Genomic DNA, 57,671 nt, shown 5'->3' with positions numbered 1-57,671 from the left:
GCTCGTACCGGGGACGCTGGTGCTGCTGTTCGTAGGGGGCCTGTTGTGCCAGTTCATATACGGGTTTACCTTGGCGAAAAAAGAGAAGCCGCAGGACTACGTGCTGCTGCTTGATATGTCCGAAAGCATGAAGGAGACGGACCCAGGCAAGCTGAGCAATCAAGCGGCCCAATCGTTAATCCGGCGGATGGACGCTTCGACGAGGGTCGGACTCTATACGTTCAACGAGGAGCCGAAGCTGATTTTCCCGCTGACAAAGCTGGATCGTGCCGGCGTGAAGGAGGAGCTTGCGGCGAAGACCGCGGCGATCCCCGCGCCGTACGGGCAAACCGATATCGGCAGGGTGCTGACGACGGTAATGGATAACCTGAAGCAGCAGGGGGAGCTTCGTGCGGGAACGACCGTGATTCTGATCTCGGACGGTATCAGTCAAATGGATACCTCGCAGGTGCTTGCGCCTTATGTCCAGAATGGCGTGAAGGTGCATACGGTAGGCATCCTCGGCACCTCGGACCCGAAGGGAAATGCGCTGCTTCAGCGCATCGCGGAAGGAACCGGGGGCCGATTCTACGACGTACAGACGGCTGACCGGATTACGGGAGCGTTCGATCAGATTTACACGAACAAGAAGCCGAATCATTTGCTTAACGAACGGACGGGGGATGCGGCTTCCGACGGATACCACGGCTGGCTGCGCGTTGTGCTGATGCTGCTGATCGGTACTTTGCTTGGCTTGTCGCTAGGCATCGTGTTCGACAACCGGTATTTGGCGCGAAGCTTCGCCATTGGCGGTACAGTGGCAGGTCTGCTGGCCGGGTGGATCCTGGAAGCGGGGCTGCCGGGAGCGAGCTATCCTTCCATATACCGCGCTTTGGCTGACTTGACGCTGGCGGCGGTGCTATCGTTCTCTACACTTGCGATAGCGGTACAGCACGATTCGAGCGCAGCGGCTGGAAGCGGACTGCGCAGCGGAAGCCGCAAGTCGCTCACCGGCCGTGACGATAACCGATCGGACGGCCGCGGCGAAGGTCCGGTCGGCAAACGGTTCCGTTCTTAGAAAGAACGGTGAATAAGCGGGTGGCAGCGGGACAGGCTCACCGGCGGGGATTCCCCGAGAGAACGGGCGGAACGGGAGGCGGTTAAGCATTGCAGTGGGAAGCATTGAGTGATCCGTATCGTATCACGAAAGCCGGAAGCCAGGTGCAGGAGGGCGAGGTCATCCTGACCTGGCAGTGGCCGAAGGATATCGATTACGTCTATGTATACAGCTTTACCGAGGGGGAGGAGCTTCCCCCTGCGCAATTGGACCCGCGGCAGCTGAAGCTGTTTACGCGGGAGGAATACAAGACCAAGGCCGGCTACCGGGAAAAGGTCGATTACATCGGGGTTCGCGGCTACCGGATTTTTCCCTGCCTCCGGCAGAGCGGAGGCCTGACGGCGCTCCGGCAAACGGACGACGACAACCGGATCCGCGTTAACGGCGGCAGGGCCAAAATCCGCTGGTCCGTCAAGTACGGCAGCAAGCTGTTCAGCAAATACAAGACAGCGCGTATTCAGCTGTTCTGCGAAATTCCGGTGCCGCAGGATACGCTCTGCTACGTCAAGAAGGAGGGCGGGAGTCCGACAGGCAAGGACGACGGCATCGCCTATCCTTTCATGGGCGATTTCTCTGTGGGACGTACCGTATTGCCGGAGATCGAGATCGGAAAGCACGATGTGATCCGGGTATTTTTGGCGGACAGCGAACGGGACCGGGAGCTGTTCGAGCTTTTGTATGAATAAGCGGAAAGGAGCATCAACCATGCTGGGAAATTTGAGAAACTGGTTCGGCAAAAAAGCGCCGGTCAAAGAAAAACCGCCGTATTACAGTATCGTCTGCCCGTTTTGCTTCAGCAAATTCGAGCCGGAGGAAGTCGTATTCCGTGCAAGCCACGTCAAGGATCACGACGACGAATTCATGCTGCAGGAAGACGGCAGGCTGAACGAATGGCGCCGCAAGTTCAATTTGTCACAGGTTGATATGGAAGCGGTCATTGAGCCGTATACGATACCTGATGAGAATAAATTGTATTCGCAAAACGTGCTGATCGGGGTGACCGACCGTTACGGGGAAACGACCCGGCGCCGGCTGTGCCCGAGCTGCCACAACGAGCTGCCGATCTCGGCGGGGAAGGTGCCGAGCAACATCATTTCGATCGTCGGCGCCTCCCAGGTGGGCAAGTCCGTCTACATGACGTCCTTGATCCATACGCTGCAGCATACGACGGCATCGAATTTCAATGCGGCCTGCATGCCGCTAAGTGCCGAAATCAGCCGAAAGTTCCGGCAAAATTACCACGAGCCCATTTTTGAGCGGGGCAGCATGCTCCAGTCGACGAATCCGAATGAGCAGCAGGAGCCGTTTATTTTTCAATTCGTGTTCAAGGACCCGGAGCAGGCGCCGCTGACCCTCGTCTTTTTCGATGTGGCCGGTGAGGGTATGGTGGAGCGGGACTACCTGGATATTTATGCATCGCATATCAAAAATTCGTCCGGCATTCTGTTTCTCGTCGACCCGCTGCAAATCCGCAGCATCCGGGACCGGATCCATATTAAGCTCGGCGAGGAGGAGGGCGAGTTCGCCAACCGCTATGATGAGCCGCGCGAGGTCGTCATCTCGCTATTCGAGAATTTCATCGCCCACCAGCACAACAGCAAGACGAATATTCCGACGGCGATCGTTTTGACCAAAAGCGACATGCTGCAGTATTTGAAGGAGGAGGATGGCGAGTACATTCAGCCGAACAGCAATGTATTCCGGAATGTCGTCCATAAGGGCTTCCTCAATCAGACCGAGTTTGAAAATATTAACGGCGAGATCAGCCGCTTCATCGAAAAGGTCGACCGTCCGTTCAAGGACGCGGTCGATGTATATTTTACCAACACCGCTTACTTTGCCGTGTCTGCGCTGGGCACGAACCCGGTGAACCGGCAGGTGACGGGCGTCATCAGCCCGACCCGTGTCGATGAGCCGTTCATCTGGCTGCTGCAGCAGCTCGATTACGTAGACAGGAGAGAGGCGCCGTGATGATGCAGAAGAAAGTGCAGCAGCAGTATTTTACCCGCGACCGGGAAGGGGTTTTCCGCACCAGCGAAGGGTTCGATACCGTTGCGAAGTCACCGTCGCTCGATCCTACGTTTATTAAATCGGTGCTGCATCCTTACTGCGTATACAAAGCGCCCCAGGAGCTGTTGACACGGGGAGAAACGAACGAAGCACTGTTCCCGGAATCATTCCTCGTGTTTCATGCCGATAACGGGGAGCTGGTGATCGGCCGCAGCATTTACATAGGTGCCGACTTCACCGGGCAGCGCAGTGCGTCCTTCACGCACCAATACGTTGTTCCGAAGGACGGTAAGGAGCCTTTCGTGCGGGAGCCGAACCGCTTGTTCCGGATTCGGGGCTTCCAGAGCAGCTACGATATCCGGGAGGGCAAGTCCCTTCCCGAGCTGGACGCCGTGGATTACGATCCAGGCTACGAGGAAGCGGACCAGGAAAAGCTGCTTGCCGAGCTCGGCATCGATGCCCAACTGTTCCAGCAGCTCGTCTATGCGGTGATGTCTTCCGTCACGAACAAAAGGAAAGTGTACATCGCGCTGGATACCGATATTTCTGCAAGCGCGGCGAAGGCAAAAGCGCTGCTCGAGGTCATCTACCGCTGCATTCCTTATGCGATTCGCAGGCTGCTTGGTTTTATGACCTTCAACAGCGAGCCGGAGAGCAAGCATAACGTGCATGTCGTGTTCGTGGAAAAAGGCAGCCTGCGCCTGCCGGACCGGCGTATTGATAAGGACTACATCTTCGATTTCCCTAACAAGCGGTTTCTGAATACGGAGCTGCCGGCGAGCGAGTGTGTTTATTTTGAAACCGTGTGGAACTGGCGCCAGGATCAGGAGCAGCTGCGACAGCTCTTCGATTTCTTTGAGCTGGCGCTGGCCGGTCTTGGGGGACAGGTGGCCCAGGCCGTTGCTGTCTACTGCCAGCTAGCTGAGCTGTATGCGATAGAGCAGGGGGACGAGGCCCTGTACGAGGCGAATCGGACCGGTACGATGCAGGGGATATTGACCTACCTGACTGCGGAAACCGCGGAGCGGAAAGAGCGCCTCAAGGATTTGTTCATCCGCTTGCTCCGCAAGGAGGCATCGGACGGCGGCGGTCAGCCAGCGGCGGATTATGTGGGCTCTCTGCTCGACTACTACGCATTTGCCGGGCAAGGGGAGAAGGCACTGCTTATTCAATGCTTCGTCGTCTTTATTCATCGGGCAAGCTCTATTAAGGGAGAAGGCATGGAGCGGTCGGTCGCCATTTATGATCAGCTCATTCAGCGGGACAGCGTCTTTGGTCTCGTGATGAAGGCGCTGCATAAGCAGTCCGCCCCAACCGCCGAGCAGTACATCGTGTACCGGATGAATAAGGTAAGCTCCGTCGAAGGGCTCCAGAAGGAAACTGATTTTTGGCTGACGCATGCGGGCGAGCTGGTGCTCGTTCGGTTTTTCAGCAATGAAGTGCTGAAGAAAATCAAGCTATTGCTCCAGGCCAGGGATGCCCAGAAGCGGATTGAGCTTATCAGCACCCTGTTCCGTTATTTTGACCAAGTGCCGGACCGTTACGGCAAAAGGGAGTATGACGACTTTATCGGACAGCTGAAGCTGGAGATCCAGCTGGAGCTGTTAGGGGAGCTGGAGCTGAATCAGCTTCGTTACGAGGATGCCATACGGCTGCGCTTTATGGTGGATCCCATCGACCCCGAGCTGCTTCAGAACATGAATAAAAGCAGCAGGCAGTCTCTCATCCTGCTCGGGATTCTGTACCGGATGCTGACGTTGGAACCTGGCGAGGAGGCCGAAGCGCTGGAGGCGTTCCAAAGCCTTGGACCCATGGAGCTGGACAAGGTGCAGGAGACGCTGCAGCGTCTGCTCGCAGACCGGCTGGACGCCGGCAGGTTCCGGGCGTTAACCTATGCGTTCTATCAACCGGATGCTGACCCGGATCGCGGTTATGCTGCCTCGGTATACAACTATGACCGGATGCTCGAGTATATAGCAGCGAATACAGCAGGGACCGGGTTGATGTACGACTTTTTGCTGTGGTCGGCGGAGGATGACCGGTTCCTGGATGCCAAAGGGGACATGAATCCGAATTACCGCGCCGCAGTCGCCAAATATTTCGACCGCCATGATCCCGCAGCCTTCAGACAAAAGCCGGTCCGCGAGCAGCTTCTCGCGACAGGCAATGCTTCCTTCGCAGCGTTGTTCCAGACGATCAAGCTGAAGCAATCGCCGGCTTGGGTACGCCTTCTGGTCAAAAATAAGCGGAAGCTGATTCGCTCCGGCCTCATCGCGCTCCCGGTCTTCGTGCTGCTGCTCGTCGTGCTGTGGAACCCGATCGGCAATTGGCTCGCGAGCTTCGGGCCTCCGCCTGAGATCGCCGTGGAGGCACTGCCGGAGACGGCTACCGCGATGAATCTTGCCTTGAAGGCGGCCGTGAAGGGGGAAGCAGCGGAGACGGGCAAGGTCCAGCTGTTCCTGAACGGGAAATATATGGGCAACGGAGCCATGAACACGACAGTGATGCTGCATGACGGGGAGAACGTGTTCGAGTTCAAGGCGGTGAACCGCGGCGGGACCTCCTCAGAGGTGGTCACGAAGAAGGTAACCTATAATATGCCGGCTCCGGTGGTGAAGCATGGGGCGATCCCGGATACCTCCAAGACCGGCAGCGTGACGATTACCGCGACGGCTACGGATCCGAACGATCCGAGTCCCGCTATTTTCATCAATGGACAGCAGGTCGGTCAAGGCAGCGTGTCGTACGCTCTCGCTTTGGTTCCGGGGGACAATCCGGTGGAGATCAAGGCCGGCAACAAATATGGCAAATCAAGTGAGACCATTAAGAAAACGATCAAATATACGGCGGCGGTCAGTACGTCATCCACTTCGGTACCGAAGCGTTAATGGAAAAGACATTGTCTTCCAAATACTGGTTGATGACTTGCCGTAGGGATGATATCGTAGCAATCATATAGGAATTATTATATTCTACCGTTCCAACGGAGACTGGCTTATTTCAAGCGAAGCCGCTGGGAAACTGGCGGAGTGGACGGAATCGTTCTGTAGAAGCGTAAGCGATCGGAAGAATGATCCGTCCATGCAGCCGTAACTTTTTCAGTGGCCTCATTTCAAGCCGGTCTCTTTTTTATTCACTGTCGGCTCCGTTTCTGTGGCGGAGCCAGTTATTTTGCTGAGCTCGAATCCCCTACCTTGCGAATTTGGAAGCAGGGCAGGGGATTTTTTTGTCTAAGTTCTATATAAATTTCCCCATTTATCCACCGTTCTGTTTATAATGGATATATTCAATATTTTTCCTTGGCATTGCGCTTGAAATCCCTAATCTATGAGCTGGAGTGGTCGTGCAGATGAAAAAGATATTAATGACGTTTCCGCAAGGTAAATTCAAAGTTTTAACGATGAGCTACGACGATGGGAAGCACGCTGACCGCAGACTGGTCGAGCTTTTTAATAAGTACGGCATCAAAGGCACGTTTCATATCAATTACGGATTGATGGGAGATGCGGATCCGGGCCGAATCGCCAAAGAGGAAGTAGCGGAGCTGTATCGGGGACATGAAGTGTCTGCACATACGTTAACGCATCCGACGATCGCCAGATGCCCGAAGGAGCAGCTGATCCATGAGGTGATGGAGGACCGCAAAGGCTTGGAACAATTAGTCGGATATACCATACGCGGGATGTCCTATCCGAACGGCTCCTTTAACAAGCAAATTAAAGAGCTGCTGCCTTTTCTCGGAATTGAATACGCCCGAGTGACGGAAGGTACGGGAGGGTTCGGCATGCCGGACGATTGGATGGAATGGAAGCCGACCTGCCATCATAACCATAACTTGTTGAGTTTGGGCGAGGCATTCACCCAGCTGCACAAATCCCAATACTTGTACATGATGTATGTATGGGGCCATAGCTATGAGTTCGATAATGACAACAACTGGGAGCTCATCAGCCGGTTCTGCGAACAGGTGGGCGGAAACAACGATATTTGGTATGCCACCAACATCGAAATTGTAGATTACGTCAAAGCATTCCAGCAATTGAAATTTTCTGCTGCTGGCAGCTTTGTATACAACCCTTCCGCCCGGCCGGTGTGGATCCGAGTGGACGATGAAATCATTGAAATTACCGGAGGCGGACAAGTCCGGCTGGAAGCGTAAAGCGTAACAGCTTTGAAAGCTGTATGGACCTGGTTTTTATTTTGCGCCAATGGAGGATTTCATCGTGGTTCACTTACAAGGACATTACAACGTGCCTATTGTTTTACTTTCTTTCCTTATTGCCGTATTGGCATCGTACTCGGCGTTCAGCTTATCGGAAAAAATAGCGAAATCCAAAGGCAGAAGCAGAGTGGTTTGGCTGTTGGCGGGTTCGTGTGTTATGGGCTGCGGCGTGTGGTCGATGCATTTTGTGGGCATGCTTGCTTTTCATTTGAATGTCAGAGTGACCTACGATATCCAAGTGACGTTTCTGTCTCTGTTGGCCAGCATTGCTGCTTCGTTTATCGCGTTTCGGGTGTCGGCTGATGCTCATGCGGGGCCGTTGAGAATAGGTGTTGCCGGACTGTTCATGGGCAGCGGTATTGTCACGATGCACTATACCGGGATGGCGGCGGTCCGAACCTCCGCTGTGTTGACGTACCATCCGGTGTATGTGGGGCTATCCGTACTGATCGCGTTGACAGCCTCTTATGCGGCATTGTTCATGTTCCGGCAATCCCGGGTGTCGGTTAACTTCCGGCGCTGCCGTCCGGTGTGTGCCTTGGTGATGGGGCTAGCCATATGCGGCATGCATTATACGGGAATGGCGGCGTCCCATTTTACGGTGAATGAGCAAAGCTTGACGGACGGAGGCGTGGTCATGACGCCGATGTTTTTGCTGATCGGTGTTGCTTTATCGACCTTTTTCATTTTGGCTGTTTCGTGGGCAGCGATATTTTTCGATCGGAACGTATTGGAAAAAATGGCCTATACCGATGCATTGACCGGTTTACCCAACCGGCATCATCTTGTCAGGTATTTCGAGGAATCCTTCGGAAGCCCGAGCAGCGGATTCCTGCTTTTTATCGATTTGGACCGCTTCAAGTCGATTAACGATACGCTGGGGCACGACATTGGCGATCTGCTCCTGCAGGAGGTTGCTTCCCGCCTGAAGAAACACCTCAATGAAAGGCAGACCGCCTTTCGATTGGGCGGCGACGAATTCCTGATTGCCTCCACCCGGGGGGACCGGACGGCAGCCGTTCAGCTCGCCTCGACGCTTGTGCAGGAAATCAAACGTCCCTACTACATTCAAGGCAATGAGCTGTACGTTACCGGCAGTATCGGCGTAAGTCTCGTGCCTGAGCACGGAACCGAACGCGTTACGCTGCTCAAAGCGTCGGATACGGCAATGTATAATGCCAAATCCAGCGGCAAAAACAACTATCGGGTATTCGACGAGGAGATGGACCGCAAGCTGCTGCGCAAGCTGGAGCTGGAGATGGATCTGCGCAAAGGCTTGGCTGAAAAGCAGTTCATTGTCGATTATCAGCCCAAATGGGATGTGGAAACCGATCAGATCTCCGGAATGGAGGCGCTGCTTCGCTGGAATCATCCCCGGCTCGGCCTGGTGTCGCCAGGCGAATTTGTACCGATTGCCGAGGAAACCGGGATTATCGTCCCGATTACGCGCTGGGTGCTGCAAGTGGTCTGCTTGCAGAATAAGATTTGGCAGGATGAAGGCTTGCTGAAGGTATGCGTTTCGATCAACATGTCGATCCGCGTGTTCGAGAGCGGCTCCTTGTACGAGATGGTGACGGAGGCTTTGGAGGTTTCGGGGTTGAAGCCGGAATATTTGGAGCTGGAGATTACCGAATCCATTGCGATGTACGATGTGGAGGATACGATTGAGCAGCTGACGGCGCTTCGCGATTTGGGGGTACAAGTCTCGATGGATGATTTCGGGACAGGCTACTCTTCTCTAGGCAGCTTGGACCAAATGCCGATCAATACGTTGAAAATCGATCAAATGTTTATTCGCGACAGCAACCTGCCCTCCAAGCAGGCGATCATCAGCACCATCATTTCAATTGCCAAAAACCTGAAGCTGGATGTCGTCGCTGAAGGGGTGGAATCTCCTGAACAGATTGAATTTCTCCAGTCCCAGGGCTGTCGGGTGATGCAAGGGTACTACTACGGGAAGCCGATGAATCCGGAGAAGCTGAAGGAATGGATCGGGGAGCAAAAAGAGGTTAAGCTCAAAACTTGAAACAGGCAGCTAAAGGCGCATTCATAAAACATGGGAAGGAAAGGGGTATAAAAAAATGAACATTGTCGTATTGGATGGGTATACATTGAATCCTGGGGACTTAAGCTGGCGTGGACTTGAGGCTTTGGGCCAGGTTACGGTCTATGACCGTACAGCGGCGGAGGACATTATCGAACGTGCGTCACAGGCCGACATCGTCTTGACCAACAAAACTCCGTTATCGGCCGGTACGCTGGCACAGCTGCCGAAGCTCAAATATATCGGGGTGCTGGCAACGGGCTACAATATCGTAGATACGCAAGCGGCGTCGGCGCGGGATATCGTGGTTACGAATGTGCCCGCTTACAGCTCGCATTCGGTGGCGCAGCTTGTGTTTGCTCTGCTGCTGGAGCTGTGCCACCGGGTACAGCTGCACAGCGATGCGGTGCATCAAGGGGAATGGACCCGCAGCATCGATTTCTGCTTCACCAAGTCGCCGCTGACGGAGCTAGCCGGTAAAACAATCGGATTGATCGGACTTGGCCAAATCGGCTTCCAAACCTCCGTGATTGCCCGCGCTTTCGGCATGCGGGTACTGGCGGTGGGCAGCGGAAGAACGGCCCCGCCCCCTACGGAGGGGGTTGAGTGGGTAACGCTGGAGGAGCTGCTGACCGCATCTGATGTCGTCAGCCTACATTGCCCGCTGACGTCTGCAACCGAGCGGCTGATAAATGGAGAGCGGCTTGCGTTCATGAAGCCGACCGCGTTCCTGATCAACACATCGCGGGGCGGTTTGGTTGCTGAAGCGGATCTGGCGGAAGCGCTGAACAGCGGCAAGCTGGCCGGAGCTGGACTTGACGTCCTGTCGGCTGAGCCGCCGGCAGCGGATAATCCGCTGCTTCAGGCCCGCAACTGCATCATTACGCCGCATATTGCCTGGGCAACGAAGGAAGCAAGAGAGCGGCTGATGAATATCGCCGTGAACAATGTGGCCCGCTATATGCAAGGGTCGGCCGTCAACGTGGTGAAGTAGGACGGAGGGCCGGGCCGCCGTCTGTAAGGCCGTGTCTTGTGCGGGGGCTGCGTTCGGTGCACAGTTAACGAACCGCCCGGCGGATCGTGTCGGCCAACCGGGCAATCCCCTCTGCGATAGCTCCTTCCTGAACATGGGAGACGTTCAGCTTCAGGATGGATGCCTTCTTCGGAAAATCGGTTAAATAATGCTTATCTGCCGGTTCTACCGCAATCGACAGCTTTTTGAGCTGACGGATGACGCGGGAGACCGGCACTTTTGCGTCCAGCAGCATATGGGTGTGGACGCCCAGGCGGCGTGTGGCGTCAGGATCGTTGCGGAACAGCCCTCCGCTCAGCAGAGCCTGCTCCTGCACGGCCTCATGCAGAATCCGCCCCCGGCGGGCATAGGAAGCGGATATTTTTTGCTTATGCCGCTCGAACATACCGCTCTTCAAATAAATTTCGAGCGCTCCCTGGGACAGCATGGAGCTGTCGATGTCCACAAGCTTCTTGTGCTTGTGGAACGTCTCCGAGAGAGCGTCAGGGATGACGGCAATGCCGATGCGGAGGCCCGGAAACATAATCTTGGAATAGCTTTTCAAATAAATCACATGGGAAAAGCTGTCGTCATAGGCATAGAGGGGATCCACCTTGGGATCCTGCTCGAAATCCGCCAGGTAGTCGTCCTCCACTGCATAAACGTCGTAGGCTCGGCAGAGCGCTGCGATGTTCTTTTTTTGCTCGCGGGTGTAAGAACAGCCTAACGGGCTATGAAATCTCGGCATCGTATAAAACAGCTTGATTTTGCCTGTTCGGAATATCCGCTCGAGTTCCTCCAGATCGATTCCCTTCGCCGTTCGCTCAATTCCAATACACGGAAGGCCGTGCGTTTCCAGCTGCTCAATGAACAGATGATAGCTTGGCTGCTCGACGAGAATGCGCGTTTTACCGTTCGGGAACGGCATCGTGGATAGCAGCGACAGCGCCTGCTGTACCCCGGAAACGATAAATATCGACCGGGTATCGGCAAAAACCTGATCATCGGCCAAATGCTTCTGGACCTCCTGAATGAGCGAGGGAAGTCCCTTCGGCGTCCCGTAAACAAACAGCTCCTCCTTGTACGTGTCAATGGCTTTATTGATACAATGCTGAAAATCCAGGTAAGGAAATATATCCGGATCGGGTGCCGACGTAACGAAGTCAAGGAACGCTTCGGCCCTTTGCTTCGGTGCCGCGGATTTTTTAACGACGTAGTAGCCGCTTTTCGGAATGGAGTAGATCAGATGCTGCCGTTCCAGCTCGTCCAGTGCGCGAAGGATCGTGCTTTTGCTGCAGCCGTACTGCGCAGTCAGCGAGCGGACGGAAGGCAGCTTGCTCCCGTCGCGATAGGGCGGGCTTTCGATGGCCGCCTCCAGATCAGTTAAAACGTGCAAATATTTATGCATGGCAAGACTCCTGTTCCTATAATCTGTACCGGTACAGATCGTGCTTTTGTTCATTGTAACATAGAGCAGCCTCACTTAGTATATAGCTATACCGGCCGGTACATGAAGATGCATCAATGGGGGAGAGAGGAAGCTGTCATGGGAAATTCACGTCCAACCAGCGCTTATGCTGCCGCAGTGGCAAGCTCGTTAATTATTGGCTTATCGTTTATTTTTGTAAAACTGGCATTGACCGAAGCCGATCCGCTGGATACGCTGGCACACCGGTTTACGCTATCGTTTCTTGCAGCCATGGTTCCGTTCGCCTTCGGATGGGTCAGGCTGCAGAGCAGCTGGAGGGATATGCTGCGCATCCTTCCGCTGGCTCTGCTGTACCCGATTGCTTTCTTTGCCTTTCAGGCGTATGGGCTGCTATATGCAACGTCCTCGGAGGCGGGAATCATTCATGCGACGGTCCCGATCCTTACGATGCTCCTTGCAGCCTATGTCTTGAAGGAGCGCTCCAGCCTGGGGCAGAAGCTGTGTACCTTCTTGTCCGTTGCGGGTGTCATCTATATTTTTGCAATGAAAGGTCTGCAGCTGCAGGCGACCAGTATGAAGGGGATTCTGCTTATTCTGATTTCGGCCTTATCCTTGGCAGGCTACAGCGTATTGGCCAAGAAGCTGTCCCAACGGCAAATCCCTATGCTGGATATGACTTATGTCGTGACGATCGCAGGGTTTCTGGGCTTTAATGCCATCGCTGTGACCCGGCACAGCTTCGCAGGGACGCTGGGGCAGTTTTGGCAGCCCTTGACCCACTCAACGTTTACGTTGTCGGTCTTTTATTTGGGGGTCGCTTCTTCGTTTATCTCGATCTTCCTGTCCAACTTCGCACTGTCGCGCCTGGATGCGTCCAAGGCCAGTGTTTTCAACAATCTGGCGACGGTCGTTACGATTGTGGCAGGCGTCCTGTTTCTGGGGGAACGGCTGGAATATTTCCATATCGTTGGCGCGATCGTTATTGTGGCGGGGGTGGTTGGAAGCAATATGCTCGGGCGGAGAAAATCTCCTCTTCCGAAGGAGTCCTTGCTTCTCCGCGATCATACGAAGCCCGGAAGAAGCGTATAGCGCACGAAGAAAGCGCGGGGAGGATCTGCTAGCTACGGGCGTCAGCATGGGTATGGCAGGGAAGAGCTCCGCCCTCTATTTCTTCGGAGCAAAAGAAAAAGCCAGCATTGCTGAGATACCCCAGCAATGCCGACTTTAGTTGTGCAGCAGAATGTATATCCATCCAGCAGCTTATTGCCTTGTGTAAACCTTGCTCGATACGAGCTGTCCTTTGACGGGCGTTGAAGCCTTTTGCCGCCGGTAAGGTAAGGAAGCAGGGTAGGGCCAAGTTCGTTCAGCGCAATGAGTCAGGGTGCGTTCACTCCGACATCCGTAGAAGCCAATGGCTTGTGTAGGATCGATGTAGTAGAATATTCATCCGCTCCGGTATCGTCGATTCCTGATCTTGCCTGCCCATCCATATCCTCGGTCACATAGCTGTAGCTGCCGCTGGAGCTGTTGATGGCAGGGCTTGCGCTGGACAGCTTCTGCAGTCCGCCCGAAGTAGTGAACAGAGGGTCCGTCACATTCACCTGAGAGGAGGTCGCTGTAATCCCGACGGTTGCCGTGCCGTCAGGGTCGGCGATATTGCCTGCATAGGTCATGTTCACCGGCGTCTTGTATTCATTAATAAGCTTGCCGGTCGAGCCTTTTATAATGTTGTTGGCAATGATGCTGTCTTTTGGCGCCAGACTGTAATTTTTGCCAATCTCGATGCCGGTGGCATTGCCTACAAGCGTGTTGTTCACGATTTCCGCACGATAGACACGCCAATGACCGCTCAGGCTGCCGCTTGTATCGACGTCACCGCCATCTACGGCAAGGGTAGCGTCATATCCCGATCCGGTCAGCCCCTCGAAGTAGTTGTTGTACACTTTGTGGTCTTGACCATAAAGACGGATGCCTCCCAGTCCGGACTTCTGGCCGTCACCCAGGAAGAAGTTGCCGTAGAAGCTGCTGCCATTGCCATGCCGTGCGGAGATGACGCCGGCGGAGTTGCGCACGGTATTATAGCGGATGATATTTTTACCGCTTTTCACCGAGATGATCTCGGGGTCGCCATCGCAATTTTCGAACAAGTTATATTGAATCGTAATGAAGCCGTCGGACATGGAGATTTGGCTCCAGCCGACACGAATCGATTCCATTTCATTCGTTGCCCTTGGGCCGATGTTACGGAAATGGTTGTACTCGACCGTATCGTATTGGGATACTTGGGTGGACGAGCCGTCGAAGGTAATGAAATTACCCAGATCATGCTTCTCTTCGAACAAATTATGATCAATCCGGTTGTGGTGGCTGTCCGCGCCTCCGATATAAACCCATTTCAACGAATTGCCGTCTTCTGTTAAGTGGAAATGATTGCGCGTGATTCGAACATTGTTCGAGCTGGTCAGCTTCACAGCAGAATTGCCGGTATTCGTGAATTGAAGTCCGTCAATCACAATGTAGGAAGATGAGGTGACGGTAAAATAAGCGCTGCCGGAAATGACAGCCATTCCGCGGTTGGCGGCCTTAATCGTGATGGGGTTGGTCGCGGTGCCGTTCTTGCCGCTAATGCTGAAGGCTCCGCTTTTGGTATACGTACCGTTAGCCAATAGGATGGTTGTCCCGGCCGTTGCGCCAGCGATTGCGCTGTCCAGCTGGGCTGATGTCGAGACGTTGACGACGCTTCCGCCACCGCTACCGCTGCTCGTGGATGCGCTTGGCACATTCGAGAGCGTAGAGCTGTTGCCTGCATCATCGGTTGTGATCAATGCAAAATAATACGTAGTGGCGGTCGACAGTCCATTGACCGTCAACGACTGGGAAGTGCCTGCGGCTGCAGGAGCCGGTTCTCCGCTTACTTGCGTTGCGCTTCCGAAATTAGCGGAGGTGATGGCCGCTGTGCTGTAGCGGATATCATAGGACGTAGCGGTGCCGGTATTGTTATCGTCGCCTGGAGCCGTCCATGTCAGTGTCAACGAAGAAGAGGCAGGGGAGCCTGCGGCCAGGTTCGTCACCGCTGCGGGTGGGGTTGTATCCGTGCCACCTGAGCCGCTATCGCTGACCAGCACATTGTCGTAGTTCGCGATACCATTCGCATACAATCCAATTTTACCCGAGGTCAGGCTCGTGTCCGTCCCTTGAACCTTCAATACACCATCAACGTAGCCTTTGACGGAAGTGCCGTTAATTTCAAGCTTGAGTTCGTAGTAGGTGGAGGTGTTGGCGGTGAAAGCAGCCTGCTGCAGGGTCGTGGTGGAGCCGGACACTTTTTTGTTCAGCAGGACGTTGCCGTTGTAGAGGAGGAGAAAGTAATAGTTATTGCTGTCTACGTAGCGGCCGATAATCCCGTTGCGTACGTTGGTGGCTCCGACTTTGATCTTGGCAGAATAAGTGTAGTCGGTCCAGGAAGCCTGTCCGTTCGTTACGATAAAGGTATTCCCGGTGGCGCTTTGCTTGGCGGTTTGAGTGCCATCCGCTGCGATACTCCAGCTTCCGTTACTGCTGGCGTTCACCCAGCTGCCGGAGGGAAAGCTTGCGTACGATTCGAAATCGTCGGATAGCAGGGTTGCAGCGCTGGCTGCAGGAGCGAGAGGGATGAGTGCGGCCAGCAGCAGCAGGCTTAAACACCAGCTGATCCAGGCTTTGGCGCGTTCAGGACGGTTTTTCGTTTTGTTCAATTCAAAATCATCTCCTTTGGAATTGTACAAAGATTATATAGCAATCCAGTCCATCCTTCGGGCAGATTCGTGTTGTTGGCCGTAGGGACCTCCTTTCCCGGGGGGTTGCAGATGCGCGGGTTCAGCGGCCGGGCTGAATAGCCAGGCTGGTTCACCCTGAAAAAAAAGAAAGCGCATACACAAAGCTCATTATATATGGAGACCCTCATTCCTCATTGTGGAATTTTTAGGTGTTGTTGTTGTTTCTTTGTGGCAAAGGTACAGGAGTCGTCCTTCTTTTTTGAATAAGCTGTAAGAGAAGAAGGAGGGATGAGGGATGTCCACAAGCGTTGCTGACAAGTGGGAGAAGACCCGGGTTCTGCTGAAGCATGGAAGCGTTGCGGCGCGGGTCCCCGAAACCAGACGTTTTGCACCGTCCCAGCTGTCCGGCATGCTGGCCCGCTATGGGCGTGTCGTAGCAAAGCCGACGACAGGTACCGGAGGCAGCGGGCTGATACTCATTTCTAAGCAAGGTAAAGGTTACACGTACCATTATCAGGGGAGCGTCCGATATGCGGCGACTTTCGCTGCGCTGCTCACAGCGGTACACCGGATCCGCAGAGGCAGATCTTATTTGCTCCAGCGTGCCATTCCTCTTGCCCGCATCAACGGCCGGCCGCTCGATTTCAGGGTCAAAATCGTCAATAAGGGCAGCAAATGGGTCATTACGGCCATTGTCGGCCGTCTGGCGCGTCCCGGCTTATTTGTCACGAACCTGTGCAAGGGCGGGACACAGCTGAAGTCCGACATGGCCATTCGCCGGGCGCTGTCTGTGTCTCCTGCCAGGCTGAAGGGGGAAATGCGCACACTTACGCACCATTGCGCGGGCTTGCTGGTACAGGCTTTTCCTGGGCTCGGGCAGCTGGGGTTTGATTATGGCGTTGATAACAACGGCAGGATTTGGATTCTGGAAGTGAATACGCAGCCCAAGTGATCGACATCCGACAAAAGTTGACACGATGCATAATTTTCATAACAATGTAAATAGTAACATGCATACCAAGCGCTTCTCCATGATTGATGGCGGGCGCTTCTTTTGCTGTAAGAACGTCCTCAAAGGAGGCGGAACCGGCAGGAAGGAGCCATTGGTTCCCTGATTGCAACAGGATGCGCTGAATGTACAGGCCTGACATGAAAGCAAGTGAGCGATCAACACATGAACGGAGTGATGAGGTCATGACAACCGCTAAAGTTAGGATGGAGAAGGATTTTCTGGGTACGAAGGAAGTGCCTGTCGAAGCTTATTACGGGGTTCAAACGCTACGGGCTGTTGAAAACTTCCCTATTACGGGGTACCGCATTCATAAAGAATTAATTATCGCAATGGCTCAGGTCAAGAAAGCTGCGGCGCAGGCCAACATGGAGGTAGGGCAGCTTCCTTCCCATTTGGGCAGCTACATTGTACAAGCCGCCGAGGAAATCATTGAAGGAAAATGGCATGACCAATTCATCGTGGATCCGATTCAAGGCGGCGCGGGCACCTCGATTAACATGAATACCAATGAGGTGATTGCCAACCGGGCGATTGAGCTGATGGGAGGCGAGAAGGGGAACTACTTTACATTGAGCCCCAACTCCCATGTCAATATGGCACAATCCACCAACGATGCGTTTCCTACGGCGATTCACATCGCAACACTGAAGCTGATGGAGCAGCTGCTTGCGACGATGAAGGAGCTCCATCAAAGCTTTCATCTGAAGGCGGTTGAATTCGACAGTGTCATCAAAATGGGCCGGACCCACCTTCAGGATGGAGTTCCAATCCGGCTGGGACAGGAATTTGAAGCGTACAGCCGGGTGCTTTCGCGGGACATCAAGCGTATTGAGCAGACGCGTCAGCACTTATTTGAAGTGAATATGGGGGCGACGGCGGTGGGAACCGGACTGAACGCCGATCCGCAGTACATCGTCCAGGTGGTGAAGCTGCTTGCAGAGATTACGGGTCTTCCGCTGCTGAATGCGGAGCACTTGGTCGATGCCACCCAAAACACGGATGCGTATACGGAGGTTTCCGCGGCTTTGAAGGTCTGCATGATGAACATGTCCAAAATCGCCAACGACCTGCGTCTCATGGCGTCAGGTCCGAGGGCCGGTCTTGGCGAAATCCGCCTGCCGGCTCGTCAGCCGGGCTCCTCCATCATGCCGGGGAAAGTAAACCCGGTGATGTGTGAGGTCGTGAATCAGGTCGCTTTCCAAGTCATCGGTAACGATCACACGATTTGCCTGGCCTCCGAGGCAGGTCAGCTGGAGCTGAACGTCATGGAGCCGGTGCTTGTGTTCAACCTGCTACAGTCGCTCAGTATGATGAATCAGGTGTTCAAGGTGTTCAAGCAGCATTGTCTGGACGGTATTCAGGCTAACGAGGCCCGCTGCAAGGAATATGTTGACAAAAGCGTGGGCATTATTACTGCTTTGAACCCGCATTTGGGCTACGAGGTAGTAGCGCGGATTGCACGGGAGGCAATTGAGACAGGCCGATCTGTCCGCGAGCTGTGCTTGTTGTACGACGTGCTGTCGGAGGAGGAGCTGAACTTCATTCTGGATCCGTACGAGATGACCAACCCGGGCATTGCGGGAGCGACGCTGCTGCATCGGGGCGATCCGCAGGAAGAGAAGTAAGCTGATTGGGGAAATAAGCGTCGGATGTCCACGCCCATCGGGGGCTCGGTATCCGATGGACCGGGTATATTTTGCCCGAAGTGAATAGTTGAATAGCAAAGGACCTCCACAATGGAGGCCACTGAAAAACGGCGGAGTGGACGGAATCGTTCTGTAGAAGCGTAAGCGTTCGCCTTTGTCCCCGGATGTTGACCGCTATAAGCGGGTCGAAATTAAAAAAATCAAGGGACAACAGCGATCGGAAGAACGATCTGTACATGCAGCGGTGACTTTTTCAGTGGCCACTCCATAATGGGAGTGGCCTTTTTTTGCGTTGCCGGGAAAGGAGAAGGTCAGTCTCTTGAAGGAAAAGCAGGGGGACAGGCTGCTGATTCGTGTAAAAAAGCAGCTTCACCTGAGAATTATGCAAGTACAGATGAGCATTGAGCATGGGCTTGCAGCTGTCTATTTTTTATAATGAAAAGAAGCGGGTTGATGTCAGCTTCCAGCCAGGCGGCTTACCCAAGGACGATATGAAGGAGGCGGCAAGTGTATGCAGATCAAATCCAGGCGTACCGATAAGCTAAAGGAAGAATTAAATTGGAGTGAATTTCTGGCCCGTCATGATATGAGCTGGACGACGCGTCCGATGACGTGGGATGAGGGGGCCTTTATTGGAAACGGTCTCATGGGGGCGATGATGTACGGGGAGGAGCATCGGCTGAAACGGAATGTGCTGCGGTTCGTTCTGGGCCGCACGGATATTACGGCGAAGCGCCCTACAGAGGGATACAGCCCGCGGGTGCCGATCGGGGAGATCGATCTGGAATGTGAAGGCTGGATATATCAGCCGACGACGATTCGGGTTGATTTATGGAACGCCGAAATTCAGGCTCATGTGGTTACCACGAAGGGGGAAATCAGGCTTCGGGCTTTTATCCATAGTGACAAGCCGGTGCTGGTCATAGAACTGGAGCCTTCCGAGGGCGAGCGGAATGTGAAGCTGCAATGGTATGCTGTGCCGGAGGTAGATCCAATATTGAAAAATGCGGACGGAATCAATCTGAACCAGTATATTCCGAATATCGTCCTGGACCGGTCGATAGTGGGGAACATTCGGGTTGGCGTTCAGCGTTATGATATGGGGGATGGCTGTACGACGGCGTGGGAGGAGCAGGAAGGTCCCGGCTCCCGGCGCATAGCTTACTTAACGGTTCAGCCGGGAGCGAATGAAGCTGCTGCCGCTTCCGCGGTGCAGCTTGTTCAAGCATCGGTCGCCGAGGGGCTGGACACGCTGGAGCAATCCCATCGCCGCTGGTGGCATGCCTATTATCCGCAAAGCTTCGTGTCGCTGCCGGATACCCGGCTGGAGGGCTTTTACTGGATTCAAATGTATAAGCTCGCTTCGGCTACACGCAAGGAGCATCACATCATAGATAATCAAGGACCGTGGATGGCCCCGACGCCTTGGCCCGGCGTATGGTTCAACATGAATGTGCAGATGAGCTATTCTCCCGTGTATACCTCCAACCGGCTGGAGCTTGGGGAGTCACTGATCCGTGCCCTGGATTCGAACAGGGACAACCTGATCGGCAATGTGCCTGAGGCGCTCCGCCACGATTCCGCAGGACTGGGCCGCAGCTGCAGCTATGATCTTCAGAGCCCGGTGGACGACGAGACAGGCAACCTGCTGTGGATTTGCCACAATTATTGGCGTCAGTACAGGCATACGATGGACGAGACGATGCTTCGTGAGGGGCTGCTTCCGCTGCTGCGCAGAGCGGTGCAGTACCATATTCATCTGCTTGAGGAGGGGGAAGACGGCAGGCTTCATCTGCCTCCGACCGTATCGCCGGAATACGGCAGCTTCAAGAAAATGACCGTGGCCGATTGCCATTACGATCTGGCGCTGCTGCGTTGGGGCTGTGAGACCCTGCTGCGTATCCATGACAGGCTTCCATTGCAGGACCCTCTTGCTGGGCGGTGGACGCAGGTGCTGGAGCGGCTTACTCCTTACCCGGAGAATACCCATGGTCTGATGCTCGGTAAGGACGCCCCGATCGAATTCGGCCACCGGCATTTCAGCCATTTGCTCGCCGTGTTTCCCCTACACCTGCTAACAGGTGAGCGGCAGGAGGAGAAGGAGCTCATTCACAAATCGCTGCGCTATTGGACGGGGATGGAAGGGGATATGCGCGGATTTACCTTCACTGGAGCGGCTTCCATCGCAGCCTCGATAGGGCTCGGGGATGAAGCTCTGCAATATATTCGGAGCTTCCTGCATTTGATCAAGCCGAATACGATGTACCGCGAGGCCGGTCCGGTGATGGAGTCACCGCTGGCCTGTGCGGAATCGATTCAGGATCTGCTGCTGCAAAGCTGGGGGGACAAGATCCGTGTCTTTCCCGCGATGCCCGGCGAGTGGAAGGAAGCTGTGTTCCACGATCTGCGGGCCGAAGGCGCTTTTCTGGTCAGTGCGTCACGCAAGGAGGGGCGAACGGCATTTGTCCGTGTCAAAAGCTTGGCCGGAGAGCCCTGCCGGCTGCAAACGGACTGGAGCTTGAACGAAGGTGAAACCGTTCTCGCAGCGTCAGAGCATCCGGTTTCCGTCCTTGACCTGGGTGAGGGCGTCCTCGAGCTGGAGCTGAAGCAGGGCGAGGAAGTCATTTTATATGTTAGCGGTGCCGGAACGCAGCTGCAGGATGACAAGGCGGAAGGCTCCTTCCGGATCGCCCCTGTAGAGGCGCAGCCGGGCTTGTGCAATTATTTCGGGGCGCATAAACCGTGGCGGTTATACGGAATCCCCTTCCGCGAAGAAAGGAAGTAAGCCGATGAAAGCATTATTAGCAGGTCTGGGTGTTGCCGGGTTCAGCTGGTACAAAAGGCTGAAGCAATTCGGCGGTCTGGAGATCGCCGTTGTGGAACCGGATGCTTCGATGAAGAGCAAGATGGAGGGGGATCCGTATCCCTTCTACACATCGCTTGCCGAGGCATTGGAGAAGGAGCAGCCGGATTTTGTTGTCAATGTGACGCCCCCGCACGTCCATACCGCAGTGAATGGGCTGGCCTTCGACCGTCGGATTCCGGTGCTGTGCGAGAAGCCGATCTCTTTTGACTATGAGGAGTCGATCCGGATTGTAGAGCGGGCAGCCCGTGAGGGCATTCCTTTCATGATTGCTGAAAATTACCGGCGGTTCGCCTACGTCCGCAAGCTGAAGGAGCTGCTGGAGGTGGGGACGATCGGGCGGATCACGACGGTGGATATTACTTTTTACAGGTATCACCACACGCAAAGAAAGTACACGGTCAGCCTGCTGGATGACATTGCGGTGCATCATTGGGACATGGTCCGCTATTTGACCGGAAAGGAAGCGGCGCGTGTATTTGCAAGAAACTTCAATCCTATCGGTAGCTGGAGCGCGGAGCCGGCCGATATTAATTTGTATGCCTGGCTGGAGATGGAGGATGGGATTGCGGTAAGCTACACAGGCTCCATTACATCCCGCGGGAAGCAGACCGAATGGGGCGGCAATTGGCGTATCGAGGGCACCGGGGGAGCTATTGAAGTCGCAGGCAAAAGCTTGCTTGTGTACAGCAAGGAGGGTGCGCTGATCCGCACGGTGGATGATTTCGGCGATGTGCCGCCATCGGATACGCTGGCTGAGTTTATTGTCTGTTTGCGGGACGGCGGGGATAACGAAACGAGTGCCAAGGATTATTTAAAAACACAAGCGATCGTTCATTATGCGAACGAGTCCAGCCGGCTGAAGGCCGTGGTGGACCTAAAGCTGCACGACATAAGCTAGAAAACAGAAAACGGAAGCGTCCTTCATCCGAAGGAGCCTCCGTTTTTGTTGTTTCCTAACCCAATATTTTTTCGCCACGAGCTCTCTCAAGCCTTTGCCGATGCGGCCTCCGAGGCATCCCCATGCTTAACAGTCGTGTCATGCAGCTGCAGCGTCCGGTCGGTCGGGAGAAAAGCCGCCAGCAAGCCGATCAGCGGCAGGAAGGCGCTGAGGCGAATAACGAACGTAATGCTTGTCGCGTCTGCAAGGGTTCCCAGCACGGCCGATCCGATGCCTCCGAGGCCGAAGGCCAAGCCGAAGAACAGGCCTGCAACGGTGCCGACCTTGCCGGGCAGCAGCTCTTGGGCGTACACGATGATGACCGAGAAGCCGGACAGCAGGATGAAGCCGATGCAGATGCACAGAATGACCGACCAGAACATATTGGCATAGGGCAGCAGCAGTGAGAAAGGAGCGGTTCCCAGGATCGAGAACCAGATCATATTGCGCCGCCCGAACCTGTCCGCCAGCGGGCCCCCGAGGAACGTCCCGACAATTCCCGCAACAAGCAGGGCGAAGACAAACAATTGAGCTCGTTCTGTTGAGAGCTGGAAATGCTCGATCAAGTAAAACGCATAAAAGCCGGTCATGCTTGCTACATATACAAATTTGGAAAATAAGAGCATGACGAGAATCGCTATAGAGTAAGCGACGATGCGTCTCGGCAGCGGGGAAGCGGCCGACTTTCGCACGGCGTTCTTACCGATCCGATACACCAGTCGTCCGCGGTACCAGCGGGCCACAAAGAGCTGGACGACGACGGCTGCACCCGCGACGAGCGTAAACCAGATCAAGCCGAATTGACCCAGAGGCACGAAGATGAGAGCCGTTAAAATAGGGGCCAAGGCTTGCCCGACATTGCCTCCGACCTGAAAGATCGACTGAGCCAGGCCCTTGCGTGCCCCGGCAGCCATATGGGCAACCCTGGAGGACTCGGGATGAAGCACCGAGGAGCCGATGCCAAGAAGGGTAACCGCTGCAAGAACTTGAACGAAGGAGCCTGCGTAGGCCAATACGATAATGCCCAGCAAGGAGAACAAGACACCGATCGGAAGAATGTAAGGCTTGGGCTTCGCATCCGTGTACAGGCCGATCAAGGGCTGCAGCACCGAAGCGGTAATGTTCAGCGTAAATGCAATCCAGCCGATCTGGGCAAACGTGAGCTTCAGCGACTCGTGCATAATGGGGAACATGGCCGGTACGACCGATTGGATGGCATCATTCAGCAGATGAACAATGCTGATGGCGAACAGAATGGAGAATACTGTGGTCTGCGGCTGTGGTTGGGCTGATGATGGGTTCAAACGAATCACCTCTTACAATGTATTTGGGTCCAATGGTATACGACTCCTTATGAATTCAGCATATCATCAGACGTTTAAAGCCGCACGTTACGGAAACGCCAAGGAATGAGCAGCTGCTCCGGAATCAACGGCTTCTTCCATGGCGAACCCGAAGTGCAGGTCCTAAAACCGGAAGTATGTTTTGGTATTTCTGCAAGACAACGAATGAAGCGGGAGACTATTTGTCCTCCTGGGCTAATGACTGGCGAAGCTCGGCAACGGTCGTTTCCAGATTTTCGGTCGTCCAGTGAATGGCAGCCGCCGCATCGCGGTTTTTAATTGCTTCGTATAAGCCCTCGTGCATTTCCACATGGGGATGGTGCACCTCAGAGGTCTTGACGAGCTTGTCGAGCGCTTCCCTCAGCACGGTGGAGAAGGTGCGGTACAGGTCGATGACGACCGTATTTTTGCTGGCTGTAGCGACGGCAAGGTGAAATTGAACGTCTGCATTCAAATAGTCAGTCATCTTCCCCTGCTTCAATGCCTGGAGGCGGACATCAAGATGCTGGCGCATCAGCTTCAAATCTTCCTCGTCGCGCCGCTCGGACGCTAATCGGGCAATCTCGAGCTCCAGCATGCGCCGAACCTCATAGACCTCCAAAATTTCAGCGCGCCGCAGCCGCTGCTCCAAAGGCTCTTGAATAACGGGATTCGCCTTAAGAAAGGTCCCGAAGCCTTGTTTCTTCTCCAATAGTCCGGCAGATACCAAGACGCGCACCGCCTCTCGGATCGTGGACCGGCCGACGCCGAACTGCTCCATCAGCTCGGGCTCCGTAGGGATTTTATCCCCGGGCTGAATTTCTTCATTGGATATTTTCTTCTGGAGCTGATGAACAATTTCATCGACGAGTTGATGACGGTTGACGGTTTGGAACGATATTTTAGAATTCATCAGATCATCTCCTGTCTATGGATTTATTATAGCCGGAACAAGGAAAGATGCAACCCTTTTTTTGGTAACGGTTAATACCCCGGTTTAAATAATTAAATTTAAGCGCTCATTTCCAGTAATTTCAAGTTTTTTAATAAAAAATTAATCTTTTCCAAGGCTGCAGCTATTAAATCCCGTTCAGGTTATGTCGAATAATGAAGAAATGACACCATAGAAGGAGCGCAAACCACTTATGACCTTTTTCAAAAACATGAGCATCAAGAGCAAGCTGATCTTGTCCTTTAGCGTGGTACTCCTGCTGCCCAGTCTCTTTGTCGGCGCTTTGGCCTACCAGACGGCAAAGAGCGAGATGACGAGCTCGCTGTTTCAATCTTCGGAGGACAGTGTCCGAATGACCAATGAGGCGATTGATCAATATCTGCAGTCGGAAATAAGCAATGTCGAGGGACTTGCCAAGCAGATGACAAGCAAGGCGGCCGACGAGAAAAATCCGCGTACCCGCGAGCTGATGGATGCTTTTACATCCACCCACCCGGAGCTGGAGCTGCTTGTACTCGGCAACGAAAATGGAGCCTGGATGAAATCGCCCGATCCCGGTGCGCAGAAATATGACCCAAGGGAACGCGATTGGTACAAGGACAGTATGAAGGCGGCCGGCAAGGTCATTGTGTCGGACCCGTACGTCTCGGCGACTTCCGGGAATATGGTTATTTCCGTAGCCAAGATGCTGCCCGATAAGCAAGGGGTGGTCAGTGTCAATCTCAGCTTGACGGCTTTGTCCGACATGGTGAGCTCGACTAAAATCGGCGACAAAGGCTACGTTTATATTTTGGACCGGAAGCAAAAGTTTCTCGTCCATCCGACCCAAAAGGCGGGGGCCGATGCCGTCGGCGACCACTACCCGCTGTTCTACAAGCAGGAGAGCGGAAGGCTGGACTACAAGCTTGGGCAAGATACCAAGACCGCGGTCTTCACAACGAATGCGACGGCAGGCTGGAAGCTGGTCGGTACGATGGTGACACAGGAGATCGAGCAGAAGTCCGCACCGATCTATAAGGTGACTCTGCTTGTGCTGACCATTGCCGTTATCGTTGGAGCGGGATTGATCTATTGGATTGTCCGGAACATTAACCGCCCGCTGAAGCGGCTTATCGTCTCGGCATCGGCTTTGAGTCAGGGGGATTTGCGAAGTCAGGTGGAGATTCAAGCCAACGATGAAATCGGCAAGCTCGGCGCCAGCTTCAACGACATGGTGATCTCTCTCAAAACGATGATCGAGGAAATCAGCGAAACCTCGACTTTGCTGGCGGCTTCCTCGGAGCAGCTTAGCGCCAGCGCGGAGCAAAATGCACAGGCTACGGAGCAGATCGCTACATCGGCGCAGGAGATGTCCTCCGGTTCCTTGCAGCTGGTGGATCGTATCAGCGAGAGCTCGCACGTGACCGATACGATGATTGATGAAGTGACCCAGATCGCCGGTCTGGTGCAGCATACGTCGGGCCGGGCCGATGAAGCGAGAAGCTTCTCGGAGGAAGGGGCTCATGTGCTTGAAACGGCGATCCGGCAGATGAATGTGATCGGAGCCAAGGTAGACGAGCTGGACGGCATTATTCAGGAGCAGGTGAGCCGCTCTAGCAGCATTAACCTGATCATCGCGCACATTACCGAAATTGCGAATCAAATCAACCTGCTGTCGCTGAACGCATCGATCGAAGCGGCAAGGGCGGGGGAGCATGGCAAAGGCTTTGCCGTCGTAGCCGGAGAGGTGAAAAAACTGGCGGAGCAAACCTCGCGTTCCTCCAGTGAAATTAACGAGCTGATCTCTCAAATGCAAGCCATCTCCGCGCAGGCGGTGAGCTCGATGAAGACAGCTTCCAAGGAAGTGGGAGAAGGCAAGGAAGTCGTGTCCCGCATGGGCTCGCTCTTCGGGGAAATCCGCAACCAAATTGCGGCGGTTTCGGATCAAATGCAGGTTGCCTCCGCGTCCTCGGCGAAGATAACCGAAGGAACGCGCCAGCTGGGGGCGACAATCCGAACCGTATCGGAGGTCACGGAGTCGGCGGTGGAGAATACGGAGAATATTTCCGCGGCTGCTCAGGAGCAGCAGGCTTCTATGGAGGAAATATCGTCCTCCGCCCAGGCGTTGTCCGCCATGGCTGAGGAGCTGCAGTCCAAAATTGAACGGTTCAAGTGTTAACAAAGCCTTCCGGTCTGTTCCGTATATAGCTATGCGGGACAGGCCTTTCTTGTGCGCCCAGCATGGGCAACCGCTTTCACTATGAAAACGGAAAATCCTTTTTGCAAAACGGGTGATTTCAATGGTAAAATCATTAACAATCGAAGGCGGCGACGCACGGTATGACGTCGTTTTTAAGATTCTTGTAACCTTATCTAACGCAGCATGATAGAATATAACAACAAACGGTTGTTTGAGACGAGGCGATCCTTATGGACTTACGAAAATTACGTTTAAACGATACGACCCACTCGAAATCGAGTGAGGAAAGAGACGAATACGAGAAGGACTACGCGAGATTGATTCAATCGCCGGCTTTCCGCCGCCTGCAGGGAAAGTCCCAGGTGTTCGGGGCCGGATCCGGCGACTATTACCGAACCCGTCTTACGCATTCGCTCGAGGTGTCGCAGATTGCAAGAGAAGTGGCGCGGCGGATGAACAAAGCGTATCCGTTTCTTGCGCGCAAGGAGCATCCGGGCTTGATCATGGATCCCGAGGTGGTTGAAGCGGCTTCCCTGGCCCATGATTTGGGGCATCCTCCCTTCGGTCACAAGGGAGAGGAGGTGCTGAACCACCTGCTCCGCGCGGACCACGGTATGGCTTATGAAGGCAATGCGCAAAATTTCCGCATTCTCATGTTTCTGGAGAAGCGGGCCGGCAGCGGGAGCGGATTGGATTTGACAGCGGCCGTGCTGCTCGGTATCAATAAATATCCGTATTGCCTGGACGATGCGGGACGGATCAAGGGTGTGTACACCAAGGAGTGGGAGGACATTGCAGAGCTGCGGCGCAAATGGCAAATGCCGGATGGCTGCTCGACGCTAGAGGCTCAGCTGATGGACTTGTGCGACGATATCGCTTATTCGACCCACGATATTGAGGATGGCATCCGGGCCGGCAAAATTCAAATGAACCGGACGTTTTTTGAAGATGAACGTCTGTTGCTGAACCTGATTCAAGAGATTGTGAGCGACCCCGGCTATGAACCGGAGGATTGGGACGGCGTCGACATGAAGGCGATGGTGAAGGAGGTACTGGCTTCCTTCCTGACGCAGTGGGAAACGATATATGCGGAGTGCAACAAAGAGGCGTCGCGTACACGCCGGGAGATCAAAGCCCGCTGGGTCAGTTTATTTGCCCATCAGGTAGGCATTATTGAGGATACGGCCAAGAGCTGGAAGCGGGTTACATTCGTCCGGGACGGCCGGCAGGATTTGAACTTGCTGCGAACGATGGAAATATTGAAAAAGCTGGCCTGGGTTACGCTAATTAAGGATTTTCGCGTACAGCGGCTCCAGAAGCGCAGCGAAATCATGATTCAGCGGCTGTGGGCCAGCTTCATTGAGCAGGATACGGGCAGACTGATCATTCCGCCCGATTGGATCGAGAACTACGAGCTTCACAAGAGCAGGTGGCCGTGGCCGCGCTTTGTGGCGGATTACATCTCCGGCATGACCGACGCTTATGCGGAGAAGGTGTATGCGGAGCTGTTCGCGAGCAAATCCGGCTCGATCTATGAAATGGATTAGACCGAGCCACGCTACCGCCGTGAAGCCGGGCTCGGCCCGGTTCGTTTGCGACAACGTGCAAACAGGCCTGAATCTCCTCCTCCATCCAGGAGGGAGAGGAGATTCAGGCCTGTTCGTGTTTGAAGCCGGCTTAGCATGACAGATGCTAGTGTCCGGCTGTTGCGGTGCCGGAGGCGGCCGCTTTTGGCACAAGCATTGATTTCAAACGTACCACCAACGGCTTCTCCACCCGTTCGTAAAATACGCAGCACATGCCTAATGCGCAAACAAAGCACAAGGCTGTGGTTGTATACGGACCGACAGCTGCACTCAGATGCACAGTTTTGGCGAGCTTGAGCATAATGGACAGGAAGCCAAGGCTTGTCAGCAAAATCGAATAGGATGCATCTCCGAGAAATTGCACCGGCTTCAACCAGGCAGGCGCTTGTACCCGCAGCGTTCCGATGCCGACCAGTACCAGGGCGGATCCGATCGTATACAGCACGTTCGGGTAGGCAAAGGCGGGCTCTGCATAGCGAATCATCCAGACGACAGGGAATAGGAGGATCCCGGCTCCAAGCCAATATCCGCCTGTACGGGCGGGGATGAAGCGGACGGCGTAAGCGATAGCCATACCGAGCATGAACTCCAGGTGCTGGCCGTCCAGCAGGAAGTTCAGCAGGACATGGTCCTTCACGTGAATCCACCCGAGGCCGGACAGGCAGATCAGTACGATCCAGATCGAGAACAGGACGGCAGCCGTTTTTTTATTCAGTACAAACAGCAGAGAGAACATGAAGTAAAAAAAGACGACAAAAATGAGCGACCACGCCACCCCAAGGATCGGGACATGACTCTCTGGAATGAGCAGCAGAGAGCGGACGATTTCCGACGGCTTCGTTTCAAAGCCTAGCCCGAAGGAGGGCACAAGAAAATAAATCGGGATGACGGCTGCGTTCACGAGCCAGTACAGCGGATAAATGCGGATAAACCGCTTCAGGATAAAGGAGCTCCAAATTTTCGGGTTACCGAAATGCCGGCCGTACAGCGTGAACATCAAAAATCCAGTGAGTACAAAAAAATAACTGTACCCTCCGGACCGGTCCATGCCGCTGACGCCGAGGAAATTGATCTCGAAATATTTGTGTGCAAGCTGTGAAGTATGAAACAGCATAACGAGCACGACGGCAATGCCTCGTGCAGCTTGAATGAGCGGGACGGTTAGACGGTTCGTTTCCATATGAAGGGTTCTCCAGTTCCGTTGGCACGGTTCTTTTTTCCTTCATTGTGGCAGGCGGCTGTGTCAAATGTATGACACGAATCTGAAAGAAGGCTGAAAATCAGCTTAAAAATTGGAGAAAAAGGCCTACACTCTCTATGAGTATAGGCCGGGTTTGGTTGATTACAGCCGGACGGCTTCGCCATCCTCCAGGATCAGCACCTGATGCAGCAGTGCTTCCGCCTCCAGCCGCTCGCGCAGCTGAGCTCTGGTGACGAGACAATGATTGATCGCGTCCATGTGCACGGGAATGACCTTGCTGCCGGGGGCATAGCGGCATACTTGAACGACATCGTCCCCACCCATGGTGATTGGATCCCCGACGTTGAACCGGGCTCCTCCCGCGTTGACGATAATGACGTCCGGTTTGTGGGTGTTCAAGGCTTCAACGACCTCATCACACCAAATCGTATCGCCTGCAAGATATAGGGTAGGCTCGCCTTCGGCCTTCAGCACAAAGCCGGACACATTCCCCATTCTGGCGCCGATTTCCCCGGTGCCATGACGGCCGCCTGTGCGTGTCAGGGTAACCCCTTTATAGCGCGCATGATCCGCTACCGGAAGGACGGATTGGAAACCGGAGCTATAGAAGGCGGATTCATCCCCGGGCTGGCACAGAATCGGCGTCGATTTGGCCATAGCCTCTTGCGCAGCGGCGTCCCAATGGTCCGGGTGAAGATGGGTGACGATAGCGGCATCGGGATGAAGCCATTCCTGCGCCGTGGCTGGGAGCGGAACGAGCGGATTGCGCAGCTCATTCGGCGTATTCATAATGGGAGGATTGACGCCGGCTTCGCTGAACATCGGATCGATGAGGAACGTGACCCCGCCGTATTCGAGTCCAAGCGTGGCATGGCGAAGCAGCTTTAAGTTCATAGGATACACCTCTTACTTCGAAGGATAAGGTTCTGTTACAATTATAAGATGAGGCCGGGTTGCCTGCATACAAGCCGGTGAAACACGTTAAGGCTGTATACTTTCACAATGAAAGGAATTTAGGGGAGATGACTAATTCTACGATGGATGACATCGATCTGCGCATTCTGAACTGCCTGCTGGAGCGGGCTGATCTTCCTCACAAGGAAATCGGACAGCGGGTGCACTTGACCGGACAGGCGGTCGGCGCGCGCGTCAGAAAGCTGCAGGAGCTGGGTGTCATTGAAGGATATACGATACGCTGGAACCCTGATAAAATCGGGCTGTCCGTCCATGCTTTCGTTACGGTTTTTATGACGTCGAATCATGCCCACCAGACATTCCAATCGTTTGTGCAGCACAAGGAACAGATCGTAGAGCTGCACAGAGTCGGCGGCGAGGGCTGCTACTGGATGCGCGTTCGCGTAGGCACCCAGGCGGAGCTGACCGCGCTTCTTGACGAGCTGCTGCAGTACGGCAATTACAAAGTCAGCTTGTCCATCGGTCAGATGAAATAACGAGTCGACCACACCGCATGATCGCGCCTCCCCTCACATAAGCTGTAGAGATAACTATTCATCGGGGAGGGTGTTTCGGATGAACCGGACGGAGGTACTGCAGCAGCTGGAGCAATTGCCGGTGCAATTGAGAGAAGCGGGGTCGAGCTACTACTCGGCATTAGGCCGGCTGGAGGATGCCAAGATGGCGCTCCGCGGCAAAGAGTGCGAGCTGTTCAGTCAGGGACTCATTACCGGGAAAAATGAGCAGGCCCGCGAAGCCGAGGTATGGCAGCATACGCATGAGCTGCAGCGCACGGTCCTTAGGGCCCGCATGGCCGCGGATCAAAGCAAGGTCGAATACGATTACCTGCATAACAGGCTGGATACGATCCAATTGATTGCGCAGCTGCTGCTGAAGGATGCCTGAAGGCAAGGAAAAAGGCCCGGAGCGGCCGGAACATCACCCGTGAAGGTGTTCCGGCCGCTCCGGGCTTGCTTTTTAGAAGAAAGTATACGCTGCTCATATTTCGTCTACCTTGACAAACGCATGCCCCACGAACGATGGCGAAGCCGTTTATCCTCGGCATGACCCGCTGGCGCAGCGTCATGTATTCGCAGGGCTTTGATCGATTAAACGCAGAAGAAGGATTGAATGCGGCGCAAGTCCAGACCGAAGAACAACCAGAAGCCTACCGGACCGAAGCCGTACCAGCGGAAGCCGCTAATGGAATTACGACCGACGTGGGTCAAATAAATCCAGTAGCTTTCGCCGTTATCCTGCCAAATATATACGTACCGGAATAAACAGCGGCGAATGCTGCCGGGATCCACGGCGAAGAGGGTGGCCGATGATTGCTGGGGTATGAAGGCTGGCGGCGGGGATTGCGGAGCGCCCGGAGGGTTCTGACCGCCGGGACCGCCCGGGAAGCCGCCGGGAAATCCCCCGGGTCCTGGAGGCGGTGGCGGGAAGCCGCCCTGACCGGGACCGCCTGGAAATCCTCCGGGCCCCATGCCGGGTCCTCCCGGAAATCCACCCGGTCCACCGGGAAAGCCGCCTTGACCGCCCGGAAAGAAGCTTCTGGAAACCGCTGCCGGTGCATTATTGCCAATCGTTTGTCTTTGCTGGTTGTGAGGCTGTTGCAATACAAACAACTCCTTTTATAGGTGTATGACCCGTTCTCAAGATCAATATATGTAGCATGAGCCTATAGGTGATAGGCATTTATCCCGATTCGCGGAAATTTCTTGTGCGTTTGCGGATTTTTTCAGCAGAGGATAGGTTTGTGATATGATGATATGGAATTTATGAGGTTACAATTCATGACTGCAAAAGAGGGAGTCTATGTCCATTCGGATCCGATTGCTGTTATCCTATTCATCGATGCTCGTTGCAAGTATCGTGCTGTTTTTGCTGGCCGGCTTTCTGGTCGCCGTAGCGATGACGGGGGATGTGAAGAGCGTTCGCAGCTTTTATACAAGCCATTACGCGGTCAAACCATTATCCGAGCCCGAGGAAAGCACGTACCTGGATATCAAATATTATGTGAAAAACGGCCCTGCCCAGCTGTATGACCCTGCGCTGCTGCAGGAGCTGGACCAAAAGCTGGCTCCGATTCAGGCGGGCATCATCGGCAGACAAGGAAGCCAATTATCGTACCTGTCTCCCAGGCTTAACAGCGCCGAGCTGCCGGCTTCGCTGCCCCCTATTGAGACGTCTAACATTAAAGTACGGGATACCGTTCAGGCCGGAAGCCGCTATTTTACGTATGTCAAATATGATTTTACCGTTCCGGCGGATAAGTCCGAAGGGAGCATTTATATTCTGAAGGAGGTCAGCCCCTACGGGGAGATGACCCGCGAGCTGCTGCCGGTATGGATTGGCGTGCTGCTGCTTTCGCTGATGGCGACGAACCTGCTGCTGTACATTTGGGCATCGCGGGCGATCGTGAAGCCGCTTCAGTCGCTGCGGCAATCTGCGGAGCTGATCAAGGCGGGCGAGCTGGATTCCGCTGCCCTCCCGCTGTTGCGCAGCGATGCGGCAATGGGAGAGACGCGTCCGGATGAGATCGGACAGCTCGCCCAATCGTTCGAGGAGATGCGCCGGAAGCTGAAGCAGTCGGTCGAGCTCCAGCTGCAGTACGAGGAAAACCGCAAGGAGCTCGTATCGAACATTTCGCACGACCTCAAGACGCCGATGACGTCAATCATCGGGTATGTCGAGGGCATTCAGGACGGTGTCGCCGCAACGCCCGATAAAATGGATACATATTTGAAAACGATCCACAGCAAGGCGAAGCAAATGGATCGCTTGATTGACGAGCTGTTTTTGTTTTCCAAGCTGGATTTAAACAAGGTTCCCTTCGTATTCGAGCCGTTGGATATCGGGGTGTTTCTTCAACAGACCGCGGAGGAGCTTCGCTTTGATCTCGAGCAGAAGGGGATCCGGCTGGACAAGCCGGAAGCGGGCAAGCCGCCTGTCCTGGTGTTCGCGGACCGGGATCAGCTGAAGCGGCTGATCGGCAACATGGTAGACAACAGCCTGAAGCATATGGATAAGCGGGAGCCGCGAATTGCCATCGGCTGGGGTATGAAGGGCCCGAACGGAGATGAGGTCGTTGTATGCATGGAGGACAATGGTGCGGGCATTGCGGCGGAGGCACTTCCTTACGTATTCGACCGGTTTTACAGGGCGGATGCGTCCCGGAGCGGACAAAGCGGGGGAAGCGGCTTAGGCTTGGCGATTGCGAAGCAAATTATCGAGAGGCATGGAGGAAGGATATGGGCAGAGAGCGAACCGGGAAAGGGGACGCGGATGTTTTTTACGTTACGTAAAAATGATGAGGCAAACGGAAGGCCGGGTGAAGGGCTTGCATAACATATTAATTATCGAGGACGAGACGAGCATTGCCGAGCTGCAGCGGGATTATCTCGAAATTAACGGCTTTACCGTAGAAATGCGGCATTCGGGGGAAGAAGGACTGAAGCGGGCACTGGCATGGAATTGCAGCCTGCTCATTGTGGACATTATGCTTCCGCATGTGGATGGGTTCGAGATTTGCCGGCAGGTCAGAGCGGTGAAGGATATCCCGATTCTGCTCGTCTCCGCCAAAAAGGAAGATATCGACAAAATTCGCGGTCTCGGACTCGGAGCGGATGATTACATCGTGAAGCCGTTCAGCCCAAGCGAGCTGGTGGCCCGGGTGAAAGCGCATTTGGCCCGGTATGAACGGCTGTCGGGTGGCCGGAATGCTGCGCAGAGAGAGGAAATCCGCATCCGTGGGCTCCGCATTGAGCTGGCTTCCCGGCGGGTGTTCGTTCAGGAGCAGGAGGTCGTTTGTACGGCCAAGGAGTTCGATTTGCTGTCGTTCTTGGCGGCCCATCCGAACCGGGTATTCAGCAAAGAGCAGCTGTTCGAGCGGATCTGGGGGATGGATTCCAACGGAGATATCGCTACGGTGACGGTACATGTCCGCAGACTGCGAGAGAAAATAGAGGCGGCTCCATCCCACCCTGAGTACATCGAGACCGTGTGGGGAGCGGGGTACCGTTTCAACGTATAGCGGCCATGCCAGGATGTCAATCGCCCGTCAAAGGAAGGACCGCTCGGTCACAGGCAGGAGACCCGACGACGTTTACACATGATGGATGCCTGACAGAATGGAGCGCCAATATGCATCGTTCTCGTAAAAAAAATCCGCTGCCTGGGAATATGCAGGGCGCACACGCTTTCAAGCGGCCAATGCAGCTCCACGATGTCCTGTACCGGAGCATGATTCACGACAAGAATGCGGAAATCGTGGTGCGGCCGAAGCGCCCGGATGACCTCCTGGAGCTCCTGCGCCTCGGCAAAGGTGCATTCCGTCCGGATGAGCAGCATGCGGTGACTGTTCTCAAGCTTATCCAGAAAGCGTTGAATCCGGCGGTTGATTTTCTCCTTGAACTGCGGATAAGTGATAAGCTGGGAGGGGGTATTGGCCTCCAGGGAGAAATCGTGATTGGAGATAATATGGTAAGCTGAATCCCGAACGAGATAGCAATGGGCATTGGGGTCAATGCCGGTAATGGCCATGTTGCGCAGCTCCATGAAATGGGCGAACCGGTTGCGCAGGATATTGCTGACCCCGGACAGGAGCGGAGAGCCCATCCAATCGATGACACCTGCATAGTGGCGCAGCCCGTTTTTGGCCATCTGCACACCGGGCAGACAATTGTGGCCGAGACTGTAGATGGCGTCGAAATTACCTTTGATCCCTCCTAATTCCATAGAGCTTCGTCCTTTCGCATAAAAAATAAGGGGCACGGGTACAGACCCCGATGCTTTATTAAATGCACGGGGCTTTCCTTTGGACTGGACAATGTACGATGAAAAAACATGAATCCGAGAGGGGAAATCTTTTATGCAGCTCAAACGAATGAAGGCTTTATGGGGAATGCGCGGCTCGCTGGAAAATAACCTCCGGCGGATCGCCGATGCGGGCTATGACGGGGTGGAAACGGCACCGCCAGGCGAAGCGGAGGAGAGCAAGTTCCGGGAGCTGCTGGAGGAGCTCGGACTGGACTATATCGCAATGGTGTATACAGGCGGGGAGGACCATTATGCCTCCTTCGAGCAGCAGGTGGAACGTGCCGCACGCTTTGCCCCGCTGAGCATTGTCTCCCACAGCGTCAAGGACAGCACACCTTACGGGGAGCAGCTGGATTTTTTTGCAAAAGCGATTGAGCTGGAGCGGCGCATCGGCATTCCGGTCGCACATGAAACCCATCGCGGCCGCGCGATGTTTACGCCATGGAGCACGGCAAGCCTGCTGCGGGATTTGCCTGAGCTGCGCATCACGGCGGATTTCAGCCATTGGTGCTGCGTATGCGAATCGCTGCTGGACGATCAGGCTGCCAATCTAGCGCTTGCCATCGAACGCACGATCCATATTCATGCCCGGGTCGGATATGCCGAGGGACCGCAGGTTCCGCATCCGGCCGCACCGGAATATGCCAGGGAGCTGGCGGTACATGAGGGCTGGTGGGAGCGCATCCTGCAGCATCAGAAGGAACGGGGCCGTACGGTGGCAACCGTGACTCCGGAATTCGGGCCTCCCGGCTACATGCACACGCTTCCTTTTACGGGACAGCCGGTAGCGGATCTGTGGGACGTTTGCTTATGGATGTCTGAGCGTCTCCAAGAACGCTTCGGCGGATTTCAGCCTGAGGGGCGCTAAATGCGGAGCTTAGCCGGGGATCGGACCACCGAGGACATTCTCCTCTTGACCTTTGACCAAGATGACCCTATAATGTGAAATATTATATTCAGGCTATGACCAAAGACACGATCTCCTTCAAGGGCTGCCCAGAGAGAGAAGCGATAGCTGAAAGCTTCTTCCGTTCCTGATGTGTGATTACCCCTTTGAGAGCCGTCCCGTTGAACCCGCTGCGTCTCTGTATGCTGCATCGGTGGTAAGCGAGGCCGCCCCATCCCCGTTAACGGATGCTAATGAAGGACTTGCAGTATTTCACAAAGTGACCGTTATACCATACGTCGCTTTTAAGAGACTGCAGATTAAATTAGGGTGGAACCACGAGCTGAACGCACTCGTCCCTTTCGGGCGAGCTGCGTTTTTTTGCGTTCGTGTGAAATCATTTAAGTCAATTCGAGAAGAAGGAGGTAGGAGACATGGAAGAAGTGAAAGTAACTTTACCCGATGGAGCTGCAAGGAGGTATCCGCGCGGCACCACAATCGAGCAGATTGCGGAGTCGATCAGTCCGAACGTGCGCAAGCAAGCGGCGGCAGGCAAGCTGAACGGAAAGCTGGTAGATTTGAACCGTCCGGTGGAAGACGATGCTTTGGTTGAAATTGTTTTGCTGGACAGTCAGGAAGGCCTGGAGGTGTACCGACACACCACGGCGCACCTGATGGCACAGGCCATGAAACGGATATACGGAAGTCAGGCGGTCAAGCTCGGCATCGGCCCTGTCATTGAAGACGGATTTTATTATGACATCGATATCGAAAAGCCCTTGTCCACAGACGATCTCGGAGCTATTGAGAAGGAAATGGAGCGTATTGCCCGGGAAAACTTGCCGATCGTCCGCCGGGTTGTCAGCCGGGAAGAAGCGAACCGGATCTTCGCAGAGCAGGAAGAGCCGCTCAAGCTGGAGCTGATCCGCGATTTACCGGAGGATGCGGTGCTTACCGTATATGAACAGGGAGAGTTTCTGGATCTTTGCCGTGGTCCCCACCTGTCTTCGACTGGAAAAATAAAGGAGTTCAAGCTGTTGAACGTGGCCGGCGCTTATTGGCGGGGCGATTCGAACAACAAGGTGCTGCAGCGCATTTACGGTACCTCCTTCCCCAAAAAAGCGCAGCTGGATGCCTATTTGCATCTGCTGGAGGAAGCGAAGAAACGGGATCACCGCAAGCTCGGCAAGGAGCTGGACTTGTTCATGTTCTCGGAGGAAGCGCCGGGTATGCCGTTCTATTTGCCAAAGGGCATGGCCATTCGGACGGAGCTAGAGCAGCTGTCGCGCAGCATTCAATCCCGGCACGATTATGCCGAGGTGCGTACGCCGTTCATGATGAATCAGCGGATGTGGGAGCAGTCCGGGCATTGGGACCACTACCACGAGAATATGTATTTTACCGATGTGGATGAAGCCAAATTCGCATTGAAGCCGATGAACTGTCCGGGACATATGCTGATTTACAAAAACAATCTGCATTCGTACCGGGAGCTGCCGATCCGCATCGCGGAATTCGGGCAGGTGCACCGCCACGAAATGTCCGGCGCGTTGAACGGGATGATGCGGGTGCGGACCTTTTGCCAGGATGATGCGCATTTGTTCGTCCGGCCGGATCAGATTGAAGCTGAAATCGCTCAGGTCATCGATCTGATCGACCGGTTTTACCGCATCTTCGGCTTCGAGTATAAGATCGAGCTGTCCACGCGACCGGAGGATTCGATGGGCTCGGAGGAGCTGTGGGAGCAAGCGGAAACGTCGCTGCGCAATGTGTTGGAGCAGCGCGGCATCACGTTCCGGGTGAATGAAGGGGACGGGGCCTTCTATGGACCGAAGATTGACTTCCATATTCTCGATGCGCTGAAGCGCAGCTGGCAGTGCGGCACGATTCAGCTGGACTTCCAGATGCCCGAGAAGTTCGAGCTTTCTTATATCGGAGAGGATAACCAAAGGCACCGGCCGGTTGTCATTCACCGTGCGGTATATGGATCGATCGACCGTTTCATCGGCATTTTGACGGAGCATTACAGCGGGGCGTTCCCGTTATGGCTTGCACCCGTTCAAGTGAAGCTGCTGCCGGTGTCCGGCCATTACAACGACTACGCCTTTCAAGTGAAGCAAGCGTTGGCTGAAGCCGGCATTCGCGTCGAGCTGGATATTCGCGATGAGAAGCTGGGCTACAAAATCCGGGAAGCACAGCTGGAGAAAGTGCCCTACATGCTCGTGCTTGGGGAGCAGGAGAAAGCCTCGGGTACCGCAGCAGTTCGCAAGCGGGGAGAAGGAGATCTCGGCTCCTGGAGTCTGGCGGACACGGTGGAGAAGCTGAAGCTGGAGATTGAGGCGAGGGCATAGCTTGCGTACCGTGTACCGTCAATTTCATCTTCTTTAGACGAAAAATAAAATGGATAGCGTCCCCGGCACAATTCCGGAGACGCTATCCATTTTTATTTCAAAGCCCCAACAAATTTCCTTTCTCTAGCCGCACAATCTGCTGCTCCCCGGCATCCGCCAAGGCACGGAACTGATCGATCGTTTCACGCATCTTGGGAAGGGCCTCCTGCTTATACAGGCTTATGGAATCGAAGGCGGACAATACGTCCGTGAATGCCTGCTTCAACGTATCCGCGGAAACGCTCGTTTCCATCGCCTGTTTTTGAATAGCCACGCCCTGCTGCTTCAGCATTCGGGAGGTCCCCGCAATAATGTCGTTCGTCGTTTGGTTCAGCAGGTCGATCTTTTTCAGAACGATGCCTTGATTGTAGAGGGCGCTTGCCACAGTTACGGCGATTCGCAATGCGGAAATCGTCACTGTGTTTGCCCGGTCTACCCCGCGAATGAGCTCTTTATTGTTGCGGATGATGACCTCGTAAGCCATAATGCCCTGCTGGTTGACAGCCAGCATTTGCTGCATATCCATTAGCCGCTGGCGCAAAGGAAACAATACCTCTTCCGTAATAAATCGGATTTTGTCAGGGTCCTCGTTACGCAGCTTTGCCTGCTCAATCTGCTGTTCAATGGACTCATCCATAAGCATTCCGAGTTGAATTTCCTTCCTAAGCCTCTTGGTCAGCTCCCGGACTTCCTGCTGCTCGATTTCCAGCGTCGTGTTGTCGTTTTTGAGGGTTGTTTTCCCTTTTTCCAGTGAAACGATAATATCCGCGATGACGACATCCGCTTTTTCATATTTCAGGAAATAGGCGCGTAAAGGATTGAACAGCTTTCCAAGGAGTCCCTTTTTGGCAAAATCAACGATACTCGGGTCCAAATCTTTCAGCTGCGTATGCAGCTCGGCGAGACTTTTGGCTACAGGCCCGCCCTCATCCCCGCTTTTGGCAAGGTTTCCTACCGATACCTGCAGCATCGAATTTTTTTTGGAGGACGTTCGCATGGTATTCAAGCCGTACGTTTCGATGGATTGCAGTATTTCTTTTTTCTTATCGAGCGAATCCAGATCCAGCCCCATAATGATGGCTACATTGGCATCCGCCGCCTCTTTCAGCTTGGCAACCTCCTCAGGTACAGGCCTCACCTCTTGCTCTATCGCTTCCTTGATGACCTCCGGACTTGCGACTTCCATTGAAAATGTCATGCTCATCCTCCTTTGGCTGATTTACATTTGGACGTTAAACAAATTGCCCAGCTTATAGACCACATCATCTGTATCCGCGTTAATGCTTGCCGCTTCATTGATGCTTGAAATGCTTTGCAGGGCTTTGATGTTCGCGTTATAGCCGACCGTATAGATCGGGATCTTATAGGTCTCCACGAGTCCCTTAATATCATTTAAGGAATGGCCTTCGTTGGTTTCTCCATCACTCAGAACGAAAATGATCGGCTTCACGCCCGGGTTGGCCGCGACCTCGTCTTGAAGCATCTTCAACGCGACAATGATGGCATCGAAGGTGGCCGTTCCGCCGCTTGCCTGAAGGCTGTTCACCGCACCGACAAACATGGATTGCTGCGAAGTATCGTATTTGCCGATCGGCAGCTTGATGGTAACGCCGCTGGAATACGAGACAAGACCGATGCTGTTGTTTTTGCCTAAGTACTTTTGGCCTTTAATCAAGGATTCCTTCAGGCGATTGATAGGCGCTCCCGCCATACTGCCCGAAACATCGGTTACGAAAACCGCTGCAATGGGCTTGCTGCCGTCTTTCTTTTCTTTCCAAACCTTTTGTGCGGAAGAGAGAAGGCTCCCGTCTACGGCCGCCAGCTCGGACTTGTATTCCTCAAGACCGTTAAAGCCTTTTTGCTGCGCCGCTTTCTGATACTTATCCTGGGTCGCGAATTCCGAAAATTTCGCAAGAATTTCCGATTTGCTTTGCGGAAGATCGCCTAGAGCGTATAAGGGACTGTCATGTCTTACGCCAAAAGGGGTAAAGACGAAGCCCGTCTTCAAGTCGGCGGTATTCACATAGGTTTGGTACTCCAGAACAAAGCCGTCCAGCGCGCCGGACTTGGCCGCATCGCGCATCTGTATCGTTGTCGACGCAATAAACGGTACGTTGGATTGGAATTTCTCAAAGCCTTGAACCGCTTTATCGCTTAAAAGATTCGTGCTGTCGAATGTGCTGAGCGCTGTGACAAGAAAGTTCAACCCTGTAGAGCTGGCAAATGGATCGGTATACCCCATGGCAAATTCGTTATTGGCAATCGCATCCGTGACGGTTTTCACATTCACCGCGCCATACTTGCCTACTAAAGCATCATATTTCGCTTTGGCGATAACAATGCCTGGCACATTGCCGGCGAGACGCTTGGAAACGAGCTGCGTCTTGACGCCGCCTGCTTTGACCATTTCTCCCCATAATTCATTGGAAGGGGTGAAGGCGTCCGGGACATATTTTCCGGATTTAATGTAATCCGCCGCGGTTCCGGAGGCGATATTGCGGATTTTTACCGAAGCCGGTTTGCCGTTTACGACGATATTCGCTTTGTTAAACTCCGTGGCAACCTCCGTTAACCAACCGTCAACCCCGGTCCCCGACTTCTCGGTAGAAGAGAAAATTTCGACGAATTGATCCGTCGTGCTGTTTACGGTGATCGGGAACTTGGAGATGTCCGGCAGAGAGGCCGCCACATCTACAGGGTTCAGGTCTATTTGTCCTTTGACCGGTGTCTCTGTCGTCACGGAGATATCGGAGTACAGCTTCTTTAATTGCTTTGCCGCATCTTGGGCTGTAATCTGTGATTTGGATTTTCCAAAATTGGAAGTGAGACTTACCCCGGCATACACCATGATAAAGACGATAATGACAATGATACCTGAAAGCAGAAAAAACTTACCGTTTCTTTGCACGCTCAGCACCTCTTACTGTTTGTAATATTTGGTTTGCTTGATTAACGAATCGATCTCCTGCATACAGGGCATCGCTTCAATGTCCCCGGGCTCCAGGCTGTCCAGGCGGGATATTTCCAATATCAACTTGTCTAGCTTTAACAGGATTTCTTCGTTCGTGGCAAGGGAATTTTGGATGAAGGTCATGTACTCGTTGTAAACCATCCTTCGTTCTTGAATAATCTGCGGCGATAATTGGGTTGATTTAGAATGGAGGACACTTTCATATTCCTTCTCATCGAAAACGTGGAGCCGGTTCAGGATACTCCTCACATTCAAATAAAACAGCTTTTCTACTTCCTGTGTGACAGAGGCAAACTTGGCGTAGCTAAGCTCGGTGGCCTCGAATCGTTGATTCAGCACTTCGTGCAGCGTTTCTTTCTTTTTTTGCAGTCGATCGAGCTGCCTTAGAGCCAGGGCGATATCCTGTGCCAGCACCTTGACCCTACGATAATGGTTTAATGCCGCCACATAGTCCTCATGCGTCTTGATCTGCTTGACGGGCAGCGCGACGGGGGCCCTGAACAGCAGCGTATAGCTCCCGTAGAGCAGCACCAGCACACTGGCGAACAATAAGGTGACGCCAACGGCCGTTTCAAGGGGGCTTCCGCCTAGCTCCACCCCTATAAATCCGGGAGAGAGCACCAGGACATTGATAGCCGCTACGCCGATAATGAGTCCGAGCAGCTTGATGTATTTTGTACCATCCAAGGATGACACCTCCTATCGAAGCTGTAATTGAACGGCCAGCTCCTGTGGTTTATTCGTTGATGCCTTTGTTATGTACTACGCTCCCTCTTGAAGATTGTATTCATATGGTTAAAAAATGTTTATTGCTCAAATATATACAAATAAGAAACGGGGCTTGGGGCCCCATTTGGTCATATTTTCATTGAGTAATCTAACCACAAATATAAATATATACCAAATATCACTAGCGTTGCATTAATTTTCTCTGAATGCTCAAAATCTTCTGTTTTTATTCACTAGCGTTGCATAAACCTTTGCTAACAAAAGGTTTACTCCCAAATTTTGATTTTGAGCAAATATTCTGAATTTATATTTCATCATTAGAACCAAAGAGTCGAACAGCCATTAAAGGTAGCTCCGCCCATTTGGTAAATATATGGGAAATATCACTATCTTTTCTTTTTCCGACCTTGGGAAGTCCGACTAGGTTTACGCTGAATTCGGTCTAGTCACTTATTAAATGGCTTCCAGAGCAACGCTTTTAGCCAACGATACAAATCTAAAAGAGAGTGGGATGTTTCATAACTGCCCGCTCGCTTGTTCCATAGAACGACTTGATTCGGATATGTTGCTTCATCCATTTGAAAAAGGTCTCTATTGCCCAACGTTTGCGGTGCATCTCGCCAATTTCATCGGCTTCGAGATCGAATCGATTGGTAACAATAGCAAGTAAATTTCCTTCTGAATCTGTCGTATGAATCAAGCGTAAGACATTCTCCATTCGTTTTTGTGGAGTGCCCACATAGACCATTTCATCCGATAACACCTTACTCTCTGAAGGCAGTTTAAAGGCATGAATGGGTCTAATGACGGCATTTTTCTTTAGCCTAGAAACGAAGAAAATGCCTGTGTCACAGTAACGATCAAATACCGCGTAATCGACATATCCACGATCGAAGACGTAAGTAGCTCCTTCTTCGTCGATGAGAGTATCCATCTGAGTGATGTCATTTTTTCGAGCTGGTGTCATGACGGCTTTTTCTGGAACAACGTCATGCTCGCCGACAAAGACTAGACGTAGGTGTATCTTGATACCCGCCTTTGTCTTTCGAAAGACAGCCCATTTGTACTTCTGCAAACAAAGTCTAATGGTAGTCGAATCGATGATTTTGAAGTCTTTTCGGTGTCTCGTGGTACTTGCTTGTTTTAGAATCCGGGCAACGAGTTCTGCAAAGATCTGCTCCAGTAAAGAAGACTCTACATGATTATGTTTGCGACTTAACTGCGCTGCCGAGATCGATTCAAGCCCTAGTTCCTTTTGAAATTCTTCCGATAGAACGTCATCTGCAATTTCTCGCAATCCATCGCGCTGCTGCAGCTGAGCATGAAGAAACAGCTTTAGGTAGGCTGGAGTCGTCAGCTTTTCACATACTTATCTTGCTTTATTTCAGCAATGCGTTCTTTGAACGTTTTTAAACAAATTGGCTCTAGCCATTTACCAAATGAAGAAAATAGGGTATCCTTGTCCATGTGCTGATCCTTTTCAGTGGATTATGGACAGGAACTACCTGCCATTCCATTGTAAAGGATTTTTTTGTGCTTGGATTTAATAAAAACAAAAAGTTATTTATTCATTATTGTGATTAAATTACTATGTAATCTTTTGTGAGCGCCTAAAATTGTATTCGCTAATACAGGGAAGGTGATGTGCCATAACTTGGGGTTATAAAACACCCTTTGAGGATAATCGAAAAAATGAACTGGTCTGGGTTATTGCGAGAACCGCGACAGTTAGCAGTAGCAAAACAAGCCACCAGAATGAATCTGGTGGCCATTATCATTTTTCAGTTGCCAAAATTATTACTGTAATAACTCGTTAGTATATTATGCAGAGGGTGCATCAATGAATAAAGTTAGGGAAATTATTGTACCATCTTCAACGTGAATAAAATCCTGACCAGTGATCGTACTAGGTTCTTCGGGTGGTCCGTAACTCCAGTTAAATCTCACTTGACCATGGTGCTCGTCTATAGATTCAGGAACTATAGTGAAAATGAAACCAGGGTTTTTAGCTTGTACCTCATCGATCAGCCCCATGAGAGCATCATGTCCAACAATTACATCTTCAAAAAATGGATCATACACCCGGCAGTACTCAGAATACACCTCAGAGATTGCAATTCTTCTTTTCTTGGGATCGGTCTCGCTCCAAATATTATCGATATGTTTGTGTATTAGATCACTGATTGTGGTCGCCATTCATTATATCTCCTATCGTTCAGAAGCTTAGTTTTATACCACCACATTTTGGCAATAATTATTGCTAATTTCAATAATGTTTTAACGAGTCACGCTGGTCAGCTTGCTACCCCATTCCCCGACAGGTTCAAGCCAACTTATTATTCTATCGTCAATAAGGCTTGTAAGTGCACCTTCATACTCACTACGGTAAGGCTTAGGAAGTTCTTCTTGTATCCAGCTTTCTCTAGTACCTTGCCAGATCTCATAAATAACAAGATCATTAGGATTATCTAGATCATCAGATACGATTGCATTTACGAAAGTAGGCTCATTTCTAAAGTTGTTTATCATTGAAAACAAACTGTCACGAAATGATTCTTTCTTCCCTGGTTTTACTTTAAAACGAATATTGAGAATAATTTGATTTGTATTTGCGGACATAATCGCACACTCCTTATATTTTAAAAATTCTTAATGTTTTCGTGGCCACATGAGTCATTATGGACCAAAAGTGTTAATGCGAAAAGTACAAACTTTTTGGTTACATAGTAACTAAAGAGTAATATTTAAGGCAAAATATATGCAAAATCACAAATGGAAAATGTTGCGGCAGTTTTGTACGTGTTCTAATAAATTATTATTTGAACTTATAATCTGGAGCATACTTAGTTTTTATTAAATGAAAAATACCAGAACATGTCGGGATATATTATCACTACTCCTAATCCGTATACAATATTTGATAATCATCTTTAGCAAGTACTTTTTCTGCATAATTACCACCCCATGTACAAAGCGCTTTCAACATAGGCTCAAGCGATTGACCAAGTTCAGTCGTTGAATACTCTACTTTAGGAGGTACTTGATTAAACATCATTCGTTGAATGAGTCCATCATTTTCCAATTCTCGAAGAGTTTGAATCAGCATTTTTTGAGAAATATTTTTTACAAGATTTTTTAATTCGCTTGTCCGTTTAGGCCCTTTTATCAAATAGTACAATACAAGTGCCTTCCATTTGCCTCCAATTACATCCAAAGAAATCTCTAGATCACAATAGTAAGTTTTCATGTTAATAACAACTCCTGATATTCAATTATCACCTTTTAGTTACTATGTAACAAAAAGGTGTGTACTTCCCAAAGAAGTTATTTTGATTCATAATAGCATTTGTTCGCACAAACAACCACTAGGAGAGATTATCATGTCAACCGTACTATACGTAACAGCACATCCTTTAAATGAGAGTGTATCCCACAGCTTGTTTGTAGGAAATGAATTTATTCAAGCATACCGTGAAGCTAATCCAAAAGATGAAGTCATTCATCTGGATTTATATAAAATGGATATTCCACAAATTGATGCAGATGTTCTAAATGGATGGGGACTGTTAAGAAGTGGCGCTTCCTTAGATCAATTGAGTACAGAATCAAAAATGAAAGTCTCACGCTTAAGTGAATTAGTTGATCAATTTCTGGAAGCAGATAAAATTGTCGTCGCGAATCCAGTCTGGAATTTTTTGTTTCCTCCTGTATTAAAAACATACATTGACGCTATATGCATAGCAGGGAAAACATTTAAATTCTCTGATGAAGGGAAACTTGTAGGTTTAGCATCTGACAAAAAGCTGCTGCATATTCAAGCATCCGGTAGCGTCCTCTCGGAAGGGCCGTTTTCATCCTTCGAATTTAGTCATCGCTATCTGACAGCAATTGCGGCATTCATTGGTATTCCTTCAGTTGATGTCATTTATATAGAGGGTATAGGCGCATCAGCTGACAGAGTACCTGAAATTAAAGAAAAAGCACTTGAACAAGCACTAAAACTAGCCAAAAACTTCTAGAAGCAGGTGATACTATGATTGAAGTATTTCCATCATCATCACGGCATCGTGCTGACTTAGGGTGGTTAACTAGCAACTTAAGTTTTTCGTTTGCGGATTATTATGATCCGAAAACAGTGGCGTTCGGCCCTATGCGAGTTTTAAATGATGACTTTGTAGTAAGCGGAAGCGGGTTTGGTATGCACCCTCATCGGAATATGGAAATCGTATCTATTGTTCTGGAAGGGGAATTGCAGCATCAAGACAGCACCGGGCATACAGCTGTGACCACATTTGGCGGTGTGCAGCGGATGACTGCGGGAACAGGAATCATTCATTCTGAGATGAATCCTGGCGAAGATACTGTAAATTTCCTTCAATTGTGGTTTGACCCGGAGGAAAATAACTTAACACCTTCATATCAAACAACTCAATACGATCCATCGCTCATGAAAAACACACTATTGCCGGTTGTTTCTAAAAATTCATCGACCAATGTATCGCATATTCATCAAGATCTCACGATTTATTTATCTGATCTTGAAGCAGGCGAGGCATTGAATTTTGAGCAAGCAGAAGGACGACGTACTTTTGTCTTCATTATTGAAGGTTCATTAAGGTTAAATGAAATAGAACTTCTTAATAAAAGAGATTCCGCCCGAATAACGAGTACATCATCACTGCAACTTATTGCTGCCGATCATACAAGGTTCATGCTAGTTGATTTACCTTAATTAAAACTGAGTTTATACATTTAAAATCACATGATGTAGGTATTACAATCGTGGGCCGGAGGCAAAGCTGCTTTACGGCCCTTACGATTGTAGCTTAACGACCAGGGAACCACTTATTACATGTACCAAATATACCGCTCTATTAAGCTTGCAGCTACTAGTTAAGCACATTTCATATTAAGCCCATGAAACTTACACCTTATGACGGTTTGCACCTTGAAAAGAAAGAGACCGCCGAGCGTTTTCTCAGCGGTCTGGATAGAGCAGGGGGGCCCGCTCTTTTCAAGGTACCATTCAAAGCAGGGCTTCATTCAAGTATTTATTTTGCGTTAAAATGGTTCTAACCGTCGTTATCGTATTATTCCGTTGGGGAAGATTCCCGAATCGGTTAAGCAGAATCCATCGAAGGCAGGCCAGTGCCTCGAATAGCTCCAGCTCCTCTCCAGTGTAGCTATACTTCGTCAAAAATAAAGAACGAAAAGCAGCGGAGTGCCTTTCATTCACATAGATCCAAATTAAGATAATAGACCATGCAATATCGTATCTGGGATCCCCAAGCTGTACGTTAGTCCAATCGATAATTGTGCACTTTCCATCGGTTTCAACAATATTGCCCAAATGATAATCGCCGTGAATGAGACTCTTTTGTTCCATCTTCGATTGTTCAACGAGCATAATTAATCGTTCTTTTATATCCGGATGCCTGTCGACTCCAGGGAAGAAATACTTGACAAAATTGTATGTAGGTACCGTCAGACTATCCAGTGTCTCCAGCGGGATTTTATGTACCTCAGCTAAAATAGCTGCAAGCTCCGTAAGCTTCGCTTTATTCAATTTATGAAGGGGGGCGCCATCAAAGCTAGTCAATAATACTTGATGATGGTCTTGATCCATCCCCCAGCCCAACGGCTTGGAAGCGGCGATTCTTTGATGATGCAACGCCTTTAACAGCTTATATTGAACGGATATATCAGGTTTGGAATTCCGGTTCCATACTTTTAATACAAACGCAGAATCCTGAGTGCTGATCTGGAACACGTCAGCTTCCAGCCCGGAAGCCATTGGAGTGATGTCCATCGGAACCTCTTGCGCTAATAATGAGCTCACCTCGGGACTGTATTCCACCCATTTCAGTTTGTGAAAAAAATCGTTCATGTCCTCAGCCTTTCATGGGGATTTTTTTATATGGTTGAACGTTCGATGTGCCATGGATTGATTTGTTCCATTCTTTTTCCATATTCTAATATTCAAGAGACTGACATTATTATCCTGCTGGATCCGAGTTTAGGACGCTTTGAGTGAACGGCTTCTTGTAGTCAGCCGTAGAGTAGAAGGCGACTCTTAGTAGAACAGCAGAGGAACCCCATTCCCCTTTCCTCCCCGCGCGCAAACGGATGGGACAAGTCTCTGCACTACTCACCGCAACAGCAAAAAAGTGCAAACCCGGACAAAAAAGTTGAATTGTGAAAGCATCCGCTTTTGACTATGATGGAGAAAGCGTCTGAAACGGTTGCTAATCAAGTTGAATTGGAGAGGTGTGCAGTGGGAAAGAAGCTATACCATGGTGCGGCTTATTATCCTGAGCTTTGGAATGAAGAAGTGATGGAACAGGATATCCGGATGATGAAGGAAGCGGGAATTAACGTTGCCCGTATCGGGGAATTTGCCTGGTTCACGATGGAGCCGGAGGAAGGCAGGATTGATCTCAGCTTTTTCGTCCATGTCATTGACAAATTATATCAAAACGGAATCGAAACGGTCATGTGTACCCCGACCCCAACCCCGCCGATCTGGTTCACCCACGGCCATCCGGAACGGATGTATGTGGATGAGCACGGAACGGTCATGGGGCACGGCTCGCGGCAGCACGCGTGCACGAACAACCGCTATTTCAGGGAACGCGCGGCTATCATTACCGAGCACATCGCCAAAGCTGTCGGGCCATTGCCGGGCGTGATCGGCTGGCAAATCGATAATGAATTTAAGGCGCACGTGTCCGAGTGTATGTGCGAGACATGTAAAGGCCTGTGGCACGAATGGCTTCGTGAGCGTTATGGGACGGTAGAGCAGCTGAACGATGCGTGGGGCACGCATATTTGGAGCGAATACTACCATACCTTCGAGCAGGTACCTCAGCCGGGGCCGGCACCGTTTTTGCACAATTCGTCGCTGCGGACAATGTACCAGCTGTTTTCCTTTGAAAAAATCGCGGAGTTCTCCGATGAGCAGGCAGCGATAATTCGCCGCTACTCGGATGCTCCGATCACCCATAACAGCAGTGTTGCATTTCATGTAGATAATGAGAGGTTATTTCAAAATCTCGATTTCGCCTCCTTCGATACGTATGTGCAGTACGATAACAGCCCTGCGTACTTGATTAATTGCGATTTGTTCCGGAATTTCAAGCGGGGCCGGGATTTTTGGATTATGGAAACCAGCACCTCCTGGAGCGCTTCCCTCGAAAGCTACGCGATGGCGCATCCGAACGGTTACTTGAGAGCGGAGGCCGTGGCTGCCTATGCGCTTGGGGCGGAAGCGTTCTGCTACTGGCTATGGAGACAGCAGCGGGCTGGCTGTGAACAGCCTCACGGGTCGGTCATCAGCGCCTGGGGCAAGCCGACCATTGGTTACCAGAGCGTGCTGGAGGTGGAGCAGGCGAGAAAAGAGATCGAGTCCGTGATCCTATCGACAACCCCGGCACAAGCGGAGGTGGCGATGACCTACTCGGACCGCTCCAAGGCGTTTCTGAAAACAGAGCCGCACCGTCAACTAAATCACCGCGGGCTGGTGACTTCCTTCTACGAGCGAATATTGTCGCTTGGCATCCACAGAGACGTTATCCCAGAGGGAGCTGAGCTGGACGGCTACAAGCTGCTGTTCACTCCGTTCATCCATTACTTATCCGACGAGTATAAAAAGAGGGCGCAAGCCTTCGTGGAGGCGGGCGGCATCTGGATCGTCGGTCCGTTGTCAGGCGGCCGAACCGAGCAGCATACGATTCACACGGATGCAGCGCTGGGGCAATGGCTGGAATCGCTCGCCGGCGTAGAGACGTTGTACACGTACCCGATGGAAGGGACGGGCACGCAGGGACAAGCTTTCGGCGTATCCGCGCCGCTCGGCTTGTGGAGCGCGTTGTTCCAGCCGACGGAAGCGGCGCCTGTCGGTGTAACGGATGGCGGACTGGCGCCGGGAACCGCATTTATTACCGAGCGTCGCCATGGACAAGGCAGAATCGTCATGCTGGGCTCCATGCCGGTAGGCGAAGAGGGGGATGTGCTGCTGAAAAAGCTCATCGATCATTACGCCGCGGAAGCCGGCGTCACCCTGCGTACCGACGTAACGAACGGTACGATTGTAGCTCCGAGGCAGGGAGAGGACTTCACGGTCTGGTTCGTTGTGAACATGGATGGCCGCGGAGGCCGCGTCACCCTTCCACGGGCAGGAGTGGACGTTCTGACCGGAGCTGAGGTTCAACCGGGCGTTCTGCAAATGGGTCCCTACGAGCACCGGGTCGTTCGTTTCCCGAACTAATCCCAAAGGGCACCAACCAATCAATCAATCAATCGATCAATCAATAGAACCGCATGAAAAAACGCCTCCCCCACTTCAAGGGGCCACTGAAAAACTAGCGAAGTGGACAGAATCGTTCTGCAGAAGCGTACGCGTTCGCCTTTGTCCCTGGATTTTACCTGCTAAAAGCGGGGTGAAATTCAAAAAAATCCAGGGACAACAGCGATCGGAAGAACGATCTGTACATGCAGCGGTGACTTTTTCAGTGGCCTTCCACTTCAATGATGGGTTGGAGGCGTTTTATGCTGTTCTGATCACATAAGGAACATAGCGACAATGGTTGTCACGATAAGGCCAATGATGACGGGCTTCAGGTTTCGCCGCGCCAGCTCGAACGGATCGACGCCGCAGATGGCTGCGGCCGGAATGAGCGCCCACGGGATGAGCGTGCCGCCGCCGACCCAAATGGCCGCAATTTGGCCCAGTGCCGTCAGCGTAGCGACGCCGGAGCCGATGGCGGTGGAGAACAGATTGGCGATGGAGCCCGCCAGCGAAATGCCGGAGAAGCCGGAGCCGTCCAAGCCGGTGATGGCGCCGACCGTCGTCAAGGTCACGGCGCCCACGGCTTGATTGACCGGAACCGTATGAGCCAGCGCAAGACCGAGGTCGTTGACCAGGCCATGTGACCCGGCAGGCAGCACCTTGCCGAATATTTCTGTAAATGCCGAGTCGCCCAAGTAGAAGAAAGCGGCGATAGGGATGACGGGGCCGAAGATGCGGAAGCCGAACTGGAAGCCTTCGATCAAGTAATTCGTCGATTTCGCCAGACCGTCCTGCTTATGGGCGGTTAACGTAATCCACAGCATGATCAGCAGCGCCGTACCGCCTACAAGCGCCGTGGCGTCGCCCCCCTGCAGATGGAGCAGGAACATGGCTGCGACATCGGCGAGGAACAGCAGCGGGATGATGACCGCGAACAGAACGCGGTTCGAGCGGGACAGCAGGCCTCCGCCGACGACCGGTCCGGCGGATTCCAGGACGCTGGCCTGCGGCGAAGCGGTCAGCGTCCCATTTTTCATATCGCGCTTGAGCATCCAGAAGCTGACAATCGTTGTCACGGCACCCATTACGAATACAAGCGGGACGCTGGCGGAGATAACGTCGCCGACGGGGATGCCTGCCGCATCTGCGGTCAGCTTCGGTGCGCCTTGAATGACGAAGTCGCCGGACAGCGCAATCCCGTGGCCGAACAGGTTCATTGCGGCGGCAGCTCCGATGGCAGGCAGCCCGACACGCAAAGCGACTGGCAGCAGCACAGCGCCCATCAGCGCTACGGCAGGGGAAGGCCAGAAAAACCAAGAGATGACCATCATCAGAATCCCGATAATCCAGAACGCCAAGGTTGGCGTACGTATCCAGCGCGCGAACGGGGATATCATCGATTCGTTGATTCCCGTCAGCGTCAGCACCTTGCTCATGGATACGATGATGGAGATGATCAGGATCGTGCCCAGCAGCTCTTTAATCGCATAAATGAAGCTGTTGAACACCCCGCTGATCGAGTGGCTGAGCGACTGCGTCGAAATCAGCCCAAGCAGAAAAATTCCGGCAATGCATAAGATGGTCGTATCCTTGCGGAACACCATAAAGCCAACTATCAAAACAATGAACAGCAAGTAGATCCAATGCAGACCAACTAACGAAACGCCCAAAGGTATCGCCTCCTGTAGTAGACACCAGCCTATGTCTATCGGTACTACACCATATGCATGGGCGAGCCGTTGGTGACGGGTTGCAGTGCTTTATTATCCAAGGCGATTCATTTATACTACTCAGAAGGGCCTGGGAAAATAAGGCGCGGCTCAGAGCGGCTTCGTACGCCTAGCAAAGCTCCGCGATGGCGGGCATGCTGCAGCCGGGGCAGGAGAGGAAGGAACGAGAAGCATGACGAAACAAACAAACCGGCGGAATGTAGCCATTTCGCTGTTCATTGCGACCTTTTTGGCCGCGATTGAAGGGACGATCGTCAGTACGGCGATGCCCGGGATTACGGAGGATTTGGGAGGTATCCAGCTCTATAGCTGGGTCATATCCGTCTATTTGCTGACGACGGTTATCAGCACCCCTATTTACGGGAAGCTGTCCGATTTATTCGGACGCAAGCCGGTATACATAGCCGGTACGATCATTTTTCTGCTAGGCTCGACGCTGTCAGGGGTAGCCCATTCGATGACGGAGCTCGTCTGGTACCGGGCGGTTCAAGGCTTGGGGGCCGGTTCGTTAATTACGCTGCCTTATGCGATTATCGGGGACTTGTTTCCCTTCGAGATGCGCGCCAAAATCCAGGGCTGGACATCCAGCGTATGGGGGATTGCAGGGATTGTCGGCCCGTTGGCCGGAGGACTTCTGGTCGATTACGTATCCTGGCGCTGGATTTTCTTCATGAACCTGCCTTTTGCCGCGGTCTCGCTGACGCTGCTCTGGATTTATTTGCACGAGACACCGCAAAAGAAGAAGCCGCATATCGATTATCCGGGAATTGTTACCTTTTCGGTGGGGATGTTCTGTTTTCTGTATGCCACCACCCTGTTCAACAATCACAACGGAGGAACCATTGCATGGGGGAGCGTCACTCCGCTTCTGGCGGTGGCGGTTGTCTTGTTTATCCTTTTCTTTAGGATTGAGCTCCGGTCCCCGGAACCGATGATTCCGCTGAAATTGTTCCGCATTCGTACGCTGTCTCTCGTTAATAGCAACGGGTTTTTGCTGGCGGTGATTCAAGTGGTGGTCGTCTTCTATCTTCCGCTTTGGGTTCAAGGCGTGATGGGGAGCAGTGCAACCTACTCCGGGATTGCTATGCTGCCGATGATGATAACCTGGCCCGCAGCGTCCATTATGGCCGGTCAGCTCGTAGCCAAGCTCGGCGTGCGCCGGCTGATCATTGCAGCGGTTGCTCTGCTCTTTATCGCAAGCGCGGGCTTGACGCTGATGGACGAGCATACGTCCACCGCGTTCCTCATGGTGCTGATCGGCATCCTGGGCGCAGGGTTCGGCTTGTCCTTCACATCCTTCACCATAACGGCGCAGTCCGCCGTCGGTCGCGACATGCGCGGTGCTGCGATCGCCTCGCACAATTTGATTCGTACGCTTGGACAGACGATCGGCATCGCGGTTTTCGGTATGATCGTGAATACCGGCAGCTCGCAGGAGATTAACAGCGGCTTGCTTGCCGCCAGCCTCCACGTCGTGTATTGGGTCATCACCGTCATAGCGGTTGCGGCGTTCGTGCTGTCGCTGTTGCTGCCGAAGCAAGGGGTGGAGGCCCAGGGGCAGGCGAAGCCGACAACCTGAAGCAAGAGAACCGGGATCGTGAGATCCCGGTTTTTTCTGCTGCAGGAGCAATTCCCGGATACCGCGCCTTACGTGGATTTATTTTTTCAAGTGATACGGTACGGTGGTGATAACCACATCTCTTCGAAACAGCAGGTGAGCGCGAATGAGCAGGCTAGATTGGTTATGCAGAATGTTGTGCCAGCCTTTTTTGGGGATAAACTGCGGGATGACCACCGTCACCTGATAGTTCGATTCGCTTGCTTTGCGCTGCACCGTGTCTATGAACTTCGTCAGCGGCTGAATAATGCTCCGGTAAGGCGAGGGGAGGGTAACCAGCCTTACGTCAGGCTGCCATTTGTTCCACTTTTCCTCGAATATCGCCTCGTCTTCCTTCTCAAAATGAACGTAAACGGCAATGACCTGATCGGGTGAAAGCGACTTGACATAATTCAATGAATTTTCTACGACATGAGTAATTCCGGCAACAGGAACGACCACCACATTTCCCTTGATAGGTACGGCAGGCTCGCAGGTTTTCAGTCTCAGCTGGTCCCCGACGGCCTCATAATGCTTATGGATGCGATGGAACAAAAAAATGATGAAGGGCAAGAACAAAAGAATCGACCACACCTGTGCAAACTTGGTTAAAAAGAACATCATCGATACGATAAAGCTGATGACAGCCCCCGTTGTATTAATCAGCAGCTTCATGATCCACCCTTTAGGCTTCTCACGGACCCATTTGACGACCATACCGGTCTGGGACAGTGTGAACGGGATGAACACGCCAACGGCATACAACGGGATCAGATGCTCGGTTTCACCTTTAAATGCAATGATCAGGAGGGTTGAAAATATGCCCAGCATAATAATCCCGTTGGAATACCCGAGCCGGTCCCCGCGAATGGTAAACATCCTGGGGATGAATTTATCCTTGGCCAGATTAACGGCAAGCAGAGGGAAAGCGGAGTAGCCGGTGTTCGCGGCAAGAACCAAGATCAAAGCGGTTGTACCTTGAATGAAGAAATACATAACATGGCGTCCAAAGGTTTGTTCCGCAATTTGAGAGACGACGGTTACCTCCGCTTTCGGTGTAACGCCATAGAAGTAAGCCAGGTATACGATGCCTGAGAATAGCAGCGCCAACAGCGAACCCATGGCCATTAAGGTTTTGACCGCATTGGTAGGGGCCGGGGTCTTAAAGTTCGGGATGGCATTCGAAATCGCCTCGACCCCCGTTAACGCGGAGCTGCCGGAGGCAAAGGCTCTCAGCAGCAAAAATAAGCTGATTCCCGCCACCGGTGTCCCGATCGGGGAATGCAGAGCAGGGGAAACCCGGCCCGTCATGATGTGGTACATCCCCATGACGATCAGGATGAATAAGGCCAGAACAAACAAGTACACAGGATAAGCCAGGATGGACGCAGACTCCGTTACACCTCTTAAATTCAGGAGGGTAATGAAGAGAACGAACAGGACGGCAATTGCTACCGTATGGGCATGCAAGACGGGAAAAGCGGATGTTATGGCATCCGTGCCTGCTGAGACACTCACAGCTACCGTAAGAATGTAATCTACCAGCAAGGAGCCGCCGGCGACGAGCCCCGGGTACATTCCCAGATTTTCCTTGGACACCACATAGGCTCCGCCGCCGTGAGGGTAAGCATAAATAATTTGACTGTATGACAATATAAGGGCCACTAATAAGACTAACACCCCGGCTGCAATCGGAATCGAATACCAGAATGCGGCGGTGCCTACCGTGATGAGAACCAGCAGTATTTGCTCCGGGCCGTAAGCTACGGAAGACAGGGCATCGGAGGATAGAATGGCCAGCGCCTTGGTCTTGTTCAGCTTTTGCTCCCCTAATTCCGTTGATTTCAGAGGTCGTCCGATTAATAATTTCTTGATCGAGGAAAACATACCGTTCACCGCCAATTCGTCAGGAATAATTGTAATTTACCCTAATCATAGGTATGTGATGCGATGAGCTTGTAAAAATGAACGTATCTCTGATGAAAATAACCTGTTGCAATATAAATAACCAATGGTTATAATATGAACAAAGGTTAGTAACCGATGGTTATAATTCAAGCAGGAGGGCGCATAAGATGGCACAAGAAGGAATAAAATCCCGACAAGAGCTTCGTTCGGAGGAAACGAAACGATCCATTCGAGAGGCTGCCGGAAAGCTGTTCGCCGAGCGGGGCTTTGAGTCGGTGACCATGCGAGAGATTGCCAAGGCCGCAGGCTGCTCCCACACGACGATTTACTTGTATTACAAGGATAAGGAGGCGCTGCTGGAGCAGCTGGCGCTCCCTCCGTTGGCTGAGCTGGAGCAGAAGATGCGGTTCCATATGGCCCAGACGGAGCAATCGCCCCGGCAAATATTGAATGGCATCAGCGAGCAGTTCATCCGGTTCTGCCTTTCTTACAAAAGCATGGTTTCGGTGCTCCTGGGCACCAAGGCTGTTCGGGTCGATGAGAAGTCGCCTCAGAACGAGCTGAATACGCTGCGTCTGCGCATGTTTTCCTGCATCACGGAGACGCTCGACCACATTATTCAGGCACGTACGGAAGAAGAGCGGATTCAGAGCTCGCGCATTTATTTTTTTATGCTGCAGGGGCTTGTTACCACGTACATGGAGAACGAGGAGCCGATGGAGCAGCTGCTGGGGAGAATCGTGCCGATGATGGAGGAGGCGGCAGAAATCCTGCTGCTCGGCATGCGGCAGAAATACAAGGAATAAATTTTCCGATTCGGGGAGGGCTAACGGATGAAATGGGTACAAATTTCGGAGCATGTATGGAAGTGCAGTATATGGATGATCATTCCTGTCAATGTATGGCTTGTCAGGTCCGATACGGGACTGACGTTGGTGGACGCGGGCATTCCTTCGATGGCGAAGGGATTGCTCCGTCAGATCGATAGACTGCAAATGCCGCTGGAACGAATCGTGCTGACGCATGGACACAGCGATCATGTCGGCAGCCTGAAGCGGATTCTCGAAACATACCCCGTGCCGGTGTATGCGCATGAGACCGAAATCCCGTACATGGAAGGAAGCATGCCTTACCCGCGGCGGAAAAAAGCCGAGGCCACGGTCCAGCCGGGCATCGCAGCACCGCTCGATATGCAGAACCGCATCGGAGGGCTGATGCCTTATGCTACGCCGGGGCATTCTCCGGGCCATACCGCCTATTTTCACGAACAGGACCGCGTCCTGCTGGCAGGGGACCTGTTTACTTCCAAGCGCGGCCAGCTGAACCGTCCGATGCCGATGTTCACGGCGGATATGAAGCAGGCGGTGGAAAGCGGTGCAATTGTGGAGCAGCTAGCCCCGAAGCTCGTGAGCGTTTGTCATGGCGGGGATGTGGTGATCACCGATCCGAAGCAGCAGGTGGCCGCATACCGCAGCATTTCGCTTGCCCGTCTGTAATGTCTCCTTACCGAATCGGATGACGAAACAACAGGAAAGCCCAGGCTGCACACTTGAGTGTGAGCCTGGGCTTTGTGTGTGCAACCGTTTAGATCGTTTGCAGCACAAACTTGTCAACGACATGCTTGACGCCGTCTTCATTGTTGCTGAGCGTCACGTAGTTCGCAATTGCCTTCAGCGAGTCGGCGGCGTTGCCCATCGCAACCCCAAGACCTGCCACTTCCAGCATTTCGCGGTCATTCGAGCCGTCCCCGATGGCAATAACCTCGGACATGTCATAGCCGAATTTGGCCGCCAAATATTTTAGCGCATCGCCTTTCGTGCCCTCGTGGTGAATAATCTCAAGAAAATGGGGCTTGGACTTCGTAATGTGCACCTGACCGACGATCAGGCTGCGCAGCTCAGCCCCTACTTCATCCAGCTTGCCTGGCTCGTCGATGATGAGCATTTTGGTTGAAGGCTTGGCCGCAAGCTCGCGGAAATTCGGGTACACCGTGTACGGGATTTTGGAAAGCGCCGCATAGTCTTTAATTTTATCGTTGTCTTCCTGAACATACAGGACATCGTCAATATACAGCTGCAAGTGAAGCCCATTGCGTTCGCAATAATCGAAAATAAGCTGCGCCGCAG

The 57,671-nt window shown here is 52.6% G+C and carries 45 protein-coding genes (2 of these 45 cut by a window edge); 26 read left to right on the top strand and 19 right to left on the bottom strand.

Going from position 1 to position 57,671, the window contains the following annotated elements; all coding sequences use genetic code 11:
* The 7 genes from CF651_RS24460 to CF651_RS24430 all read left to right on the top strand — a co-directional run.
* Positions 1-1,057: the 3' portion of a vWA domain-containing protein gene (locus tag CF651_RS24460; RefSeq protein ID WP_094017502.1), read on the top strand. Its footprint begins 248 nt before the window's first position; the window shows 1,057 of its 1,305 coding nt (coding positions 249-1,305); the start codon falls outside the window, past its left edge; it ends in the stop codon at positions 1,055-1,057.
* Between the two features lie 89 nt (positions 1,058-1,146).
* On the top strand, positions 1,147-1,782 hold the full coding sequence (locus CF651_RS24455) for a hypothetical protein (RefSeq protein ID WP_094017501.1): 636 nt from the start codon (positions 1,147-1,149) through the stop codon (positions 1,780-1,782).
* Between the two features lie 19 nt (positions 1,783-1,801).
* On the top strand, positions 1,802-3,067 hold the full coding sequence (locus CF651_RS24450; RefSeq protein ID WP_094017500.1) for a TRAFAC clade GTPase domain-containing protein: 1,266 nt from the start codon (positions 1,802-1,804) through the stop codon (positions 3,065-3,067).
* Positions 3,067-5,994 (top strand): GAP1-N2 domain-containing protein, encoded by a 2,928-nt coding sequence (locus tag CF651_RS24445; RefSeq protein ID WP_094017499.1) that lies wholly within the window; start codon positions 3,067-3,069, stop codon positions 5,992-5,994. Before CF651_RS24450 ends, CF651_RS24445 begins: the two co-directional genes overlap by 1 nt.
* 461 nt (positions 5,995-6,455) lie before the next feature.
* On the top strand, positions 6,456-7,265 hold the full coding sequence (locus CF651_RS24440; RefSeq protein WP_094017498.1) for a polysaccharide deacetylase family protein: 810 nt from the start codon (positions 6,456-6,458) through the stop codon (positions 7,263-7,265).
* Positions 7,266-7,329: 64 nt separating this feature from the next.
* Complete coding sequence (locus CF651_RS24435) at positions 7,330-9,354, top strand: bifunctional diguanylate cyclase/phosphodiesterase (RefSeq protein WP_245856136.1); 2,025 nt, start codon at positions 7,330-7,332, stop codon at positions 9,352-9,354.
* Positions 9,355-9,409: 55 nt separating this feature from the next.
* Positions 9,410-10,366 (top strand): D-2-hydroxyacid dehydrogenase, encoded by a 957-nt coding sequence (locus tag CF651_RS24430; protein WP_094017496.1) that lies wholly within the window; start codon positions 9,410-9,412, stop codon positions 10,364-10,366.
* A 64-nt stretch (positions 10,367-10,430) separates the two neighbouring features.
* On the opposite strand, the gene CF651_RS24425 is transcribed toward CF651_RS24430, so the two are convergent.
* Entirely contained in the window at positions 10,431-11,792 is a 1,362-nt protein-coding gene (locus CF651_RS24425; protein ID WP_094017495.1) for an aminotransferase-like domain-containing protein, read from the bottom strand.
* A 138-nt stretch (positions 11,793-11,930) separates the two neighbouring features.
* On the opposite strand from CF651_RS24425, the gene CF651_RS24420 reads away from it, so the two are divergent.
* The gene (locus CF651_RS24420) at positions 11,931-12,902 is read left to right on the top strand and encodes a DMT family transporter (protein WP_094017494.1); all 972 of its coding nucleotides are present in this window, start codon (positions 11,931-11,933) and stop codon (positions 12,900-12,902) included.
* A 287-nt stretch (positions 12,903-13,189) separates the two neighbouring features.
* On the opposite strand, the gene CF651_RS24415 is transcribed toward CF651_RS24420, so the two are convergent.
* Complete coding sequence (locus CF651_RS24415) at positions 13,190-15,547, bottom strand: chondroitinase-B domain-containing protein (RefSeq protein WP_179232971.1); 2,358 nt, start codon at positions 15,545-15,547, stop codon at positions 13,190-13,192.
* Between the two features lie 316 nt (positions 15,548-15,863).
* On the opposite strand from CF651_RS24415, the gene CF651_RS24410 reads away from it, so the two are divergent.
* From CF651_RS24410 to CF651_RS24395, 4 genes are all read left to right on the top strand, one after another.
* Positions 15,864-16,520 (top strand): YheC/YheD family protein, encoded by a 657-nt coding sequence (locus CF651_RS24410; RefSeq protein WP_094017493.1) that lies wholly within the window; start codon positions 15,864-15,866, stop codon positions 16,518-16,520.
* Between the two features lie 242 nt (positions 16,521-16,762).
* Complete coding sequence (gene aspA, locus CF651_RS24405; protein ID WP_094017492.1) at positions 16,763-18,205, top strand: aspartate ammonia-lyase; 1,443 nt, start codon at positions 16,763-16,765, stop codon at positions 18,203-18,205.
* 532 nt (positions 18,206-18,737) lie between these two features.
* Positions 18,738-21,011: a glycosyl hydrolase family 95 catalytic domain-containing protein gene (locus CF651_RS24400; protein WP_179232970.1), complete on the top strand. Its 2,274-nt coding sequence runs from the start codon at positions 18,738-18,740 to the stop codon at positions 21,009-21,011.
* A 4-nt stretch (positions 21,012-21,015) separates the two neighbouring features.
* Positions 21,016-21,990 carry a Gfo/Idh/MocA family protein gene (locus tag CF651_RS24395; protein ID WP_094017491.1) on the top strand — a complete coding sequence of 325 codons (975 nt, stop codon included), beginning with the start codon at positions 21,016-21,018 and terminating at the stop codon, positions 21,988-21,990.
* 86 nt (positions 21,991-22,076) lie between these two features.
* Here CF651_RS24395 and CF651_RS24390 read toward each other — a convergent pair whose 3' ends face one another.
* Both CF651_RS24390 and CF651_RS24385 read right to left on the bottom strand, forming a co-directional pair.
* On the bottom strand, positions 22,077-23,342 hold the full coding sequence (locus CF651_RS24390) for an MFS transporter (protein ID WP_425436316.1): 1,266 nt from the start codon (positions 23,340-23,342) through the stop codon (positions 22,077-22,079).
* Positions 23,343-23,550: 208 nt separating this feature from the next.
* Entirely contained in the window at positions 23,551-24,264 is a 714-nt protein-coding gene (locus tag CF651_RS24385; protein ID WP_094017489.1) for a FadR/GntR family transcriptional regulator, read from the bottom strand.
* 232 nt (positions 24,265-24,496) lie between these two features.
* Between CF651_RS24385 and CF651_RS24380 the strand changes: the two genes are divergently transcribed.
* Complete coding sequence (locus tag CF651_RS24380) at positions 24,497-26,461, top strand: methyl-accepting chemotaxis protein (RefSeq protein ID WP_094017488.1); 1,965 nt, start codon at positions 24,497-24,499, stop codon at positions 26,459-26,461.
* A 251-nt stretch (positions 26,462-26,712) separates the two neighbouring features.
* Positions 26,713-28,029, top strand: coding sequence for a deoxyguanosinetriphosphate triphosphohydrolase family protein (locus CF651_RS24375; RefSeq protein WP_094017487.1), 1,317 nt, complete (start codon positions 26,713-26,715; stop codon positions 28,027-28,029).
* Positions 28,030-28,174: 145 nt separating this feature from the next.
* Here CF651_RS24375 and CF651_RS24370 read toward each other — a convergent pair whose 3' ends face one another.
* A complete protein-coding gene (locus tag CF651_RS24370; protein WP_094017486.1) occupies positions 28,175-29,248 on the bottom strand; it encodes an acyltransferase family protein in 1,074 nt (357 codons plus the stop codon).
* 162 nt (positions 29,249-29,410) lie between these two features.
* Positions 29,411-30,163, bottom strand: coding sequence for an MBL fold metallo-hydrolase (locus tag CF651_RS24365; protein ID WP_094017485.1), 753 nt, complete (start codon positions 30,161-30,163; stop codon positions 29,411-29,413).
* A 128-nt stretch (positions 30,164-30,291) separates the two neighbouring features.
* Between CF651_RS24365 and CF651_RS24360 the strand changes: the two genes are divergently transcribed.
* Together CF651_RS24360 and CF651_RS24355 are read left to right on the top strand one after the other, a co-directional pair.
* Positions 30,292-30,720 carry an Lrp/AsnC family transcriptional regulator gene (locus tag CF651_RS24360; RefSeq protein ID WP_094017520.1) on the top strand — a complete coding sequence of 143 codons (429 nt, stop codon included), beginning with the start codon at positions 30,292-30,294 and terminating at the stop codon, positions 30,718-30,720.
* Positions 30,721-30,799: 79 nt separating this feature from the next.
* A complete protein-coding gene (locus CF651_RS24355) occupies positions 30,800-31,129 on the top strand; it encodes a hypothetical protein (protein ID WP_094017484.1) in 330 nt (109 codons plus the stop codon).
* A 203-nt stretch (positions 31,130-31,332) separates the two neighbouring features.
* Here the strand turns inward: CF651_RS24355 and CF651_RS24350 are convergent, their stop codons facing one another.
* The gene (locus CF651_RS24350) at positions 31,333-31,845 is read right to left on the bottom strand and encodes a hypothetical protein (RefSeq protein ID WP_179232969.1); all 513 of its coding nucleotides are present in this window, start codon (positions 31,843-31,845) and stop codon (positions 31,333-31,335) included.
* A 199-nt stretch (positions 31,846-32,044) separates the two neighbouring features.
* On the opposite strand from CF651_RS24350, the gene CF651_RS24345 reads away from it, so the two are divergent.
* Together CF651_RS24345 and CF651_RS24340 are read left to right on the top strand one after the other, a co-directional pair.
* Entirely contained in the window at positions 32,045-33,577 is a 1,533-nt protein-coding gene (locus tag CF651_RS24345; protein WP_094017483.1) for a sensor histidine kinase, read from the top strand.
* Positions 33,570-34,262, top strand: coding sequence for a response regulator transcription factor (locus CF651_RS24340; RefSeq protein ID WP_179232968.1), 693 nt, complete (start codon positions 33,570-33,572; stop codon positions 34,260-34,262). Before CF651_RS24345 ends, CF651_RS24340 begins: the two co-directional genes overlap by 8 nt.
* A gap of 47 nt (positions 34,263-34,309) precedes the next feature.
* On the opposite strand, the gene CF651_RS24335 is transcribed toward CF651_RS24340, so the two are convergent.
* Positions 34,310-34,966, bottom strand: a complete 657-nt coding sequence (locus CF651_RS24335; protein ID WP_094017482.1) for a DUF1796 family putative cysteine peptidase — start codon at positions 34,964-34,966, stop codon at positions 34,310-34,312.
* Positions 34,967-35,099: 133 nt separating this feature from the next.
* Here CF651_RS24335 and CF651_RS24330 point away from each other — a divergent pair, with 133 nt between their 5' ends.
* Both CF651_RS24330 and thrS read left to right on the top strand, forming a co-directional pair.
* Positions 35,100-35,915 (top strand): sugar phosphate isomerase/epimerase family protein, encoded by an 816-nt coding sequence (locus CF651_RS24330; RefSeq protein ID WP_094017481.1) that lies wholly within the window; start codon positions 35,100-35,102, stop codon positions 35,913-35,915.
* Between the two features lie 452 nt (positions 35,916-36,367).
* On the top strand, positions 36,368-38,284 hold the full coding sequence (thrS, locus tag CF651_RS24325; protein WP_094017480.1) for a threonine--tRNA ligase: 1,917 nt from the start codon (positions 36,368-36,370) through the stop codon (positions 38,282-38,284).
* Between the two features lie 97 nt (positions 38,285-38,381).
* On the opposite strand, the gene CF651_RS24320 is transcribed toward thrS, so the two are convergent.
* The 7 genes from CF651_RS24320 to CF651_RS24290 all read right to left on the bottom strand — a co-directional run bounded on the left by CF651_RS24320 (position 38,382) and on the right by CF651_RS24290 (position 45,270).
* Positions 38,382-39,521, bottom strand: coding sequence for a toxic anion resistance protein (locus CF651_RS24320; RefSeq protein ID WP_094017479.1), 1,140 nt, complete (start codon positions 39,519-39,521; stop codon positions 38,382-38,384).
* Positions 39,522-39,542: 21 nt separating this feature from the next.
* Entirely contained in the window at positions 39,543-41,171 is a 1,629-nt protein-coding gene (locus tag CF651_RS24315) for a vWA domain-containing protein (protein WP_094017517.1), read from the bottom strand.
* Positions 41,172-41,243: 72 nt separating this feature from the next.
* Entirely contained in the window at positions 41,244-41,990 is a 747-nt protein-coding gene (locus CF651_RS24310) for a hypothetical protein (RefSeq protein ID WP_342746612.1), read from the bottom strand.
* Between the two features lie 529 nt (positions 41,991-42,519).
* Complete coding sequence (locus tag CF651_RS24305; protein WP_245856138.1) at positions 42,520-43,338, bottom strand: IS4 family transposase; 819 nt, start codon at positions 43,336-43,338, stop codon at positions 42,520-42,522.
* Positions 43,339-43,844: 506 nt separating this feature from the next.
* The gene (locus CF651_RS24300; RefSeq protein WP_094017477.1) at positions 43,845-44,219 is read right to left on the bottom strand and encodes a nuclear transport factor 2 family protein; all 375 of its coding nucleotides are present in this window, start codon (positions 44,217-44,219) and stop codon (positions 43,845-43,847) included.
* A gap of 81 nt (positions 44,220-44,300) precedes the next feature.
* Positions 44,301-44,642, bottom strand: coding sequence for a putative quinol monooxygenase (locus CF651_RS24295; RefSeq protein ID WP_094017476.1), 342 nt, complete (start codon positions 44,640-44,642; stop codon positions 44,301-44,303).
* Between the two features lie 280 nt (positions 44,643-44,922).
* A complete protein-coding gene (locus CF651_RS24290; protein WP_094017475.1) occupies positions 44,923-45,270 on the bottom strand; it encodes a winged helix-turn-helix transcriptional regulator in 348 nt (115 codons plus the stop codon).
* Positions 45,271-45,403: 133 nt separating this feature from the next.
* Here CF651_RS24290 and CF651_RS24285 point away from each other — a divergent pair, with 133 nt between their 5' ends.
* Positions 45,404-46,042: an FMN-dependent NADH-azoreductase gene (locus CF651_RS24285; RefSeq protein ID WP_094017474.1), complete on the top strand. Its 639-nt coding sequence runs from the start codon at positions 45,404-45,406 to the stop codon at positions 46,040-46,042.
* 14 nt (positions 46,043-46,056) lie between these two features.
* The gene (locus CF651_RS24280) at positions 46,057-46,755 is read left to right on the top strand and encodes a pirin family protein (RefSeq protein WP_094017473.1); all 699 of its coding nucleotides are present in this window, start codon (positions 46,057-46,059) and stop codon (positions 46,753-46,755) included.
* Between the two features lie 294 nt (positions 46,756-47,049).
* Here the strand turns inward: CF651_RS24280 and CF651_RS24275 are convergent, their stop codons facing one another.
* Complete coding sequence (locus tag CF651_RS24275; RefSeq protein WP_094017472.1) at positions 47,050-47,910, bottom strand: phosphotransferase family protein; 861 nt, start codon at positions 47,908-47,910, stop codon at positions 47,050-47,052.
* A 333-nt stretch (positions 47,911-48,243) separates the two neighbouring features.
* On the opposite strand from CF651_RS24275, the gene CF651_RS24270 reads away from it, so the two are divergent.
* Entirely contained in the window at positions 48,244-50,289 is a 2,046-nt protein-coding gene (locus CF651_RS24270; RefSeq protein ID WP_179232973.1) for a beta-galactosidase, read from the top strand.
* 293 nt (positions 50,290-50,582) lie between these two features.
* On the opposite strand, the gene CF651_RS24265 is transcribed toward CF651_RS24270, so the two are convergent.
* Positions 50,583-51,980: a hypothetical protein gene (locus CF651_RS24265; protein WP_094017470.1), complete on the bottom strand. Its 1,398-nt coding sequence runs from the start codon at positions 51,978-51,980 to the stop codon at positions 50,583-50,585.
* A 232-nt stretch (positions 51,981-52,212) separates the two neighbouring features.
* Here CF651_RS24265 and CF651_RS24260 point away from each other — a divergent pair, with 232 nt between their 5' ends.
* Entirely contained in the window at positions 52,213-53,619 is a 1,407-nt protein-coding gene (locus CF651_RS24260) for an MDR family MFS transporter (RefSeq protein WP_094017469.1), read from the top strand.
* A gap of 78 nt (positions 53,620-53,697) precedes the next feature.
* On the opposite strand, the gene CF651_RS24255 is transcribed toward CF651_RS24260, so the two are convergent.
* A complete protein-coding gene (locus tag CF651_RS24255) occupies positions 53,698-55,524 on the bottom strand; it encodes an APC family permease (protein WP_094017468.1) in 1,827 nt (608 codons plus the stop codon).
* A 188-nt stretch (positions 55,525-55,712) separates the two neighbouring features.
* Here CF651_RS24255 and CF651_RS24250 point away from each other — a divergent pair, with 188 nt between their 5' ends.
* Both CF651_RS24250 and CF651_RS24245 read left to right on the top strand, forming a co-directional pair.
* Entirely contained in the window at positions 55,713-56,351 is a 639-nt protein-coding gene (locus CF651_RS24250) for a TetR/AcrR family transcriptional regulator (RefSeq protein ID WP_094017467.1), read from the top strand.
* A 27-nt stretch (positions 56,352-56,378) separates the two neighbouring features.
* Entirely contained in the window at positions 56,379-57,041 is a 663-nt protein-coding gene (locus tag CF651_RS24245) for an MBL fold metallo-hydrolase (protein ID WP_094017466.1), read from the top strand.
* A gap of 88 nt (positions 57,042-57,129) precedes the next feature.
* Here the strand turns inward: CF651_RS24245 and CF651_RS24240 are convergent, their stop codons facing one another.
* Positions 57,130-57,671, bottom strand: the 3' portion of a protein-coding gene (locus CF651_RS24240) for a Cof-type HAD-IIB family hydrolase (RefSeq protein ID WP_094017516.1). The gene runs 259 nt beyond the window's last position; only the last 542 of its 801 coding nucleotides appear in the window; the start codon falls outside the window, past its right edge — the gene reads right to left on this strand; it ends in the stop codon at positions 57,130-57,132.

Origin of the sequence: Paenibacillus rigui (genome assembly GCF_002234615.1) — a bacterium.
Taxonomy (GTDB): domain Bacteria; phylum Bacillota; class Bacilli; order Paenibacillales; family NBRC-103111; genus Paenibacillus_S; species Paenibacillus_S rigui.
Note: the sequence above shows the minus strand (reverse complement) of the source record. Positions and strands in the feature narration are given on the sequence as shown.

Excerpts from the sequence above, each read along its gene's own strand:
- CF651_RS24250 (WP_094017467.1), top strand. The coding sequence starts at position 55,713 with ATGGCACAAGAAGGAATAAAATCCCGACAAGAGCTTCGTTCGGAGGAA.
- CF651_RS24440 (WP_094017498.1), top strand. The coding sequence starts at position 6,456 with ATGAAAAAGATATTAATGACGTTTCCGCAAGGTAAATTCAAAGTTTTA.
- CF651_RS24315 (WP_094017517.1), bottom strand. The coding sequence starts at position 41,171 with ATGGTGTATGCCGGGGTAAGTCTCACTTCCAATTTTGGAAAATCCAAA.
- CF651_RS24365 (WP_094017485.1), bottom strand. The coding sequence starts at position 30,163 with ATGAACTTAAAGCTGCTTCGCCATGCCACGCTTGGACTCGAATACGGC.
- CF651_RS24400 (WP_179232970.1), top strand. The coding sequence starts at position 18,738 with ATGCAGATCAAATCCAGGCGTACCGATAAGCTAAAGGAAGAATTAAAT.
- CF651_RS24330 (WP_094017481.1), top strand. The coding sequence starts at position 35,100 with ATGCAGCTCAAACGAATGAAGGCTTTATGGGGAATGCGCGGCTCGCTG.
- CF651_RS24360 (WP_094017520.1), top strand. The coding sequence starts at position 30,292 with ATGACTAATTCTACGATGGATGACATCGATCTGCGCATTCTGAACTGC.
- CF651_RS24355 (WP_094017484.1), top strand. The coding sequence starts at position 30,800 with ATGAACCGGACGGAGGTACTGCAGCAGCTGGAGCAATTGCCGGTGCAA.
- aspA (WP_094017492.1), top strand. The coding sequence starts at position 16,763 with ATGACAACCGCTAAAGTTAGGATGGAGAAGGATTTTCTGGGTACGAAG.
- CF651_RS24275 (WP_094017472.1), bottom strand. The coding sequence starts at position 47,910 with ATGAACGATTTTTTTCACAAACTGAAATGGGTGGAATACAGTCCCGAG.
- CF651_RS24280 (WP_094017473.1), top strand. The coding sequence starts at position 46,057 with ATGATTGAAGTATTTCCATCATCATCACGGCATCGTGCTGACTTAGGG.
- CF651_RS24300 (WP_094017477.1), bottom strand. The coding sequence starts at position 44,219 with ATGGCGACCACAATCAGTGATCTAATACACAAACATATCGATAATATT.
- CF651_RS24245 (WP_094017466.1), top strand. The coding sequence starts at position 56,379 with ATGAAATGGGTACAAATTTCGGAGCATGTATGGAAGTGCAGTATATGG.
- CF651_RS24410 (WP_094017493.1), top strand. The coding sequence starts at position 15,864 with ATGTCCACAAGCGTTGCTGACAAGTGGGAGAAGACCCGGGTTCTGCTG.
- CF651_RS24450 (WP_094017500.1), top strand. The coding sequence starts at position 1,802 with ATGCTGGGAAATTTGAGAAACTGGTTCGGCAAAAAAGCGCCGGTCAAA.
- CF651_RS24420 (WP_094017494.1), top strand. The coding sequence starts at position 11,931 with ATGGGAAATTCACGTCCAACCAGCGCTTATGCTGCCGCAGTGGCAAGC.
- CF651_RS24255 (WP_094017468.1), bottom strand. The coding sequence starts at position 55,524 with ATGTTTTCCTCGATCAAGAAATTATTAATCGGACGACCTCTGAAATCA.
- CF651_RS24430 (WP_094017496.1), top strand. The coding sequence starts at position 9,410 with ATGAACATTGTCGTATTGGATGGGTATACATTGAATCCTGGGGACTTA.
- CF651_RS24425 (WP_094017495.1), bottom strand. The coding sequence starts at position 11,792 with ATGCATAAATATTTGCACGTTTTAACTGATCTGGAGGCGGCCATCGAA.
- CF651_RS24385 (WP_094017489.1), bottom strand. The coding sequence starts at position 24,264 with ATGAATTCTAAAATATCGTTCCAAACCGTCAACCGTCATCAACTCGTC.
- CF651_RS24345 (WP_094017483.1), top strand. The coding sequence starts at position 32,045 with ATGTCCATTCGGATCCGATTGCTGTTATCCTATTCATCGATGCTCGTT.
- CF651_RS24370 (WP_094017486.1), bottom strand. The coding sequence starts at position 29,248 with ATGGAAACGAACCGTCTAACCGTCCCGCTCATTCAAGCTGCACGAGGC.
- CF651_RS24395 (WP_094017491.1), top strand. The coding sequence starts at position 21,016 with ATGAAAGCATTATTAGCAGGTCTGGGTGTTGCCGGGTTCAGCTGGTAC.
- CF651_RS24380 (WP_094017488.1), top strand. The coding sequence starts at position 24,497 with ATGACCTTTTTCAAAAACATGAGCATCAAGAGCAAGCTGATCTTGTCC.
- CF651_RS24445 (WP_094017499.1), top strand. The coding sequence starts at position 3,067 with ATGATGCAGAAGAAAGTGCAGCAGCAGTATTTTACCCGCGACCGGGAA.
- CF651_RS24260 (WP_094017469.1), top strand. The coding sequence starts at position 52,213 with ATGACGAAACAAACAAACCGGCGGAATGTAGCCATTTCGCTGTTCATT.
- thrS (WP_094017480.1), top strand. The coding sequence starts at position 36,368 with ATGGAAGAAGTGAAAGTAACTTTACCCGATGGAGCTGCAAGGAGGTAT.
- CF651_RS24335 (WP_094017482.1), bottom strand. The coding sequence starts at position 34,966 with ATGGAATTAGGAGGGATCAAAGGTAATTTCGACGCCATCTACAGTCTC.
- CF651_RS24285 (WP_094017474.1), top strand. The coding sequence starts at position 45,404 with ATGTCAACCGTACTATACGTAACAGCACATCCTTTAAATGAGAGTGTA.
- CF651_RS24270 (WP_179232973.1), top strand. The coding sequence starts at position 48,244 with ATGGAGAAAGCGTCTGAAACGGTTGCTAATCAAGTTGAATTGGAGAGG.
- CF651_RS24320 (WP_094017479.1), bottom strand. The coding sequence starts at position 39,521 with ATGACATTTTCAATGGAAGTCGCAAGTCCGGAGGTCATCAAGGAAGCG.
- CF651_RS24375 (WP_094017487.1), top strand. The coding sequence starts at position 26,713 with ATGGACTTACGAAAATTACGTTTAAACGATACGACCCACTCGAAATCG.
- CF651_RS24295 (WP_094017476.1), bottom strand. The coding sequence starts at position 44,642 with ATGTCCGCAAATACAAATCAAATTATTCTCAATATTCGTTTTAAAGTA.
- CF651_RS24290 (WP_094017475.1), bottom strand. The coding sequence starts at position 45,270 with ATGAAAACTTACTATTGTGATCTAGAGATTTCTTTGGATGTAATTGGA.